This is a genomic window from Thermalbibacter longus (genome assembly GCF_023806485.1).
Classification (GTDB): Bacteria; Chloroflexota; Chloroflexia; order Thermomicrobiales; family Thermomicrobiaceae; genus Thermalbibacter; species Thermalbibacter longus.
The window spans coordinates 113,143-170,813 of the sequence record NZ_JAMSLR010000003.1 but is presented as its reverse complement, the minus strand read 5'-3'; the positions used below and the strand labels follow the sequence as shown (position 1 = coordinate 170,813).

At 68.3% G+C, this 57,671-nt stretch carries 43 protein-coding genes and 1 pseudogene (1 of these 44 running past the window's edge); 27 read left to right on the top strand and 17 right to left on the bottom strand.

What is annotated here, in order from left to right; all coding sequences use genetic code 11:
• The first annotated feature begins 224 nt into the window (after positions 1-224).
• From rpsF to NET02_RS05675, 8 genes and pseudogenes are all read left to right on the top strand, one after another.
• Complete coding sequence (gene rpsF, locus NET02_RS05710) at positions 225-542, top strand: 30S ribosomal protein S6 (RefSeq protein WP_284056418.1); 318 nt, start codon at positions 225-227, stop codon at positions 540-542.
• A 65-nt stretch (positions 543-607) separates the two neighbouring features.
• Positions 608-1,039 carry a single-stranded DNA-binding protein gene (locus tag NET02_RS05705; RefSeq protein WP_284056417.1) on the top strand — a complete coding sequence of 144 codons (432 nt, stop codon included), beginning with the start codon at positions 608-610 and terminating at the stop codon, positions 1,037-1,039.
• 52 nt (positions 1,040-1,091) lie between these two features.
• Positions 1,092-1,412 carry a 30S ribosomal protein S18 gene (gene rpsR / locus NET02_RS05700; protein ID WP_347711004.1) on the top strand — a complete coding sequence of 107 codons (321 nt, stop codon included), beginning with the start codon at positions 1,092-1,094 and terminating at the stop codon, positions 1,410-1,412.
• Between the two features lie 138 nt (positions 1,413-1,550).
• On the top strand, positions 1,551-3,029 hold the full coding sequence (locus tag NET02_RS05695; protein WP_284056416.1) for a peptidylprolyl isomerase: 1,479 nt from the start codon (positions 1,551-1,553) through the stop codon (positions 3,027-3,029).
• A gap of 130 nt (positions 3,030-3,159) precedes the next feature.
• Positions 3,160-4,233 carry a DUF1648 domain-containing protein gene (locus NET02_RS05690; protein ID WP_284056415.1) on the top strand — a complete coding sequence of 358 codons (1,074 nt, stop codon included), beginning with the start codon at positions 3,160-3,162 and terminating at the stop codon, positions 4,231-4,233.
• Between the two features lie 75 nt (positions 4,234-4,308).
• Entirely contained in the window at positions 4,309-5,415 is a 1,107-nt protein-coding gene (locus NET02_RS05685; protein ID WP_284056414.1) for a DUF3048 domain-containing protein, read from the top strand.
• 85 nt (positions 5,416-5,500) lie between these two features.
• Positions 5,501-6,151 (top strand): CDP-alcohol phosphatidyltransferase family protein, encoded by a 651-nt coding sequence (locus NET02_RS05680; protein ID WP_284056413.1) that lies wholly within the window; start codon positions 5,501-5,503, stop codon positions 6,149-6,151.
• 82 nt (positions 6,152-6,233) lie between these two features.
• Positions 6,234-7,073: pseudogene (locus tag NET02_RS05675) on the top strand (lysophospholipid acyltransferase family protein); the annotation flags it as partial.
• A 40-nt stretch (positions 7,074-7,113) separates the two neighbouring features.
• Here the strand turns inward: NET02_RS05675 and rimO are convergent.
• Positions 7,114-8,571 carry a 30S ribosomal protein S12 methylthiotransferase RimO gene (gene rimO / locus NET02_RS05670; protein ID WP_284056412.1) on the bottom strand — a complete coding sequence of 486 codons (1,458 nt, stop codon included), beginning with the start codon at positions 8,569-8,571 and terminating at the stop codon, positions 7,114-7,116.
• 609 nt (positions 8,572-9,180) lie between these two features.
• Here rimO and NET02_RS05665 point away from each other — a divergent pair.
• A complete protein-coding gene (locus NET02_RS05665; RefSeq protein WP_284056411.1) occupies positions 9,181-10,710 on the top strand; it encodes an Nramp family divalent metal transporter in 1,530 nt (509 codons plus the stop codon).
• A gap of 143 nt (positions 10,711-10,853) precedes the next feature.
• Here NET02_RS05665 and NET02_RS05660 read toward each other — a convergent pair whose 3' ends face one another.
• Positions 10,854-11,018, bottom strand: coding sequence for a hypothetical protein (locus tag NET02_RS05660; RefSeq protein ID WP_284056410.1), 165 nt, complete (start codon positions 11,016-11,018; stop codon positions 10,854-10,856).
• 129 nt (positions 11,019-11,147) lie between these two features.
• Here NET02_RS05660 and NET02_RS05655 point away from each other — a divergent pair, with 129 nt between their 5' ends.
• Positions 11,148-11,321, top strand: coding sequence for a hypothetical protein (locus NET02_RS05655; protein WP_284056409.1), 174 nt, complete (start codon positions 11,148-11,150; stop codon positions 11,319-11,321).
• A 23-nt stretch (positions 11,322-11,344) separates the two neighbouring features.
• On the opposite strand, the gene NET02_RS05650 is transcribed toward NET02_RS05655, so the two are convergent.
• The 3 genes from NET02_RS05650 to NET02_RS05640 all read right to left on the bottom strand — a co-directional run bounded on the left by NET02_RS05650 (position 11,345) and on the right by NET02_RS05640 (position 14,268).
• On the bottom strand, positions 11,345-11,863 hold the full coding sequence (locus NET02_RS05650) for a hypothetical protein (protein ID WP_284056408.1): 519 nt from the start codon (positions 11,861-11,863) through the stop codon (positions 11,345-11,347).
• Between the two features lie 483 nt (positions 11,864-12,346).
• Positions 12,347-13,282 carry a signal peptide peptidase SppA gene (gene sppA, locus NET02_RS05645; protein WP_284056407.1) on the bottom strand — a complete coding sequence of 312 codons (936 nt, stop codon included), beginning with the start codon at positions 13,280-13,282 and terminating at the stop codon, positions 12,347-12,349.
• A 119-nt stretch (positions 13,283-13,401) separates the two neighbouring features.
• Positions 13,402-14,268, bottom strand: coding sequence for a pyruvate, water dikinase regulatory protein (locus NET02_RS05640; RefSeq protein ID WP_284056406.1), 867 nt, complete (start codon positions 14,266-14,268; stop codon positions 13,402-13,404).
• Between the two features lie 169 nt (positions 14,269-14,437).
• On the opposite strand from NET02_RS05640, the gene NET02_RS05635 reads away from it, so the two are divergent.
• The 7 genes from NET02_RS05635 to NET02_RS05600 all read left to right on the top strand — a co-directional run bounded on the left by NET02_RS05635 (position 14,438) and on the right by NET02_RS05600 (position 25,269).
• A complete protein-coding gene (locus NET02_RS05635) occupies positions 14,438-16,972 on the top strand; it encodes a flippase activity-associated protein Agl23 (protein ID WP_284056405.1) in 2,535 nt (844 codons plus the stop codon).
• Positions 16,938-18,812, top strand: a complete 1,875-nt coding sequence (locus NET02_RS05630) for a glycosyltransferase family 39 protein (RefSeq protein WP_284056404.1) — start codon at positions 16,938-16,940, stop codon at positions 18,810-18,812. The genes NET02_RS05635 and NET02_RS05630 overlap by 35 nt, the downstream gene beginning before the upstream one ends.
• An 8-nt stretch (positions 18,813-18,820) precedes the next feature.
• Positions 18,821-19,498 (top strand): response regulator, encoded by a 678-nt coding sequence (locus tag NET02_RS05625; protein WP_284056403.1) that lies wholly within the window; start codon positions 18,821-18,823, stop codon positions 19,496-19,498.
• Between the two features lie 119 nt (positions 19,499-19,617).
• Complete coding sequence (locus tag NET02_RS05620; protein WP_284056402.1) at positions 19,618-21,057, top strand: sensor histidine kinase; 1,440 nt, start codon at positions 19,618-19,620, stop codon at positions 21,055-21,057.
• Positions 21,058-21,152: 95 nt separating this feature from the next.
• Complete coding sequence (dxs, locus tag NET02_RS05615) at positions 21,153-23,033, top strand: 1-deoxy-D-xylulose-5-phosphate synthase (protein ID WP_284056401.1); 1,881 nt, start codon at positions 21,153-21,155, stop codon at positions 23,031-23,033.
• Positions 23,034-23,043: 10 nt separating this feature from the next.
• On the top strand, positions 23,044-23,787 hold the full coding sequence (gene rsmG, locus NET02_RS05610; RefSeq protein ID WP_284056400.1) for a 16S rRNA (guanine(527)-N(7))-methyltransferase RsmG: 744 nt from the start codon (positions 23,044-23,046) through the stop codon (positions 23,785-23,787).
• 126 nt (positions 23,788-23,913) lie between these two features.
• Positions 23,914-25,269: an FAD-dependent oxidoreductase gene (locus tag NET02_RS05600; RefSeq protein WP_347711003.1), complete on the top strand. Its 1,356-nt coding sequence runs from the start codon at positions 23,914-23,916 to the stop codon at positions 25,267-25,269.
• 9 nt (positions 25,270-25,278) lie between these two features.
• Here the strand turns inward: NET02_RS05600 and NET02_RS05595 are convergent, their stop codons facing one another.
• The 5 genes from NET02_RS05595 to NET02_RS05575 form a co-directional block, all read right to left on the bottom strand.
• Entirely contained in the window at positions 25,279-26,007 is a 729-nt protein-coding gene (locus NET02_RS05595) for a type 1 glutamine amidotransferase (RefSeq protein WP_284056398.1), read from the bottom strand.
• 11 nt (positions 26,008-26,018) lie between these two features.
• Positions 26,019-27,410, bottom strand: a complete 1,392-nt coding sequence (locus NET02_RS05590; RefSeq protein WP_284056397.1) for a MurT ligase domain-containing protein — start codon at positions 27,408-27,410, stop codon at positions 26,019-26,021.
• Positions 27,411-27,416: 6 nt separating this feature from the next.
• A complete protein-coding gene (mreC, locus tag NET02_RS05585) occupies positions 27,417-28,229 on the bottom strand; it encodes a rod shape-determining protein MreC (RefSeq protein WP_284056396.1) in 813 nt (270 codons plus the stop codon).
• A 33-nt stretch (positions 28,230-28,262) separates the two neighbouring features.
• A complete protein-coding gene (locus NET02_RS05580) occupies positions 28,263-29,327 on the bottom strand; it encodes a rod shape-determining protein (RefSeq protein ID WP_284056395.1) in 1,065 nt (354 codons plus the stop codon).
• A gap of 118 nt (positions 29,328-29,445) precedes the next feature.
• A complete protein-coding gene (locus NET02_RS05575) occupies positions 29,446-30,828 on the bottom strand; it encodes a LysM peptidoglycan-binding domain-containing protein (RefSeq protein ID WP_284056394.1) in 1,383 nt (460 codons plus the stop codon).
• Between the two features lie 788 nt (positions 30,829-31,616).
• On the opposite strand from NET02_RS05575, the gene NET02_RS05570 reads away from it, so the two are divergent.
• The gene (locus NET02_RS05570) at positions 31,617-32,630 is read left to right on the top strand and encodes a diacylglycerol/lipid kinase family protein (RefSeq protein WP_284056393.1); all 1,014 of its coding nucleotides are present in this window, start codon (positions 31,617-31,619) and stop codon (positions 32,628-32,630) included.
• A gap of 165 nt (positions 32,631-32,795) precedes the next feature.
• Complete coding sequence (locus tag NET02_RS05565) at positions 32,796-33,911, top strand: class II aldolase/adducin family protein (protein ID WP_347711008.1); 1,116 nt, start codon at positions 32,796-32,798, stop codon at positions 33,909-33,911.
• Between the two features lie 181 nt (positions 33,912-34,092).
• Here the strand turns inward: NET02_RS05565 and NET02_RS05560 are convergent, their stop codons facing one another.
• The gene (locus NET02_RS05560) at positions 34,093-34,851 is read right to left on the bottom strand and encodes a metallophosphoesterase family protein (RefSeq protein ID WP_284056391.1); all 759 of its coding nucleotides are present in this window, start codon (positions 34,849-34,851) and stop codon (positions 34,093-34,095) included.
• Between the two features lie 186 nt (positions 34,852-35,037).
• Between NET02_RS05560 and NET02_RS05555 the strand changes: the two genes are divergently transcribed.
• The 7 genes from NET02_RS05555 to NET02_RS05525 all read left to right on the top strand — a co-directional run bounded on the left by NET02_RS05555 (position 35,038) and on the right by NET02_RS05525 (position 51,793).
• Positions 35,038-37,068, top strand: a complete 2,031-nt coding sequence (locus tag NET02_RS05555; RefSeq protein ID WP_284056390.1) for an alpha-1,4-glucan--maltose-1-phosphate maltosyltransferase — start codon at positions 35,038-35,040, stop codon at positions 37,066-37,068.
• 23 nt (positions 37,069-37,091) lie between these two features.
• Positions 37,092-40,457 carry a maltose alpha-D-glucosyltransferase gene (gene treS, locus NET02_RS05550; RefSeq protein ID WP_284056389.1) on the top strand — a complete coding sequence of 1,122 codons (3,366 nt, stop codon included), beginning with the start codon at positions 37,092-37,094 and terminating at the stop codon, positions 40,455-40,457.
• Positions 40,454-42,505 (top strand): 4-alpha-glucanotransferase, encoded by a 2,052-nt coding sequence (gene malQ / locus NET02_RS05545; RefSeq protein ID WP_284056388.1) that lies wholly within the window; start codon positions 40,454-40,456, stop codon positions 42,503-42,505. The genes treS and malQ overlap by 4 nt, the downstream gene beginning before the upstream one ends.
• The gene (gene glgB / locus NET02_RS05540) at positions 42,502-44,427 is read left to right on the top strand and encodes a 1,4-alpha-glucan branching protein GlgB (RefSeq protein WP_284056387.1); all 1,926 of its coding nucleotides are present in this window, start codon (positions 42,502-42,504) and stop codon (positions 44,425-44,427) included. The genes malQ and glgB overlap by 4 nt, the downstream gene beginning before the upstream one ends.
• A gap of 78 nt (positions 44,428-44,505) precedes the next feature.
• Positions 44,506-46,353 (top strand): malto-oligosyltrehalose trehalohydrolase, encoded by a 1,848-nt coding sequence (gene treZ / locus NET02_RS05535; protein WP_284056386.1) that lies wholly within the window; start codon positions 44,506-44,508, stop codon positions 46,351-46,353.
• A gap of 99 nt (positions 46,354-46,452) precedes the next feature.
• Entirely contained in the window at positions 46,453-48,873 is a 2,421-nt protein-coding gene (locus NET02_RS05530) for a DUF3536 domain-containing protein (RefSeq protein WP_284056385.1), read from the top strand.
• A 7-nt stretch (positions 48,874-48,880) separates the two neighbouring features.
• Positions 48,881-51,793, top strand: a complete 2,913-nt coding sequence (locus NET02_RS05525) for a malto-oligosyltrehalose synthase (RefSeq protein ID WP_284056384.1) — start codon at positions 48,881-48,883, stop codon at positions 51,791-51,793.
• 148 nt (positions 51,794-51,941) lie between these two features.
• On the opposite strand, the gene NET02_RS05520 is transcribed toward NET02_RS05525, so the two are convergent.
• The 4 genes from NET02_RS05520 to NET02_RS05505 all read right to left on the bottom strand — a co-directional run bounded on the left by NET02_RS05520 (position 51,942) and on the right by NET02_RS05505 (position 54,351).
• The gene (locus NET02_RS05520) at positions 51,942-52,607 is read right to left on the bottom strand and encodes a potassium channel family protein (RefSeq protein ID WP_284056383.1); all 666 of its coding nucleotides are present in this window, start codon (positions 52,605-52,607) and stop codon (positions 51,942-51,944) included.
• A gap of 46 nt (positions 52,608-52,653) precedes the next feature.
• Positions 52,654-53,076, bottom strand: a complete 423-nt coding sequence (locus tag NET02_RS05515) for a potassium channel family protein (protein WP_284056382.1) — start codon at positions 53,074-53,076, stop codon at positions 52,654-52,656.
• Positions 53,073-53,522 (bottom strand): universal stress protein, encoded by a 450-nt coding sequence (locus NET02_RS05510; RefSeq protein ID WP_284056381.1) that lies wholly within the window; start codon positions 53,520-53,522, stop codon positions 53,073-53,075. The genes NET02_RS05515 and NET02_RS05510 overlap by 4 nt, the downstream gene beginning before the upstream one ends.
• Positions 53,523-53,619: 97 nt before the next feature.
• Positions 53,620-54,351 carry a metallophosphoesterase family protein gene (locus NET02_RS05505; protein WP_284056380.1) on the bottom strand — a complete coding sequence of 244 codons (732 nt, stop codon included), beginning with the start codon at positions 54,349-54,351 and terminating at the stop codon, positions 53,620-53,622.
• A 336-nt stretch (positions 54,352-54,687) separates the two neighbouring features.
• On the opposite strand from NET02_RS05505, the gene NET02_RS05500 reads away from it, so the two are divergent.
• The gene (locus NET02_RS05500; protein WP_284056379.1) at positions 54,688-55,482 is read left to right on the top strand and encodes a hypothetical protein; all 795 of its coding nucleotides are present in this window, start codon (positions 54,688-54,690) and stop codon (positions 55,480-55,482) included.
• Positions 55,483-55,693: 211 nt separating this feature from the next.
• Here the strand turns inward: NET02_RS05500 and NET02_RS05495 are convergent, their stop codons facing one another.
• Together NET02_RS05495 and NET02_RS05490 are read right to left on the bottom strand one after the other, a co-directional pair.
• Complete coding sequence (locus NET02_RS05495; RefSeq protein ID WP_284056378.1) at positions 55,694-56,974, bottom strand: aspartate aminotransferase family protein; 1,281 nt, start codon at positions 56,972-56,974, stop codon at positions 55,694-55,696.
• 47 nt (positions 56,975-57,021) lie between these two features.
• A protein-coding gene (locus tag NET02_RS05490; RefSeq protein WP_284056377.1) for a M20 family metallopeptidase crosses the window boundary here: on the bottom strand, positions 57,022-57,671 show its 3' portion. 484 nt of this gene lie beyond the right edge of the window; the window shows 650 of its 1,134 coding nt (coding positions 485-1,134); its start codon lies beyond the right edge, outside the window — the gene reads right to left on this strand; it ends in the stop codon at positions 57,022-57,024.

Below are 57,671 nucleotides of genomic sequence, written 5' to 3'. Positions count from 1 at the left end.
GCGACCGCCAGCCCTGTGGGCAGCGCGGTCGGGAATGGCTCGCTCCGACGAGCCAGGCCTGGTCTGGAGTCGCGCGGGTTCGCGGCCGTTTGCTATACTGGCGGAGATGCCAGCTCGGAGATGCCGGCTGGCGAGATTGGATGTGCCTTTCTGCGCTGTGGCCGCGCGGGTGTGGCAACGGCCCGCGAGCGTGTCCAGCGCAAGCCCGAGGAAAGGAGGACTCGTTGCCGCGCTATCAACCTGAACCTCGACCGTACGAGCTGATGGTGCTTTTCCGGCCCGACCTGGCGGAGGATGGTCTCGACGCCGCAATCGAGCGGGTCTCCTCTTTGATCCAGGAAGCCGGAGGCACGGTCACCAATATCAAGCGGGATACACCCTGGGGCAGGCGCCGGCTGGCCTATCCGATCCAGAGATTCCAGGATGCGATCTACGTGCTCTATCATTTCACCTGCCCGCCAGCCGGAACACGCGATATCGAGCGGGAATTACGCCTCAACGAGCAGGTGATCCGTCATCTGATGGTTCGGCTGGACGAGTGACCGTCACCGTGCCGCACGCGCTCCCTCCGGGATGGGGCGGAGCCCGGGGCCTGTAAGGAGGCGACATGTCACGAGGCTTGAACCGCATTCAGCTCATCGGGCATCTCGGACGCGATGCCGAGATGCGCTATACCCCTAGCGGGGCCCCGGTCACCGAGTTCAGCCTGGCGGTCAACCGCGGGCGACGCGGCCCGGACGGGCAGTGGATCAACGAGACCGACTGGTTCCGCGTGATCTGCTGGAATCGACTGGCGGAGTTCGCCGACCAGTATCTCAAGCGCGGGATGCGCGTGTACGTCGATGGACGGCTCCAGATCCGGCGCTACACCGGAAACGACGGCGTTGAGCGGACGGCCGTCGAAGTCGTCGCGAACGACATCATCATGCTCTCGGGGCGGTCAGAGGAGCCGGCCGGCCCGGAGACACCCGAGCCGGACGAGTCGGAGTTGCCGAAGGAGATCTCGGGCGAGGACGAGTTCGACGACATCCCCTTCTAACGCCGCATTTCCCCGGTGAGACCGGCACATGAGCGAGATGGAGTAGAGAGGCATGACCGAAGAGGAAATCCAGACGGAAGCTGAGGCGACTGAGGAGGAAGCTCGACCGAGCGCTCAGACCACTGCAGAGGAACCTGCACGCCGGCGTGGCGCCGGCGCCCGCTACTACCCGCGCCGCAAGGTCTGCGCGTTCTGCATGGACGGCATCGCCGTCGTCGATTACAAGGACATCGGCCGGCTGCGACGGTATATCTCCCCGAGAGCGAAGATCGAGCCGCGCCGCACCACAGGGATCTGCGCGAAGCACCAGCGGCAGCTCGCCAGGGCGATCAAGCGAGCGCGCCATATCGCTCTCCTGCCGTTCGTCGGTTGAGCGAGCAACTGGCTGTGGCGCGCTGTCGCCGCAGCGCGACCGGCACCGGCACGCCTGTGTGATGCGACAGCCCGGTGACGACGCGGCGGTGCATTCCGATCGGCCGCGTCGTTGCCAGGCGTGGAGGAGATGGGAGCAATGCGCGAGCACGTCCGGAGGTGGCTGCGTCGGCCCGCACGGCCGGCAGCGCCAGGACGTCGGCTCTCTCGACGCGAGCGAGAGCAGCTTCAGCAGCGTATCGTCATCGCCGTCGCCGCGGTGGCCATCGTCTTCGTTCTGCTCCTTCTCGGGGTCGGCGCGGTCTACCAGTACCTCTATCTGCCCCGTCAAGTTCTGGTCGTCGTCAATGGCGAGGAGATCACCCGGCAAGATTACTGGAAGGTCCGCAGGCTCGAGCTGCTCAACCAGATCAGCCAGTACCGGCAGCTCGCGACGCTGACGACCGGCCAGCAGAGCGTCCAGTACCAGCAACTGGCCGACCAGGCCGAGCAACAACTTCCGACGGTCGAGGAAGACCCGGTCAACGAGTCGACGCTCGACCAGATGATCGACAACCTGATCGTGGTACAGCGGGCCTCGGAGCTCGGCGTGAGCGTCACCGATGCCGAGCTGGACGAGTATCTGACCCAGCTCTTCGCTCCTGGCCCGCTCGCCAGCCCGACTCCCACGCTCGGCATCGATCCGACAGCCGCTGCCTGGGCAACGGCCACCGCCACCGCATCGATCACGCCCACCCCGACGCCCGAACCCACACCGGCAAGCGCGGAGACCCCAACTGGCACAACGACCCCAGCGATCGAGCCGACAGTCCAGCTTCAAACCCCAGCTCCCGCCACGCCGACACCGGCCCAGACGCCGGGAGGCGCGACCGAGACGCCGAGTCCCGCCGCGTCGCCGACCCCGACGATCATGCCGACGGCGACCCTCAGCCCCGGCGATCTCCGCGCCACCGCGACGGCGAGCGTCGGCGAATACCAGCGGCAGGTGCTCGAACGCGCTGGCATGTCGCTCACGGACTTCCGGCGTCTCTTCGTCAGGCCGCTCCTCACCCGCGAGAAGATCCAACGCGTCCTCGAGGAGCAGATCCCGCTCCGGGCAGAGCAGGTCCACGCAGCGCATATCCTGCTGGCAACCGAGGATGCCGCGCGCTCGACCGTCGAGGAGCTGCGGAGCGGAGCTGACTTTGCCGAGATCGCCCGCCAGCGGAGCATCGACTCCACCACCGCGCCGAACGGTGGTGACCTCGGCTGGTTCCCGCGCGGCTACATGCCGGAGGCCTTCGATGCCGCCGCTTTCAGCCTCCAGCCAGGTGAGATTAGCGACCCGGTGAAGACGGAGTACGGCTGGCACATCATCACGGTGATCGAGCGTGAGAACGATCGGCCATTGACGGTCGAGATGCTTCAGGCGATGCGCCAGCGCGCGTTCAATTCCTGGTTGCAGAAACAGCGCGAGAGCTCGGAGATCTCGTGGCGGGCCGGGTTGCAACCGATGCCAACGCCGGAGACACCGCCCTTCATGCCGCCTCCGAACGCGCCGCCGACGCCGACGCCCGTGCCGACCCCAACGCCGGCAACCCCGGAGGAGCCGACACCGGCGGCGAGCCCGACACCGTAGGCCCGTGGCTAGACGCGCCGGGGGCGGCGACCAGACGGGCGTGGTTGACGCCGGCCGTGCTGTGCCGAATGATGATGTCGGTGCTGCACCAGGCCGGTTCGGCGGAGGCACATCCTGGAGGGATACAGTCATGGTGGCCGATCCGCCACAGTCTAGGCTGTTGCGCGTGCGGGCGGCACCGTCAGCCGGCGGCATGATCGGCGCCGTGCTCTTCGGCGCGTCTCTGGTGATCGCCACCGTGGCGCTGCTTGCGCTGCTCGGCCTGATCAGCTCCTCACTGCCAGCGCTCGCCCTCTGGCTCGTGCTGATCCTCTCGACCGGCGCCGCGATTGGGCTCGGATACCTGCTGTTCGGCTACTTCACGCTCGGCTACGACGTCAGCGACCACGCGCTCGCTATTCGCTGGGGCAATCGACGCGAGGAAATCCCGCTCGCGCAGATTGTCTATGCTGGCCCGGCAGCGCCGCTCCTGGGGGATCGCCGGCCATCATGGCAGTGGTTCTGGCCCGGCTACTATCTCGGCACCCGCCCGACGGCGCTCGGCCCTGTGCACGTGGCGGCGACCCAATCCGTGAGCCGGCAGTTGCTCATCTCCACGACATCGGCGCACTACGCCATCTCACCGGAGCGACCTGCCGTCTTTCTCGAACGGCTGGCCCAGGCTCGCCAGGCGTTGCTGGCCGAGCAAACCGGCCAGCCAGCACGGATCGCTGGCCGGCAGCAGCTAGCCGAAGCCGGCTGGACTGTCGAATTCACCACGGTCTCTCCGGCGCCGGCCACCCGCGCGCAGGCGACCGGCTCGTACCCGTTGGCACGGCCACCGAGCGGAGCTCGGCAGGTAGCGCGACGAGCCATCCACAGCCGGCCGCTCCGCCTCTTTCTCATCGAAGACCGCGTGGGGCTCTCGTTCTTGGCATTGGCCCTCGGCCTGAACCTGGCCATGATCCTCTACCTCCTCGTGCAGTACGATCAGCTTCCCGAGACACTCGTGCTTCACTGGAACGCGAATGGACTGCCGGATCGGATCGGCACTCGCCGGGATCTCTGGCTGCTTCCGATCATCACGGCGATCGTGACGATCGCGAATATCGGCCTTGCCTGGCTCGCCGAGACCTTCGATCGCTTTGCGGCGCGCCTGCTGCTGGCCGGGACGTGCCTGGTGCAGCTCGTCGCCTGGGTGGCGCTGCTCTCGATCGTCGGCTGAGTCGGCACGGTTCTCGCTCGAGTCGACGGTCGTGGGAGGAGCGGCCTCCCACGCGGCTAGACGGGAGGGTGCGCCGTGAGGGCGTCTCGCTCGCTCGTGCTCGCGCTGCTCTGGTGTCTCGCCTGCACGCGCTCCCCAGCGCTGGTGGCCCCAACTCCGCCACTTCCAGCACCCGGCACGGTAACGGCGTCCTCGCCCACTCCTGTCCAGTCACCGACACCCACCCCTCGACCAACGCCGACCGCTGCCCCGACCGCCACCCCGAGCCCGACCCCGGTTCTCTATCGCTCGCCCCTGAGTGGCCAGGCCTTGGCCACGCCCCCGCCCCGGCCACTGGCGGTCCAGATCGACAACCACCCGGATGCCCGGCCGCAGACCGGGCTGACCGATGCCGACCTCGTCTACGAGACCCCGACCGAGGCACAGCTCACGCGCCTGACCGCGCTCTTCCAGACCCGAGCGCCCGAGGTGGTCGGCCCGGTACGGAGCGCGCGGCTGGTCGACCTGGCGATCCTGCCGATGCATGATGCAGTGCTGGTCTATTCCGGGGCAGCGCAGGGAGTTACCCAGGCGCTGCTCGGAGCCGGAGCCGAGCTCTTGCACGCGGAGGGCAACGCGACCCCTGCCGGCTGGCGCGACTGGAGCCGCTCGATGCCACACAACCTCTACGTCTCAGTCCCGGCCCTCCGGGAGGTGGCGACGGAGCTAGGCTGGGAGCGGCCCACGGCGGCCAGCTCTCTCCTGTTCGGTCCACCAGCGCCGGGAGGCGAGCCCGCCCTTTATCTGGTTATCCCCTATGCTCAGGGACAGGTCGAGTTCCGGTACGATCGCGCATCGAACCGCTACCGGCGCTGGGTAGACGGCGCTCCACACGTGGACGCGCGGAGCAACGAGCCGGTCGCGCCGGCGAACGTGGTCGTTCTGGTGACCGAATTCTGGTACCGCGAGCTGCCGGCCGGCTGGACGGTCGAGCAGTCGCTGGATCTGGACCTGAGCAGCGGGGGCGAGGCCTGGCTGCTCAGGGATGGGCACGTCTACCGGGCTCGCTGGGAACGGCCGGCCGAGCGGGAGCCGCTCCGCCTGCTCGATGCGCGAACGGGGCAGCCCTTGCCGCTGGGAGAGGGCCAGACGTGGATCTGCATCGTCAGCCCCGAGATCGCTTCCCGAGTAGAGGTCGGATAGCGTTGCTATACTGCCGGCAAGGGCCGACCTGATGAGGCGCCTGTCCAGTCGCTGTCGTACGCTGCTGCGAACGAGCAGGTGACCCATGGCCAATTTGATCACCCTGGGGCGCGTTGTCCTCCTGTTCGTCAGCATCGCGCTGCTCTACAGTGGAGCGTACGAGCTCGCGCTGCTGGCTACTCTGCTCCTTCTGGTCGTCTTCGCGAGCGACGCGATCGACGGGATCGTCGCGCGGCGGCGGGGCTCGGCCACCGTCTTCGGTGCCGTGTTCGACATCGCCGGCGATCGCGTAGTGGAGAATGCGCTCTGGATCGTCTTCGCCGATCTGGGCGCTATCGGCATCTGGGCCCCGCTGCTCGTGATGACCCGCGGATTCCTGGTGGACGGGGTGCGCAGCGTCGCGCTGGGCGAAGGCCGAACCCCCTTCGGCGAGAAGACGATGCAGCGGTCTGCAGTGACCCGGTTCCTGACCGCTTCACGCTTCATGCGAGCCCTCTACGGCGTGGCGAAGCTGGTGGCGTTCGCCTTTCTCGCCGGGCTGATCACCGCTGGGACGGCCGGCGATCGGCGCGACCCGCTTACTTGGCTCTACGACCAGCGGGTCTTCCTGGCGGCCGGCTGGCTAACGGTCTACGTGACGCTGGCGCTGACGGTGATCCGAGGCCTGCCAGTCCTGATCGACGCGATGCCGTACCTGCGCGCCGAGCGGGTCGACGGGCGCGAGCCGTCCCTCTAGGGTTGCCTGGCATCAGCGAGTAGAATACCTGCGGCATGTCCTCCAGCCGGCCTGCCTGTTCGATCCCATCGCGGGGTGTAGCGTGAGCAGCCGAGTCGTTTCGCCCGATCGAAGCCGGACCCGTAGGGTGAGCCGGCGGTTGGCCTGGCTACTGAGCCAGGTCGCCCGCCTGGTGCCGTTGCCGCTGAGCTACTGGCTAGCCGATCGGTGCGGCGACCTTGCCTACCTGCTGTTGAAGACGTACCGCCGGAACGTCGAGCACAACGTGACCCAGGCGCTCGGGCCGGATGCCGACGCCCAGGAGGTGCGGCGCGTCGCGCGTCGCGTTTTCCGGAACAGCGCTCGCAACTTCGTGGATCTCCTGCGCGTGCCGCACCTCTCGCCGCAGGAGCTGATCCACTCGATCCAGGTTTGCCCCGAGAGCTGGGCCGAGTTCGAGCGCTTGGCTGCCTCTGGCCAGGGCGCGGTCATCGTCACGGCCCACCTCGGCGCTTTCGACTACGTGGGGCAGCTCCTCTCGGCCCGGGGCTACCGGTTCACCTCGCTGACGACCCGCACGGTTCCGGAACTCCTCGACGCCGCGGTGAACTACCTGCGAACGAGCCGCGGGCTGCACATCGAGCGGGCAACTCCGGGCGGGATCCGGCGCGTCATCCAGGCGCTGCGCCGAGGGGAGCTCGTCGGGCTCGCCGCCGATCGCGATTTCTTCCAGAATGGCTGGCCGGTAATCTTCTTCGGCAAGGAGACCACCCTGCCGCCCGGCCCGGTACGGCTAGCGCGCTCGGCCGGGGTACCGATCCTGGCGGCGTTCACTCGCCGGCTGAAGCGTGGCTACCAGTTGTTGATCGAACCGCCGTTCTACATCGAGCGAACCGACGATACGGCGCGCGATCTGCGCGCCGGCTTGCAGCGGCTCGTCGAGCTGTTCGAGCGTCACATCCGCGAGGCGCCGGACCAGTGGGTCATCTTCCAGCGCGTCTGGCCCGAGCGCCCGGCGCCGGTGCTGCGCGTCTTCCCCGTCGGTTCACCGCTCGAGGGCGAGCTGCTGGGCTGGGGCGCCGACCCGGCGCGGCCGCTGACGGAGCCACTGGATTCGCCCACAGGTCGTACGGACCGGCATCCACGACTCGCGCCCGAACCAGCGCCCCGACCGGCTGAGCCCCCGGGATGAAGACCAGGCCGTCGACCTCCGGCGCGTGCCGGGCAGCGCGGCCGACCGAGATCGGCTCGCGGTCGCCGGCTTCGTCCTCCAGTTCGCCCACGCCCTCGATCAGCACCTCGAGCGTCTGGCCGACCAGCGCACGGTTCTTCCTCAGCGAGATTCGCTGCTGGAGCTCTAGCAGCGCCGCGCGCCGCTCCTCAGCCACCTCCGGCGGTACCGCGCCTGACAGCTTCGCGCTGGCGGTCGGCGCCTCGCGGGAATACGCGAAGACACCGACGTGATCGAACTCGATCTCGGCCACGAAGTCGTACAGTCGCCGGAACTGCTCGTCGGTCTCACCGGGGAAACCGACGATGAGCGTGGTACGAAGCACCGCACCATCGAGCTTCTCCCGGGCATAGCTGAAGATGCGCCGGTACAGGTCGACGTTGCTCGGACGAGCCATGGCGCGCAGGATGTCCGGATCGGCATGCTGGATCGGCATGTCCAGGTAGGGCACGCAGGTGGACGTCTCGGCCATGGCATCGATGAGCCGGAAGACCAGCGGGCTGGGATAGATATAGAGCATGCGCAGCCAGTGTAACGCCGGTACCTGCTCAGCGATCAGGCGGACGAGGCCCGGTAGCCCGTGCTTGACGCCGAGATCCGCCCCGTAGCGGATGGTGTCCTGAGAGACCAGGACGACCTCCTTGACCCCTCCGTCGACGAGCTCTCGGATCTCGCGCACGATCTCAGACGGCCGCTTGCTCGCCTGCCCGCCCTTGATAAGCGGGATAGCGCAGAAGGAGCACGCGTGGTCACAGCCGTCGGCGATCTTCACGTAGGCACTGGGACCTGTCGCGCGGGCCCGGTGGAAGCTGGCCAGCATCGACGACTGGCCGTCGGGACGCACGGGAGCCATCGGGAGATCGAGCAACCGGCCGATGACCTGGCCGATCTGGGGCCACTCGCGGGTGGAGAGGATAGCGTCGACGCCGGCCGGGATCTCGGCCCGGTGGTCGTCGAGCGCGGCCATGCAGCCGGCAGCGATCACCACCTGGCCGGACCGCCGGGCCTCGAGCAGTTCCTGGATCGCCTGGGCCGATTCACGCCGGGCGCTGGCCAGGAAGCCGCAGGTGTTGACGATCAGCACCTGGGCGTCATCAGGCTGCTCGGCTGGGACCAGCCCCTGCTCGGCCAGGAGCTGGGCCATCCCTTCGGAATCGACCTGGTTCTTGGAACAACCGAGCGTGACGATGTGGAAGCGGATCGGTTCCATCCTGGCATCGCTCTCACGCAGATCGACGCGGGCAACGCTACGCCATTGTCGCACCGTGACCGGCCTAGCCCTCGTGGTGACCGGCCGGCCCGAACTGCCCGACAAGTATGCGGGCGTGATCACCAGCGAGCAACCTGGCCGCGCCACGGCTGCCACACGACTGCCCTGTGACGGCTCCCCTACACGCTCTAGTTGCGGTCGGGAACCGGTCACCAGGCAGACGGCAGAAGTGGAGCGCAGTGCAGGGCTTCACGCGTCCGGTTCCGGCAATAGTGGTCGATCCTGAGGCCGGGAACCTGTTGACGAGGCGAAACGTGGACACTACACTGAACGTGTTCGAATGCCCGATAGTCCAGAGCGGAACTGGCCAGCGCGGAGATGTCGACCTCCCTCTGCCAGTGGCCTGTATTTCATCGAGGTCTGTCGAGCCGGCGCTCGCCCACGCTGGCCCGGTGCCGGTCTCGCTTCCATTGCGCTCACCTCGTCATTCGTTCCCCGCTACGCCCAGCGACAGGCTCGGCGCCGCATAGAGGCTGCAGGCTGGGCCGAGTGGAGTCCCTCTCCCCTGGTGCGTGAGGCGGTGATCGCGATGATCGAGGAGGTGTCGATGTGAGTAGCGCAGGCGATGCGGGCCGGGTCGCGGTCGAGACGTACCAGATCGGTACCAACCGGCCGCCACTGGTCGTCACCGATCTGCCTGAGCCGGAGGAGGTATTCAAGGTACCGCGGATCGGCCCTAAGGAGGCGATCACCAAGGTGATCGGCCCCAGCCTGATCGCGCTGGGCCTCTCGATCGGCAGCGGCGAGTGGTTGCTCGGGCCGCTCGGCGTCGCGCAGTACGGATTCATCGGTCTCGGCTGGGTGATCCTGCTGTCCGCGATCCTCCAGACGTTCTACAACGTCGAGATTACACGCTACATCATGGCGACCGGCGAGGTGCCGGTGCTGGGTTGGGCCCGGGTGCCGCTCGGGCTCTTCTTGTGGATGCCACTCGGGCTCCTGATGGTGTACTTCGCCAACATCTGGGGCGGCTGGGCAGCCGGTGCCGGCGAGGGGCTCTACGTGCTGCTGACCGGTAATCTGGTCGATGAACCCGGCGAGCGCACGGCCGCGCGCTGGCTGGCAGTGGGCCTGATGGTCCTGGTGCTGGTGATCACCCTTTTCGGCCAGAAGATCGCCAGGACACTGGAACTGGTGAACTGGGTCATCGTCGGCTTCATCCTGGTGACCTTGCTTCTCGTCGACCTCTTCATCGTGCCAGCCAGCAAGTGGTGGGAGGGTCTACGCGGATTCCTCACCCCAGCGCTGCCTCCGTCGGGGGTAGACGCGACCCTGCTCGGCGGGCTGGCCGGGTACACCGCGCTCGCCTCGGGCCTCAACTGGTACAACATGAACTACTATCGGGATCACGGCTACGGGATGGGCGCGCGGGTCGGCTTCATCGCCGGGCTAGTCGGTGGCCGGCAGGAAGAGGTCATGCCCAGCGGGGTCACCTTCCCCGACACCCCGGAGAACGCGCGGCGCTGGAAGCGCTGGTTCCGCCTGCTGCTGCTCGACCAGTGGGTCGTCTTCTTCGGCGGTGCCATCCTGGGGATGTACCTGACGACTATCCTCGTCTCGCACCTGGCAAGCCTGCCGGGCGAGGAGCCGCCGACCCGGGCCACGATGCCGACCTATGCCGCCGACGTGCTGTCGCGCCACTACAGCTCGGGGCTCTACGCCTGGGCACTGCTGGTCGGGTTCTTCATCCTCTTCTCGACCCAGCTCGGCGTCTTCGAGTCGCTCGTGCGCAACGTGGTCGACGCGCTCCACGGCACTAGCCCGGGCTTCCGGCGGCTGATCGCCGGCGACCCGCGGCGCTTCTACTACCCTTTCATGGCGCTGCTGGTCGTCGTCATCAGCTTCCTGATCTTCCAGGCCCTGCCGACCGGGTTGATCCTGATCTCGGCGAATATGTCGAACCTCGGAGTCCTGGTCTTCCCGTTCCTGCTGATGTACCTGAACAGCAAGCTGCCGGGGCCGGCCCGGATGCGCTGGTGGTCGTACGTGGTCTTGATTCTGAACACGATCTTCTTCGGGTTCTTCTTCCTCAACTTCCTGTGGCAGCGAATCACCGGGACGGCGCTCGTCAGCTTCTAGCGGGAGCCGTCGGCCAGCGAACCGGACGGTCGGGCCGGCCGTCCGGTTCGCCGCCATCCAGTCCGACCTCGGGCAACGTCTCAGCGGCCGGCATCCCGCCAGCTCGGGCGGCGGAGTACCCTCAGCCGGCAGTGCTAAGTGCGTCAGAGAGCCTCTTCGTCGTCCAGGCGCCGGGAGCGAGCGCGCGAGGTGCGAGTGCGGGCCAGGCGATCGCACGACCGGGCAATGAGGTAGACCCCGAGCGCCAGCGCGATCCCGATCGCAATCTCGTCCCAACCCACCCCACCGGCGTGCAGCAACGGGAGCATGATTCCTCCAAGCAAAGCGCGAGGATCGCACGGTACCGACCGCTTGACAACGCGCGCGCAGAGCTCGATAATTCTGAGTGACACGATCGGGATTCACGTTCGAGCATCGATGCGGTGAGGTATACACTGATGGTCGCCCGAAGCCGGATACTCCTGAGCATGCTCGACCTGCACGCACGCTCTTCGCGGCAGGAAGCCCAGTCAGTCTCCGTTGCGTTCAGCCGGACAGGGCCGATTGCGGACCTCGCGGGCTTGCTCACCATGGCGGCGCTGCTCGCCGCGTACCTCATCGCTCGGCTCTGATCGCCGGCACGCCCTCCCCGCCGCTAATCGGCCAGCTCTTCGCGCAAGAACTGGATGGTTCGTCGCTCGCGCAGCGCGGCGACGAACCTGCCGATCGTCGAGGCAATCACTGGGAGTTCCAGGTAGTCGATCAGAATCGCGACCCAAGCGAGCCAAAGCGGCAGGCTCGTGCCGTGCCCTGCCCCAGTGAACTCCGCCACGACGAACTCGTCGGTAATCCAAAAGATGTGGAGCCACTGCGAGTTCAAGAAGAGCAGATACAGCGCGCTCTCCCAATGGAATCGCTTTCGTAGCTCGTTGATGTAGACGAGCGAGACGCTGATCAGAGCAGGGATTTCGGTGTAGTCCACGATGAGGATCAGGTAGCGGAAGATCCCTTCCAGGTCGGCATAGCTGCGCCCGACCAATCGCTGAGCCACCACATCGGCCGTGAGCCAGTACAAGTGAGCGAGCTGGAGAACGAACAGCCCGGCCGCAACGGTGATGTTGAGCAGGTAATGCCGCTCGTACCACTCGAAGAATTGCCGTAGAAGCGTCCTCATCTTGTACGCGTGTCCCTTCCCTCAGATTGCATTTCCGACTGGCGCAGTCGGAATAAGACTCAATCTCTGTTGAGAATCATTCTCAATTACAGTTGTACTATAGCACGGATACCCGGCTGGCGCAAGATCAGCACTGGCCGGAGAGCACCCGCCGCGCGGGCTCCAACTGGCCATCTCGCGGGGCGACCCAGGCTCGGCGAGCGAGCTCCACGGGAAGGGCTGCATCGGTACACGAGGGCTAGCCAGCGCTAGCGGGGAAGGGGAAAGCCCTCCCCGCCTCACGCCCCCGTGAGGCGCGATACGCGATGGGGGACGATCGTGCGCGCCTCACTACCTCCGGGGCACGACCGGGCGAGCCAAGGCCGGGACGCCTCCCACCTCGCCAGCCCACCGACCTAGAGACAGACCGAGACGACTCTCCTGCTGCGGCGGACGCTCGCCCGGGTCGAGTCCTGTTCCGTGCCGGAAGCTGCCGAGCCGGAGCTAGCCCCCGAGCGAATAGCGGAGCTGGAAGTGGGTGGGGGAGGCCCAGGGGGTGGGGAGGCTCTCCAGCCCCAGCCGGGCCGCCACCGCGCCAGCGAGCTGTTCGAAGAAGGTCGGCGCGCGCCGGTACTCGATGACCTTCGGTTCCGGCCCCAGGCCTGCCAGCTCGCCCGCCTTGGCCACCGCGTCGCGGTAGCTCCCGAGCCCGTCCACCAGACCGAGCTCCTCGGCCTGGCGGCCAGTGTAGATGCGGCCGTCCGCCAGCCGGCGCACCTCGTCCTCTGGCATCTCCCGGCCTTCAGCCACCACGGAGACGAACTCCTGGTACGCCTCGGCGATGATCTGCTCGACCAGCCGGCGCTCGTCCTCCGTCAACGGCCGGTTGGGAGAGAGCATGTCCTTGTACGGCCCGCTCTTGATCACCGCGTAGTCGATACCCAGCTTGTCGTACAGTTCGGCCAGATTCGGGATCAAGGCGATGACGCCGATGCTGCCAGTGATCGTATCCGGCATCGCCAAGATGTAGTCGGCCGGCGCGCTGATGTAGTAGCCCCCGGAGGCCGCGGTCTCCTCGAAGAAGACGACCACCGGCTTGCCCGCTTCCTGCACCCGCTTCACTGCCAGCCAGATCTCCCGCGACGCGTTCACGCTGCCGCCCGGGCTGTCTACCCGGAGCAACACGGCCTTTGCGTCGGGGTTCTCGCGTGCCCGATCGAGTTGCTCGACGATGTCCTCGGCACTGGCGACGGAGCCGGTTAGCAGTCCACCCTGCCCTCGCATCACGATCTGGCCGTAGACCGGCACTTCGGCGACGTGCGCCTCCTCCCCGAACACGTCGCGCTCGAGCAGGATCAGTACCAGGCTCCCGCCTGCCACGCAGCCTGTCAGGCTGAGCACAATTCCGATGATCAGTACGCCCCAGGTGCGCCGCTGCACGCTAACCACCTCTCACGCTCAACGACCTAGCTCTCATTCTACCGAAAGGTAAGCGTCCCAGGCACGCCGAAGATTGCGTTTTGTCGAAGGCGCACGTCGTACCGTCGCGCCCAGGCTGATTACCGGGAAGCCACCTCACCGGCGTGACTGCGGAAACGCTCGCGCTGGATGATCGAGATGACCTCCTTGGCTGTCTCCTCGATCGACTTGCCAGTGATGTTCACCAGCGGCCAGGGCCGGCCCCGCCGTGCGATGCGCCGGAAGTAGGCCAGCTCCTCGGCCACCTTCTCCGGATCGGCATACTCGCCGTCGAGCGCGGCGCCCAGTGCCTGCAACCGGTGCTGGCGGATGCGCACCAGCTCGTCCTTGTCGATGATCAGGCCGACGATCTTGCTCTGGTCGATCTCTTCGAGCTGGCGCGGCGGCGGCACACCGAGCACGATCGGGACATTCGCCACCTTCCAGCCCGACATAGAGAGATAGACGCTGAGCGGCGTCTTCGACGTCCGCGAGACACCCACCAGCACGATGTCCGCCTCGTCGAGCGTGTCCAGCCCCTGCCCGTCGTCATGGCGCACGGCGTACTGGATGGCATCGACCCGGTGAAAGTACTCGGCGTCGATCCCGCGCGCGACGCCAGGCTGCAGCAACGGGCGCATACCGATCTTCTGCGAGATCTGCCCCAGCAGGGGGCCGAGGAGATCCACGTGATCGATCAGCCGTTGCCGGCACTCGCGCAGGAGCAGGCGACGCACTTCGACGATGACGATCGTGTGCACGATGATGCCGTCGACGCGAGCGGCTTCCTCGACCACTTCAAGCACCTGCTCGCGCGTCCGCACGCCCGGATAGCGGCGGACATCGAAGTCCACACCGGGGAACTGGACGAGTGCCGCCTCGACGGCGGCCTGCGCCGTAGTGCCGATGCCGTCCGAGACGATGAAGATCGTGCAGCGCCTGTCGGGAGATTGAAGCGAGCCCGTCACCGCGGTCCCTCCAGCGGTACCGCATCGAACCATGCGAACAGCCTACCACGCCGTCCGGGGATCAGGAGGGATGGGTGGTAGAATCGGCAACTGAGACGACTGATCCCGTGACCGGCCAGGGCCGGTCGAGCCGCAGGAGCCACCCGAGAGGCGCGAGGGCGGATACTCCGTGTCGACGAGGCGATGGGCGAGACGAGCCGTTCCAGGCGAGGGCGCCGCGCCGAACGGGCGCGTCGCCGCGTCGCCCACCGCCGTGGCTCCGACCGCCATCCCGCCATCGCGCCGGGGGCTGCGCGCCCCGGCCCTCCGACCGCCGGTCGAGCTCCTGCTCTACGTCGCCATCGCGCTGGCGGCCCTCCTTTCCCGGTTCTGGGATCTGGGCTCGCGGGCCCTCCACCATGACGAATCGCTCCATGCCTACTACTCTTGGATCTACGCAGAAGGCGAGGGATACATCCACCACCCGCTCATGCACGGCCCAGCGCTGTTCCACCTCGACGCCCTGGCCTACCTGCTCTTCGGCGCCACCGACTATGTCACGAGGGTTCCAGCCGCGGTCTTCGGTGTCGCGCTCGTGCTGCTGCCGGCGCTGCTGCGGGGCGAGGGGCTGCTCGGCCGCTGGGGCGCCCTCCTCGCCTCGTTTCTCCTGCTCGTCTCGCCATCCACCCTCTATTTCAGTCGCTTCATCCGGCACGATATCTTCGCTCTCGCCGGCACCTTCCTGCTCTTCATCGCGCTCCTGCGCTACGTCGAGCGGCCCGAGCGGCGCTGGCTGATCACCGGCGGCGTCACCATCGGCTTCATGCTCACGACCCACGAGGTGACCTTCGTCTCGCTCTTCATCCTGGTCACCTTCATCCTCATCGCGATCGCCTACCGGGTGGCTCCCGCCCTCTTCTGGATCTTCGGCGCCGGGCTGATCGCACTGGGGCTGCTCGCCGCGGGCCTCGACCGGCTCGGCGTGGCCCCGCTTCCCGAAATACCTTGGCAAAATCCGACGCGCGATGCCGTCCTGGCGTATCTGGTCGCGCTCGTCCGTCACCCGCTGGTCGTCGGCGCGCTCGGTATCGCCCTGCTCACGGTCATCGGCTCCCTCTGGCTGCTCGACCGCATCCGCGACCCCGACCGGGGCTGGATCGACGGTCTCTTCGGCGCGGCCCCGCCTGGGACGACCGCGCGTGCCCTGGCCGACGCGCTCGCTGACCGCACCGGCCTCGCGCTCGGCGCCGGGCTGGGGCTGGCGCTGTTCACGCTGCTCTACACGAGCCTCTTCACCAACCCTGGCGGGCTGGCGAGCGGCACCGTCGGCGCGCTCGGCTACTGGCTGGGCCAGCACGGGGTGCAGCGCGGTGAGCAGCCCTGGTTCTACTACCTCCTGCTGCTGCCCCAGTACGAGTACCTTGCCGCCCTGCTGTTCCCGGTCGGTATCGGCATCGTCGCTGGGCAGGGGCTGCGCGCCCTGGTTCGAGGCCAGGAGCTCGACGGGCGCTGGTATACCCGGGCCCTGCTGGTCTACTGGGGAGCGGTGATGCTGGCCGTGCTCTCCTGGGCCGGCGAGAAGATGCCCTGGCTGGTGGTGCACATCACGCTGCCGCTGACCCTCTTGGCGGCCTCGCTGCTCGGCAGCGGCGCCGAGCGACTCGAGCGCGCCTGGACGAGCTGGAATGCCCGGCAGCGCTCCCGCTCGGTCTACCTCGGGCTGGCCAGCCTCGGGCTGGCGGCTGCCTGGTTCCTGCTCATGGCCTGGGGGAGCGCCGGCCCGTTCGTCCAGTCGACCACGAGCGGCTTCCCGCAGCTCGTGCGGGCGATCCGGCCGGAGATCGCCGGGCACTGGCGCTGGCTGTGGCTCCCGCTGGTCGTGGTGGCGGTCATCGCCGCGACCGTCGCGGCCGAACGCCGCTCTCGGCCACACCTGTTGACGATGAGTGCGGCCCTGAGCCTGGGGTTGGTGCTGCTCCAGATCCATGCCGGCTGGCGACTCACGTACCGCGAGGGCGACGTCCCCCGCGACATGCTGATCTATGTCCAGACCTCACCGCAGGTCGTGCAACTGACGCGCGATCTGGAGGCACTCTCCCACGAGCTGACCGGTGGCATGGGGCTGGAAGTCTGGTACGACTCCGGCACGCAGTGGCCGATGAACTGGTACCTGCGCGAGTTCACCAGCCGCCGCTACTTCGGCACCACGCTGCGCGAGCTGCCCGCCGATCCGCCGCCGGTCATCCTCTACTCGCTCGAGTACCTGAACAACATGTCGCCGGAGGCCGCGCGGCAACTGGAGAGCCAGTACACGTACGTGGAATACCCGATGCGCTGGTGGTTCCCCGAAGACCAGACCTACCGGCGCTTCGCCATCGCGCCGGAGCTGAAGAACGAGGCGCGCCAGAACTACCAGACCGACCAGCCACCGCCCTACTCCGCCGGCGACGTGCTGCGCAGCGTCTGGTCCAGCATCTCGTCGCTCCAGCGCCCGGAGCAGCAGGCCAAGGTCTTCCGGCTGGTCGCCTTCCGCGAGCTGCCGGCGACTATCGGCTCGTACCGCTTCCGCGTCTACATCCGGAACGATCTCGTCCCGTACGTGAATGATCTCCGCTACGGCGACAGTGGCTCCGCCGCAGCGCACGAAGACGTCGCTTCGGCAGCCACCCAGCACGACGAGGAGCATGCGGGTGACCCAGGCAACGCCGGCACGCGAGCGAGCTGAGGCAAGCGTCCTTGATCGCCGGATCGACTTGACGCGGATCGACCGCGAGGCGCTGGCCTGGACCGGACTGCTCGGCCTCGCGCTGCTCGTCAGGCTCGTCGGGCTGACGAACTACCCGCTCTCACCGGCTGAGGCACAGCTCGCCAGCGACGGCCTGGCGCTGGTGCGCGGCGACGCGCTCTCCAGCACCGGCCAGGCGCAGCCGCTGCCGGCCCTGGCCGCCGCGCTGGCGCTCTTCCTGTTCGGGGCCGGCGACGGGGTGATCCGGCTCGTGCCGCTGCTGGCCGGGCTGCTGACGCTCCTGCTGATCGCCCGGCTGCGGATCTGGCTCGGCCCCGGCACGGCACTGGCCGCCGGGCTCCTCATGGCTCTCTCGCCGGCCTTGGTGGCCACCTCGACTCGGCTCGACGGGGGCGCGCTCCTGCTGCTGGCGGTCGTCGCCACGCTGGCCGCGGCCACGCGTTTCGATCGGCAGCCTGGCGCTGGCCCGACTGTCCTGCTCGGGTTCTCGGCGGCGCTGCTGCCGCTGGCCCACCCGCTCGGCTGGCTCGTGCTGGCTGCGCTCGCGCTCTGGGGGCTCTGGCATCGCGGGACGGCGCTGTTCAGGCACGCCGTCCCGCTGGTGTGCGGCATGCTGGGAACGCTCCTCCTTGCCTCGACGGCCCTGCTCAGCCGGCCGGGCGGCGCGCTCGGCTTCCTCGAGGGCAGCCTCTCGCTCCTCGCGCGCGAGCACGTGGGAGCACCGCTCGAGGGCTGGCCGCTCCCGCTGGCTCTGCTCGTGACGGACGAGCTGCCAGCCACGCTCCTCGCGCTCGCCGCGCTGGTGGGTGCCCTCGGGCTGCGCGTCCGGAGCGGGGAGCCGCTGCGGCCGCCGCTGGCATCGCTCGCGGCCTGGACCGGGCTGGTGCTGCTCGCCGCGCTGCTCCTCGGCGGCAAGGGGCCGGCGCTCTACGGGCTGCTGGCCCTCCCGCTGGCGCTCCTGGGTGGGGTAGGGCTCCACGCCGCGCTGGCAGCGATCGACTGGCGCCTCGCTCGTAACCCCTGGGATCTGACAGTGACCGGATCGGCGACGACCCTGCTGCTGGCCGTGCTCAGCCTGCTCGGCCGGCTCCTCGGCGGGTCGGGTGGACAGGCCGCCGCCTGGCTAGCCGGCCTCCTGGTACTGCTCCTCATCGTCCTCGGGCTGGCCGCGCTCACCGCCTGGCTCTGGCGCCAGGCTGCCCGCCCGGAGACGCTGTTCCTTACCATCCCGCTCGCCCTGCTGCTGGCACTCGGGCTGCGGAGCAGCCTGCTGCTGAACATGACCAACACCGCCCGCCCCGGCGAGCTCCTGACGGCCGGCGCGACCTCGCCGGGAGTCCGTCTGCTCGTCGAGCGAGTCACCCGGCTCAGCCGCGACGTCACGACGTTCCAGTCCGACGTCCGGGACCCGACCGGCGGGCACGGGCTCGCTATCGCCGTCGATCCGGCGCTCGAGCAGCCCTTCCGCTGGTACTTCCGGGACTTCCCGAACGTCCAGGTCGTCTCGCTGGCCGAAGCCGGGCCGCTGGAGCCAACTCCGGACGTGATCATCGCCCCAGCCGCGCTGGAGCCTACCCTGGCATCGACCTACCCGGACGCCGTCATCCGGCTGTACCCGCTGCGCTCCAGCATGCCCGAGGCGCTGGCGAACCCTGACTGGCAGGCCATTCTCTCGGCCCCCGTCGATCCTTGGGCGGTCAGGCGCTACCTCAGCTACCTGATCGACCGGCAGGTGGCCGTCCCCCCGGCGCCGGAGTCGTTCGCGCTGGGGCTGCGCGCCCACCTCGCCGAGCGGCTGTACGGCCCCGGGGCACCCTGATCACCGCCATGGCACGCATCCTCGTCATCGAGGACGACCTGCGCATCGCCGAGCTCCTCCGCATCTTCCTGGCGCGCGAGGGCCACGAGGTGATCACCGCCCCGGACGGACGCGAGGGGCTGCGGCTGTTCGGCCTGGAGCGACCCGACCTCGTCATCCTCGACCTGATGCTCCCCGGCACCCACGGGCGCGACGTCTGCCGAGCGATCCGGACGCGCCACGCCACACCGATCATCATGCTGACCGCGCTCGACGACGAGCGCGACGTGATCGAGGGGCTCGACCTGGGGGCCGACGACTACGTGACCAAGCCGTTCAAGCCCCGGGAGCTGCTGGCCCGGGTGCGCGCCGCGCTGCGCCGCTCGGCAGGCCCGCCCTCGCTGGTGCGCGAGCTGGCGATCGGCAACCTGCGCATCCAGCTCGACCAGCGGGCAGTGATGGTTAGCGGGCAGCCGATCCCCCTGCGCCCGCGGGAGTTCGACCTGCTGGCCACCCTCGCCGCGCGCCCTGGGGTCGTCTTCACTCGCGAGCAGTTGCTGGCGCAGGTGTGGGGATGGGACGACGATTCGGAGACGCGGACGGTGGACGTGCACGTCAACCGGCTGCGGCACAAGCTGGGCGGGGCGAGCGTCGCCATCGAGAGCGTGCGTGGCCTCGGCTACCGGCTCGTCGAGCGAGAGGCGTAGTCGCGCCACGCCTGCCCCGGCTGCCGCGACGGGCACCGGAGTGCCGTTTACCGGGCGGTTACGAGGGCCAGGCATCGTCGAGCGTAACGTGGCCAGAGCGTCCAGGGAGAGGGGCAGCCGTGTTCACCAGCGTGCGATCGCGTATCTTCACCGGGTTCGTGTTCGTGGCGCTGGTGATGGTGTTGACCACGGCCCTGCTCGCGGCGGTGCCGATCCGGCGGTTCCAGGAGCGCCTGGAGAGCCAGCGGCTGCAGGCCTACGCGGCCACGCTGGCAGTGGGCGCCGGGGTGATCCTGGAGCAGTCACCGGCCCGCGCAGCCGCGCTCGAAGGCTTCCTCACGCGCCAGGCCGAGCGGCTGGGCGCGCGCATCCTCATCGTCGACCGGGGCGGCAACGTGGTCGCGGACTCGGCACCTGGGCAGCCGCTCTCGCCGGCGCTCGATGCAGCCGTCCGGCAGGCTGCCGGCCGGGTGGACGGCCGCCGGGCCGAGCCGCTCGACGCCGGCCTGGTCGACCGGCAGCGGCTAGTGGTCGCGCCGGTGCCGCGCTCCGATGGCTTGACGCTGGCCTTGCTGGCTCCCGCGCGCCGCGCGCCGATCGGCCGCGGGCTGCTCCTGCCACTGGCAGCGGCGACCGGGCTGGGGCTGCTGGTCGCGCTGGCGGTGACCTGGCTCGTCAGCCGCTCGATCGCCGGCCCGATCACGCGCCTGACCCAGGCCGCCGACGCGATGGCCGCGGGTAACCTCGAGCAGGCGATCCCTGGCGAGGGCTCCGACGAGCTCGGCCGGCTGGTACGGAGCTTCAACACGATGGCCTCGAGCCTGCGCGCGATGCTGGAGAGCCAGCGCCGCCTCTTGGCCAACGTCGCCCACGAGCTGCGCACCCCGCTGACGGTCATTCAGGGCTACGCGCTGGCGCTGCGCGAGGGGGTGCTCGAGGATCGCGGCGACCGGGAGCGGGCGCTCGCGACCATCGTCGAAGAGTGCGAGCGCGCCGACCGCCTGCTCGCCCAGCTTCTCCAGCTCTCCCGGCTGGAGAGCGGTCTGCGCCGCCCGGCGCTCCAGCCCGTCCGTCTCCAGGATCTGGCGGGGCGCGTCGTCGAGCGCCACCGCCTCGGGGCCGAAGCCCGAGGCATCACCCTGAGCTCGGCCATCGCGCCTGATCTCCTCGCCAGCGCCGACCCGGAGCTGCTGGAGCAGGCGATCGACAACCTGGTCGTCAACGCCCTGCAGCACTGCGGGCCAGGCACCCAGATCCAGATCACCGCCCAACCGGCGCTGCTGGAGGCCGAACGCACGCCGCTCGTCCGGATCCGGGTCAGCGACACCGGGCCGGGGATCCCGCCGGAGGCGCTGCCGCGGCTGTTCGAGCGGTTCTACCGCGTCGAGGCGGAGCGCGCAGACGGCTCCGGCCGCCCCACCGGCTTCGGTCTGGGGCTGGCGATCGCGCGCGAGATCGTCGCGGCCCACGGCGGCACAATCGCGGTCGAGAGCCAGGCGGGACAGGGGACGACGTTCGTCATCGATCTCCCGGTGGCCGCCGAATCACGCGAGCGCTGAAACCGGATTTGACTCTCCCCGGTGCCGCTGCTAGGATCAGCGCCAGCCTCACGCTACTGCCCCCGCGGGGAGCGGGTGGCCCATGGGGAGGAACCATGCATCTGGAACAGATCAACAGCCCGGAAGACCTGAAAAAACTCACCATCCCCGAACTCGAGCAACTGGCGCAGGAGATCCGCGAGACGATCATCGACGTGGTCGCCGGCAAGACCGGCGGCCACTTCGCGCCCAACCTCGGCACGGTGGAGCTGACCCTGGCGCTGCACTACGTCTTCGACTCGCCGCGTGACAAGATCGTCTGGGATGTCGGTCACCAGGCCTACCCGCACAAGCTGGTCACCGGACGGCGGGATCGCTTCCACACGATCCGCCAGGAGGGCGGGCTGAGCGGCTTCCTCCAGCGAGAGGAGAGCGAGCACGACCAGTTCGGCGCCGGGCACGCGAGCACCTCGATCTCGGCGGCGCTGGGCATGGCGGTGGCCGGCCAGCTCAAGGGCGAGCACTTTCACACCGTGGCGGTGATCGGCGACGGCGCGCTGACCGGCGGCATGGCGTACGAGGCGCTCAACAACGCCGGCAGCCTCCAGGTGCCGCTGATCGTCGTGCTCAACGACAACGAGATGTCGATCGCGCCGAACGTGGGCGCGCTGGCCAAGTACCTGAGCCGGATCCGCACCAACACGCGCTACACCCAGGCCAAAGCCGAGATCGAGCGGCTGCTGCGACGCCTGCCCCAGGGGGATCTCTGGCTGGAGCTCAGCCACCGGTTCCTCGACGGCCTCAAGGAGATCGTCTACCAGACCATGATCTGGGAGGAACTCGGCTTTACGTACTTCGGCCCGGTCGACGGCCACAACATCCGCGAGCTGATCGAGACCTTCCAGCTCGTGAAGAAGATCAGGGGGCCGGTCTTCGTCCACGCCATCACCGTCAAGGGCAAGGGGTACCAGCCCGCCGAAGACGACCCGTTCAAGCACCACAGCGCGTCGGTCAAGGTGCCCGGGGCGCCGCCGTCGCCGCCGAAATACCAGGACGTCTTCGGCGAGACGCTGACGCGGCTGGCCGAGGAGGACAAGCGCATCGTCGCCATCACCGCTGCCATGCCGGACGGCACCGGTTTGCTGCCCTTCGCCAAGGCACACCCCGACCGCTTCTTCGACGTCGGTATCGCCGAGCAGCACGCCGTCACCTTCGCCGCCGGCCTGGCGACCCAGGGTCTGCGGCCGGTGGCCGCCATCTACTCGACGTTCCTCCAGCGGGCCTACGACCAGGTGATCCACGACGTCTGCATCCAGAACCTGCCGGTTGTCTTCGCGATGGACCGCGCTGGACTGGTCGGCGAGGACGGCCGCACCCATCACGGCGTGTTCGACTTCGCCTATCTCCGCTGCATCCCGAACATGGTGATCATGGCGCCCAAGGACGAAGACGAACTCCGCCATATGCTGAAGACGGCCATCGACTACGAGCGCGGGCCGATCGCGCTGCGCTACCCGCGCGGCTCCGGCGTCGGCGTCCCGCTGCTGGGCGATCCGCACCCGCTGCCGATCGGCAAAGGCGAGCTTCTGCAAGAGGGCGACGACGTGGCGATCATTGCCATCGGCGCGACCGTTCTGCCAGCGCAGCGCGCGGCGGAGATCCTGGCCGAAGCCGGCGTGGAGGCCACCGTTATCAATGCCCGGTTCGTCAAGCCGCTCGACGAGGCGTTGATCCTCGAAGCGGCCCGGCGAACCGGGCTGGTCGTGACCGTCGAGGACGCGCAGGTCGCCGGCGGCTTCGGCAGCGCTGTGCTCGAGCTCTTCGCGCGCGAGGAGCTGCGCATACCGGTCGCCTGCCTCGGGTTGCCCGACCGCTTCTTCGACCACGCTTCACAGGCCTCGCTGCGCAAGCAAGCGGGTATCGACGCCGAGAGCATCGCCCGGCGGGCGCTCGCGCTGGTCCGGCAGCACCGCGGGGTCACGCCGCAGCTCAGGTGATCGGATCCCGGTGACCGGCCGATCCGGGGAAGCGATGGAGATCCTGAAGCGGCTCGCCGAGCAGCTCGGCGAGCCGCTCTACTCTTCCCAACTCGCCGCCTTCGCCCGCTACGGCGAGCTGATCCTCGAGTGGAACCGGCGGGTGAACCTCACCTCCGTCAGCGACTGGGACGAGCTGCAAGTCCGGCTGTTCGCCGACTCGCTAGCCCTGGCTCCCTACGTGCGCCAGGCCTGCGCGGAGGCCGGCGACGCCTGCCGGCTGATCGACATCGGTACCGGCGCCGGCATCCCAGGCATCCCGCTGAAGCTGGTTCTCCCCTGGATCGAGGTCACGCTGGTGGAGGCTACCGGCAAGAAGGTCACCTTCCTAGAGGCCGCGATCCAGGCCCTCGAGCTCTCGGGCGTCCGCGCAGTCCACGCCCGGGCCGAGACGCTGGCGCACGACGCTGGCTACCGCGGCGTGTTCGACGTGGCGACCGCCCGGGCGGTCGCCCCGCTGCCAGCGCTCCTCGAGCTCTGCCTCCCCTTCTGCCGGCCCGGCGGCTGGGGCATCTTCCCCAAGGGTGCCGGGGTTGACGGCGAGGTGGCCGGAGCTCGCCGGGCGCTGGAGATCCTCGGCGCCCGGCTGGTCGCGGTCGAGCCCGTCCAGATCGAGGCGCTGCGCGGCACGACCATCGTCGTGGTGAGACTGGAACGGCCGGTACCGGAGAGGTACCCGCGCCGGCCCGGCATGCCGGCCAAGCGCCCGCTGTAGCGCTCGCTCACGCTGGCGCCCGGTCGAGGGCAGGGAGCAGCTTCGCCCAGCCTGAGTGCCCGCACGCATGGTAGGATGGCGGCCGAAGATGCGATCGTGTGCGGATAGCCGGAGAGGGACCGGCAGATGGCGACGAAGGAGCGGCTGATCATTGTCGGGGGCGACGCGGCTGGGATGAGCGCGGCCGCGCAGGCCCGGCGGATGCGCGACGACCTGGAGATCATCGCCTTCGAGCGTGGGCAGCACACCTCCTACTCCGCCTGAGGCATCCCGTATTACGTCGCCGGTCTGGTCGACGACGAAGACGAGCTGATCGCCCGCTCGCCCGCGGAGCACCGCCGCCGCGGCATCGATGTCCGTACCGGTCAAGAGGTCGTCGCTATCGACCTCGCGGCGCGTGCAGTCACCGTGCGCCGCCTGGAGGACGGCGCGACCTACCGTGAGCCGTTCGACCAGCTCGTCTACGCGACCGGCGCCGGCCCACGGTGGCTGGAGGTACCCGGCGCCCGTAGCCGGGGGATCTATGGCGTCGCGACGCTGGCGGATGGCCTGCTCCTGCGCCAGATTGTGGAGGACGAGCGCCCGCAGCGGGCGGTGATCGTCGGTGGTGGTTACATCGGCATCGAGATGGCCGAAGCCTTCGTCGCCCGCGGGCTGGACGTCTCGCTAGTCGAGCTGGGCTCGGAGGTGATGGGGACGCTCGACGCGGACATGGGCGCGCTCGTCTCGGCGGCCCTCCGCGAAGCGGGGGTGAAGGTCTATCTCGAAGAGCGCGTGACCGGCTTCCACGCGGACGGCGGCCAGGTACGAGCCGTGGAGACCGACCGGCGGACGCTCCCGGCTGACCTGGTCGTCCTCGGGGTAGGGGTACAGCCGCGCAGCGAGCTGGCGGCCGAGGCCGGCCTCCCGCTCGGCGAGAGCGGCGCCGTGCGGATCGACGACCGGATGCGCACTGGTATCCCGGGCGTGTGGGCAGCCGGCGACTGCGCAGAGACCTTCCATCTGGTGAGCCGGCGACCAGCGTACATCCCGCTCGGCACCACCGCCAATAAGCAGGGCCGGATCTGCGGCATCAACCTCGGTGGTGGCTACGCCCGCTTCCCAGGCGTCGTCGGCACTGCCATCACCAAGTTCAACCAGACCGAGGTCGCCCGCACGGGGCTGAGCGAGCGCGAGGCTCAGGCGCTCGGCTTCGAGTACGGCGTCGCCCGGATCGAGGACCGCACGCGAGCGCGCTACTACCCCGACTCCGCGCGGATGGTGGTCAAGCTGCTGGCCGAGAAGGGGAGCGGCCGGCTACTCGGCGCGCAGATCGTCGGCGGCCCGGGCGCCGGCAAGCGGATCGACGTGGTCGCGGCGGCGCTGCACGCCGGGATGCGGGTCGACGAGTTCATGTACCTGGATCTCGCCTACGCCCCGCCCTTCTCGCCGGTCTGGGATCCCTTGCTCATCGCCGCCCGCAAGGCGGCCGAGCAGGTCTGACGCCGGCGGTTACCTGGCCGAGTGCGCGCGGCTCACCGCCGAGGCATGGGCCAACCGCTCCAGCGTGTCGTCCAGCGGCGGGAGCGTGACCTCGCCGTAGCGTCGCCGGAGGGCGGCTTCGATCAGGAAGTCGGCAAGCGGCGGGTTCTTCGGCAGCACCGGGCCGTGGAGGTAGCAGCCGATCGCGTTCCGGTAGCGGCATCCCTCGGTCTTGTCCTCGCCATTGTTGCCCCAACCGACCCGGACGCGGCCCAGCGGCCGGGCCTGCGGCCCCAAGAAGGTACGGCCGCTGTGGTTCTCGAAGCCCACCAGCTCGCCGAACTCCTCGCTCTCGACCACGACGTTGCCGATCATCCGGCGCGATCCGGCCTCGGTCCAGGCGTCGAAGACGCCGAGACCGGGCAGGGGCTCGCCCTGATGCGGCCGGTAATAGTGGCCGAGAAGCTGGTACCCTCCGCAGATCGCCAACAGCGGCGCTCCCTCCTCGATCTCGCGCCGCAAGATCTCGCCCTTCGGCCCCTGGAGATCCCGCGCTGCGGCCACCTGCTCGCGATCCTGCCCGCCACCCCAGAAGAAGATGTCGCACCGGCCGGGCTCCAGCGGCTCACCGACGCCGAGCTCGATGACCCGCGCCTCGATCCCGCGCCAGCGGCAGCGCTGGGCCAGCGCTAGGACATTGCCGCGATCCCCGTAGATATTCATCGTCCGGCCATAGAGCCAGCAGATCGTCAGCTCCACGGCTCACCTCCTCACTGCTGCCAGAACGCCGGCGCGACGCCACGGCCGGCCAGCGCGCGGCGCAGCGCGAGCATGGCGGTATAGGTCGGCAGGATGTACCCAGTCTGGCCGGGAGCCAGCTCGCTCACGAAGGCGTCGAGCGCGCCGGGCAAGTCGCCCAGCACGCGCAGCCGCTCCTGGGGAACGCCGGCGTACTTCAACCTGAGGGCCATGTCTGCCCCGCGGATGCCGCCGGTGAAGACCGGGAAGCGGGCCCCGGCCAGCGGCTCGAGATCCGCATCCCAGAGCCAGGAGACATCGCGCCCGTCGGCGTCGAGATCGTTGATCAGGACGAGCAGCGGGGCCTCGACGCGCGCGCTCGCTAGCATCCGCACGACCTCGTTCAGCCCAGTCGGGTTCTTGATCAGCACGATGACGAGCGAGCGGCCCTCGTAGCTTATCCGCTCCAGGCGCCCGAAGGCAGCTCGCATCGTCGCGAGGCCAGACTGGATCTGTTCCGTCGCGACCCCGAGCGCGAGGGACGCGGCCACCGCCGCGAGAGCGTTGTATGCGTTGTAGAGCCCGGAGAGGGGAACCTCTACTGGCCAGGGGTCGTGCCCGGGTACTGCCACCTCGAACGAGAGACGCTCCAGCCCCTCGAGCGTGATCGAGCTGGCCGCGACATCGAGCGGGGGACGCTCGAAGCCACAGCCGGGGCACCGGTAGTCGCCCAGGTGGGAGAGGAAGGCAGCACGATACGTGAACGCCGTGCCACAGCGGCGGCAGACCGAGGCATCGGCCGCGTGCGGCAGCCCGTCGAGCGCCACGCGCTGCTCGGCCAGGCCGAACGCTAGGCGCCGGCCGCCGAGCTCGCCGGTCAGCGCCGCCAGCGTGGGGTCGTCGACGTTGACGACGACGCGGCTCTCGTTCGGGAGCGCGCGCAGGGCCTCGCCCCAGGCCCGCGCCACGGTGTCCAGCTCCCCGTACCGGTCGAGCTGGTCGCGGAACAGGTTGAGCAGCAAGACGATCCGCGGGCGCGTCTGGCGCACGACGGCCGGGAAGGCCGCCTCGTCTGCCTCGATCACCGCGATCTCGCCCCGCACCCGGCCGAGCAGCGATGACTGTTCGGCGAAGGCGGCCGTGATGCCGCGGACGAGGTTCGAGCCAGAGCGGTTGTGGACTACCCTGTGGCCGGCCTGCTCCAGAATCGTCGCCAGCATGCGGGCTGTCGTGGTCTTGCCGTTCGTCCCGGCGACGACGACGCAGCCACCCGGGAGCTGTCGGCTCAGCTTGCCCAGCGCCCCGGGATCGATCAGGGTGGCCAGCAGCCCCGGCAGGGCAGTGCCACCGCCCCGCCCGAGTCGACGGATCGCCGCGGCGCTCAGGCGGCTCGCTCCGACGGCCAGGATGAGACGAGGGTCCATGCTCTACTAGTCTTCGCTGGTGAGGATCACGCTGACCGAGCGCAGCGCCTTATAGTCTACCAGCGGCCGCACCGCGAGCCGGAGCTCGCTCGCCGCCACCTCGCGCTCCCCACCGTAGACTGTCCCGATCACCAGGCCGGCTGGGACACGCGCCGTGCGACCCGAGGTGACGACCAGCTCACCCTCGCGTACCGGCGTGTTCGGATCGAGGTGCCGGAGCTCCAGCAGCCCGCCGCGCTGCCACTGGCCGTACACGATGCCTTCTGCCCGGCTCTCCTGCAGCAGCGCGCCGATCTGCATGCTCGAATCGATCAGCAGCGTGACCCGCGCGCGGTCGGCCTCGACCTCGGTGACCAGGCCGACCAGAAAGTCCGGGCTGACCACCGGCATGCCGATCTGGATCCCGGCGTTCGCCCCACGGTCAATCACGATCGCCTGCTGCAGCGCGTCGGGGTCGTAGGCGATCACGTTGGCCGGCACCAGCGTGAGATCCGGGTTCTGCTGCTTGAAGCCGAGCTGCTCGCGGAGCTGGATCACTTCTTGTTCGAGCTCCTTGAGCCGAGCGTTCTCAGCCAGCAGGCGGTCGCGCTCGGCACGTAGGGCCTCGAGCTGTGCCTCCAGCTCGCTCTGGCTGCCGCGCCCTGGCCAGGGGGCCCTATCGAGCGCCTGGGCGAGAGCCGACTCGACCGCCCCGGCGAAGCGGTTCGCCGGAGCCTTGACAGTCTCTAGCCGCTGCTGGTGATCGAGCAGGATCAGCGTCGCGCTCGTGGCCACGAACAGGGCCACCAGCACTGCGACCTGCCGGGCTGTGAGAGTCATCGCTCACCGCAGGCTCTTCCCGCGCTGCGACCTCTACGTGCGAGCCGGCATCCGCCGCTGCTGGCTTCCCGCCAGCGCTCGCTGGTAGAGGTGGAGCGCCTCCGCGACGCGACCGGTGCCGCGGGCCACGCAGGTCAGCGGGTCGTCGGCGAGGTAGACCGGCATGCGGAGCTCCGCCATCAGGCGCTTGTCCAGTCCCATCAGGAGCGCGCCGCCGCCCGCCAGCACGATCCCGCGCTCCATGATGTCGGCGACCAGCTCCGGAGGTGTCTCCTCGACGCAGGTCTTGACCAGCTCGACGATCTGGTTGACCGGCCCGGAGATGGCGTCGCGGATCTCGACGCTGCTGACTTCGACAGCCTTCGGCAGACCGGTCAGCAGGTCTCGCCCGCGCAGCACCACGCGCCGCTCCTCTTCCAGCGGATAGGCTGACCCGGCCGCGATCTTCGCGTTCTCGGCCGAGCGCTCGCCGATCACCAGGTTATGGTCGCGGCGCGCCCACTGGATGATCGCCTCGTCGATCTCGTCCCCCGCAACCCGGATGCTGTGGTTGACGACGATCCCGCCCAGCGAGATCACCGCGACTTCGGTCGTCCCGCCGCCGATGTCGACGATCATGCTGCCCACGGCCTCGTTGATCGGGAGCCCAGCGCCGATCGCGGCCGCCATCGGCTCCTCGATGGTGTACGCCTCGCGCGCGCCGGCGCTCAACGCAGCGTCCTTAGCCGCGCGCTTCTCGACCTCGGTTACCCCGCTCGGGATCCCGATCACGACCCGCGGGTGCGGCGTGATCAGTTGCTGGGCGTGTACCTTGCGGATGAAGTAGTGGAGCATCATCTCGACGGTGTCGAAGTCGGCGATGACGCCGTCCTTGAGCGGCCGGACGGCGACGATCGTCTCCGGCGTCTTCCCGACCATCGCCTTGGCCTCGACGCCGACCGCCAGGGCGCGGCGGGTCTTCTTGTCGACCGCCACCACCGACGGCTCGGAGATGACGATCCCCTTGCCGCGCACGTAGACGAGAGTATTCGCGGTGCCCAGGTCGATCCCCAGGTCGCGGCTGAACAATCCGAAGAGCGCGCTCAGCGGGCGAATCATGCTCCGTGCGCCTCCCACCCCTTGCGGCCACTGGCGTCGCGCAGCGCGCTGCGCTCGAGATCGCCCGGTGGCTCGTGTCTCTCCGTCGAGGTCATCTCCGTTTGTCCCGTCCGTTCGCTCAGTTCAGGTACCATGCCGGATCCTGGTAAACCCCGTTATACATGATGATGAAGTGGACGTGGGGTCCGGTGGAGTAGCCGGTGCTGCCCATCGGCCCGATGTACTGCCCCTGGTTCACCCACTGCCCCACCTGCACCGGCGGCGGCTCCGCCATGTGCCCGTACCAGGTCACGTAGCCGTTGCCGTGGTCGATCGCCACCGCGTAGCCCAGCCCGTAATTGTTCCAGCCGGAGAAGATCACGGTGCCGCTGTCGGCCGCCACGATGTCGGTGTACATCCGGTTGGCGATGTCCCACCCGTTGTGGGCGGCATGGAAGTACTGCGTGATCACCCCGGTCGTCGGCCAGATGAACGAGCCGCTGGGGGACTGCTGCTGGGCCGGCGGCGGCGCGGGGGACGAAGCCCTGGCCGGCGCCGAGGGCGGTGCCTCCTGCTGCGGCGGGGGCGGCGGTGGCGGAGGCGGCGGTGGCGGCTCGCCACCGGGGATCATCACGTACTGGCCCACTCGCAGCACGCCGTTCTCTCCGAGCCCATTCATCGGGTAATCACGAATGACCTGAGGATCGACACCCCAGTACTCGGCGAGCGACTCGATGGTGTCACCCTCTTTGACCTGCACCATCACGCCGTCTGTTGGCAGGATCGCCAGTTGTTGGCCGGGATGGACCAACTCTGGATCGGGCAGGCTGTTGGCCAGCGTGATCGTCTTCGTCTGCAAGCCGAACCGCTCGGCGATCCGCCAGAGCGTGTCTCCCTCCTGAACCGTGTACATGATGACCCGGTCGCGGCTCGGCATCTTCCCACCGGGAACCATCAGCAGCCGGTACGGAACCAGATCCGTCGAGTACTGCACTCCGTTGGGGGCGTAGCCAGTGATCGCGCTGACATCGACCTGGTAGCGGGCCGCGATCGACTCGAGCGTATCCCCCTCCCGAACCACGTGCAGCATCCCATCGACCGGCGGGATACGGAGCTGGATGCCCTCCGGGAGCGGTTTGCCCGGATCGACCAGGTTGTTCGCCCACAGGAGCGTCTCCGGCGAGCGCCCGGTGGCCTGGGCGACATCGTAGATCGTTTCTCCATCGGCGGTGATGTAGGTATCGATCTGCAGCACATCGGGAGTCACCGCCAGTCCACCCGTCGAGAGATACCCGTTCATCACGTCAGCGACGGTCGAGTCCGGCGCGGCGAGCAGCGGGCCAGGCGCTTGCTGCGCAGCCGGGCCAGCGGGCGCGACCGACACGATCTGGTCGGTTCCACCGGGCCGCTGAACCGGTAGCTCGCGCGCCCAAAAGCCGCTGCCGGCCGCCGTAGCAATTGCAAAGGCAAGGACCAGCCCGTGTAGCCCCACGCGCCAGCGGCCGGCGCGCAGAACCGCCATCGGCCGAGGCGTGGCCGGTCGCGGCGGGATAATGAGCGTTCGCTGAACGTCAGGAGAGCTCGGCGCGCGGGGCGGAGAGACAACGATGCCCGGCGCGCCGCGGGGCGAAGCAGGCGGTACCTTGTGTGCTTGCCCATTGCCCGCCGGCTTCGGAATCCGTACCAGCGGAGGCGGGTGGTCGGACGGTCGCCGGCCATTCGCCGTCACGCTGGTACGCGGCACCGCGCCGGGCTCGCTGCCATTCGCCGGCGAGCGTGGTGGCTGTCCATTCGAGAAGTGATCGGCCGGCGGGGTGGCATGACCGTTGGCAGGCGTACCCGCCCGTTCAGCCGGATCAGGCCGCCAGCCGAACTGCGGCTGCCCGTTCCCTGATGGTCGAGCGTGGTCAGATGCGCTGGGCGTCGCAGGCTCGCGCGCCTTACCCAACGAGCCGCCCACCGGCTCCGGCCCCTTCCCTTCCCGAACCTGGACGGCTATACCCCTTCCCGATGGAGGATATAGCAATTACGAGGCGAAGCGCCAAGAGTTTCGTCCCCCTTCGCGCGCTGGCGCCGCCCTCTCCATACCTTTCCGGCAGGATAACACGAGCGCCAAATCGCGTCAAACCTGACCATACAGAAGACAGCGCCGGTAGCCTACCACCCAGCAGTCCTATTTGCCGGTGTTGCAGGCCCAGGGCGCACCTTCCCAGGAGGCACGCGACATGGCCGCCCCCGGCAGTGTAGGATTCCGCAAGCCCGAGCGCAGGCGCCTGTGGCCGACGCCGCCATCAGCAGGAGACCGAGCTGATGTCGCGAGAGATCCAAAAGCACGTACGCCCGATCTGGCCGGATACCGGGTACGTCGTGGAGACGGCCCACGCCATCGTCAACCCGGCGTCCGGCAGCGGCCGTCCCGCCCGCGCCTGGCCAGCACTCAAGCGGCGGCTCGAAGCGCTCGGTCTACGGGTAGAGGAGGAGCACACCAGCGGCCCGGGTGATGCCACCCTGATCGCCCGCCAGCTACTGCAGCGCGGCGCGCGCGAGCTTATCGTCGTCGGCGGCGACGGGACCTTGAACGAGGTCGTGAACGGCTACCTCGGTCCCGATGGCCAGCCCATCGCCCGGGACGCCGTGCTGACGATCGTTCCCTGCGGTACGGGTCGCGACTTTCCCCGGCTCTTCGGGATTACCCGGCCAGAGCACGCGGTGAGTCTCCTGCGGGACGGCGAGGTCTGCCGCGTCGATGTCGGCGTCGTCCAGTACCGCAGCCCGAGCGGGCAGCCGGAGCGCCGCTACTTCGTCAACATGGCCGATGTCGGCCTGGGAGCCGAGACGGCAGCCTGGGTGAGCCAATCGGCCAAGATGTTCGGGGGCTTCCTCGCTTATCTGCTCGGCGCTGCTCGGACGATCCTGCGCTACCGTAGTCGCCCGCTCGAGCTCCGGGTCGACGGCGACCCAGTTCATCGCGGGCCGACGTTGATGGTGGCGCTGGCCAACGGCCGCTTCCATGCCGGCGGCATGCGGATCGCGCCGATGGCCTCGGTGACCGACGGGATGCTCGAAGTGTTCATCCTGCACGACGTCTCGCGCTGGCAACTGCTCACCTCGCTCCTGCCGGCGGTCTACCGCGGTGGGCATATCGGCCACCCGGCAGTCCAGCACTGGCAGGCACGCCGGGTAACGATCCACGCGCCCGAGCCGCTGCGCATCGAGCTCGACGGTGAGCAGCCAGGCTTTACCGACGTGACAGCCAGCGTCCTGCCCCGCGCGGTCGCGTTTCGGGTGCCGCGTGGCACGTGCGAGGGCATGGGCAGAGGTTGACCGGAAGGCAGCGGGTCTGCCACAATGAGGCGCGCTCCCCCGGCGGGCAGCGCCGTCTCGCCATGACGCTGGAACGACCCACAATGGAACGATCCTCGGGGGACACAGACAGAGCGGAGCGGTGGGGGCACGGTGAACATGCAGTCTGAGCCACTGATTGCCACGATGAATCTCGATCGAGATGAGCCTGAACGGGGAACCTTCACGATCATCGGGGAGGGGTTGACTCCGAGATTAGCATGGTTCGCCGAGGGATTGCGCCAGGAGCTCCAACGGCGGGGGCACGAGTTCTTCGAGCGTCCAATACCGGATATCCGGCTAGTGCTGAGCGTCTTCCCGCACGACAAGCCACAGCAGTACCGCCGGAAGGCCCAGGCCACCTTCGTCGTCGGGATCACCGAGCTACCGGAGCAACCCAGCGATGTCCTGGTCACCGGCTACCCCTATCTGCTGCGAGCACTGGCGAACCTGGTGATCCTCCTGTTGCCCGGCCAAGAGGGGATCGAGGCCCACTTCATCACGCTGGAGCGCGGCCACTACACCGTCCGGCACCGGCCAGGACGTGACGACGACTTCTTCGCCGAGATCTACGAGCGCCTCCACCCGCTGGCGTCCTCGCGTCTGGTGATCAACAACATCTTCCGCACCGACCTCGAGCCGGAGCTGTGGAACGGCGACGAGATCACCGAGCAGATCTCTCGCGCCGGCAAGCGGTTGGACGCCATGAACCTCCTGCCGGCGCCGTTCCCCGTCCACGAGATCTTGACCGAGCGGGAACTGCGACACGTGAAGCGGCTCTACGGCCTCGGGGGACTGAGCTACGGGAACCTGAGCGCGCGCAAGGATCGCAATCGCTTCTGGATGAGCGCCAGCGGCGTCAACAAGGCGAAGCTGGAGGTGATCGGCCAGGACATCCTCCTCGTGTCCGGGTTCGACCCCGCCATCCCTGCGATCATCCTGAGCGTGCCGCCCCACGTGCAGCCACGGCGCGTCTCGGTCGACGCGATCGAGCACTGGATGATCTACCAGCAGCACCCCGAGATCGGCGCGATCGTCCATGTCCACGCCTGGATGGAGGGGATCCGCTCGACCGAGATCAACTACCCGTGCGGGACGATCGAGCTCGCGCAGGCGGTCTCCCGCCTGCTGGCCCAGGAGCCCGACCCCTCGCGCGCCGTCATCGGGCTCAAGAACCACGGCGTGACGATTACCGGCCGGAGCATGGACGAGATCTTCGAGCGGATCGAAGGGAAGATCATCCCTCAGGTGCCGATGTCCTGACTTCGGCCCGACCGCGCAATCCGCCCCGTTCGCCCGCGCAGTAACTGAGCCGGTGCGGGGTGCGCCCGCAAGGCAGCGCACCCCGCGTCGCGACCGACCACCTCGGCCTCGGCGCTCACCCAGGCCGGGCTGCTCTCCGACGCCTCGCCCCGCGACGCTGGCAGGACTGCCACGCTTCCTCCTACGCGCCGGGAGGCCTCGCCGCGCGCAGGATCGCTGCCTGGAACTCGGCCCCCGGCATGCCGGAGGCGAGGGTCTCTTCTAGGGCTCGCTCCACGTCGTAGGCGACGCGGCGAAACTCCACCGCCCAGCCGTCCTCGCCGAGCGTGAAGACAGCATAGGCGGCGCGCCGATCGCCGTCGAACGGCAGCCCGACGCTGCCGACCGCGGCCAGCAGCCGGCCATCGACCCGCCGCTGGTACTGCACATGAATATGGCCGTAGGCGAGCGCCTGCCCGCCGGCCTGATCCAGCATCCGGCGAGCCAGCTCCTCGGGAGCGCCTTCCCGTACGGTATCGTGCGCATTCCACGGCGTCGCATGCGCCACCGTGAGCGCCCGGCCTGCCGGCGACGGGATCACCCAAGCCAGCGGCAAGCTGACCAGGTACTCGATCTGCTCAGCCGCGAGGCGCTCGACCGTCCAGCGGTACCGCTGGAGCATCGGCTCGGACGCTGTGTGGCGCTGCGACTCGTGCGCCACCCTGGCCGGTATCCGGCCTCCGGTGGCGAGCTCGACGATGAACTCGTCGGTGTTGCCTCGCACCGCCGGGAAGCCGCGCTCGCGGATACGGTCGATGCACTCGGCTGGGCGCGGGCCGCCGAACGCGAGGTCGCCGCCGATCACGACCGCATCGTACGGCCCAGTCGCGTCGAGCTCGGCGAGCACGGCGTCCAGCGCGAGCAGATTGCCGTGCATGTCGGAGATTACCGCGACCCGCATCTTGCCCTCCTTCCAGGCCTAGCGCATGATACCCGACGCTCCCCGCGCAGTTTGCTAGGATCAAGACAGAACAATCGATGCGCTGCGCGCCCCGACGATACCAGACACGGGCGCGGCCGTTTGTCCCGTTGAATCCCACCGGCGAGCAGGATGCGGTGCCCCGACGCGCGAACGAGCGGTAGAGAGGTGCAGTCTGTGGCAGAGGTGCTCCGGAATCGAGCGATCAGCGCCGAGCAGTTCCCGGCGGAAGGCCGGCAGCGCGTCGTCATCGAGCGCCTCAGCCCGGAGATCGACTGTGGACTGTTCGCGATCAAGCGCACCATCAGCGAGCCGGTGGTCGTCGAGGCCGACATCTTCGCCGATGGTCACGACGCAGTCTCGGCTGTCCTGCGCTTTCGCCACCTGCGCCAGCCGGACTGGGACGAAGCGCCGATGACGCTGGTCGAGAACGACCGCTGGCGCGGGACGTTCACGGTCATGGAGCTGGGCACCTACGAGTACACGGTGCTGGCCTGGGTCGACCGGTACCAGACCTGGGCGCGCGACCTGCGCAAGCGACTGCAAGCCGAGCAGGACGTCTCGGTCGACCTGCTGATCGGGGCCGAGCTGATCGAAGCAGCCGCGGCGCGCGCCGGGGAGGCCGATGGCGAGCTGCTGCGCTCCTACGCGGCGCGGCTCCGCGAAGGGCAAGAGCATGCCGAGCTCGCGCTGGAGCCGGAGCTCGCCGAGCTGATGGCCCGGTACGATGACCGCCCGTTCGCCAGCCAGTACCAGCGCACGCTGCGGGTCACCGTCGACCGCGAGCGCGCGCGCTTCAGCACCTGGTACGAGATGTTCCCGCGGTCGTGCGCGCCGGAGCCCGGCCGTCACGGCACCTTTCGCGACTGTGAAGCCCGGCTGCCCTACATCGCCGGCATGGGGTTCGATGTGCTCTACCTCCCGCCGATCCACCCGATCGGCCGCACCAATCGCAAGGGACGGAACAACACCCTCGTCGCGGGTCCAGACGATCCGGGCAGCCCCTGGGCGATCGGAGCGGGGGACGGCGGGCACGACGCGATCAATCCCGCGCTCGGCACGCTGGACGATTTTCGCCGCTTCGTCGAGCGAGCCCAGCAGCTCGGCATCGAAGTCGCGCTCGACCTCGCCTTCCAGTGCTCTCCAGACCATCCGTACGTGCGGCAGCACCCGGAGTGGTTCCGCCGGCGTCCCGACGGGACAGTCCAGTACGCGGAGAACCCGCCCAAGAAGTACCAGGACATCTACCCGTTCGACTTCGAGACCGAGCACTGGCGCGAGCTGTGGGACGAGCTGAAGCGGGTCGTGCTCTTCTGGGTTCAGCAAGGGATACGCATCTTCCGGGTGGATAACCCGCACACCAAACCCTTCCGCTTCTGGGAGTGGCTGATCGCCGAGATCAAGCGCGACTTTCCGGAGACGATCTTCCTCTCCGAGGCGTTCACCCGCCCGAAGGTCATGTACCATCTGGCCAAGCTCGGCTTCACCCAGTCGTACACCTACTTCGCCTGGCGCAACACCAAGTGGGAACTCGAACAGTACTTCACCGAGCTCACCCAGACCGAAGTACGCGAGTACTTCCGCCCGAACCTCTGGCCCAACACGCCTGACATCCTCACCGAGTACCTCCAGCACGGGGGGCGGCCGTCCTTCATCGCCCGGCTGGTGCTCGCCGCCACGCTCGGCGCCAGCTACGGGATCTACGGGCCGGCCTTCGAGCTGTGCGAGCACGTGCCGCTCGCGCCGGGCAGCGAGGAGTACCTGAACTCGGAGAAGTACGAGATCCGCTACTGGGATCTGGAGGCGCCTCACAGCCTGGCGCCGCTGATCGCCCGCGTCAACCGCATCCGTCGAGAGAACCCGGCCCTGCAGCGCGACTGGAACCTGCGCTTTCACCCGGTCGATAACCCCGAGCTCATCGCGTACACCAAGACCACGGACGATCTGAGCAACGTGATCCTGACAGTGGTCAACTTGGATCCGTACCACACCCAGTCCGGCTGGGTGACGCTGCCGCTGGAGGATCTGAACGTCGATCCGCTCCACCCCTACCAGGTGCACGACCTGCTGAGCGACAGCCGCTACCTCTGGCACGGCTCGACAAATTACGTCGAGCTCAACCCGCAGATCCTACCGGCGCACATCTTCCGCCTGCGCCGGCGTGTGCGGACTGAACACGACTTCGAGTACTACCTCTGAGCCGAGGAGGGACACGACGACCGATGACGATGGCCCACCGGATGATCAGCACAGAACCCGTATTGGCGGACGATCCACTCTGGTACAAGGATGCAATCATCTACGAGCTCCACGTCCGCGCGTTCTTCGACAGTAACGGGGACGGGATCGGCGACTTCCCCGGCCTCACCGCCAAGCTCGACTACCTCGAGGATCTCGGGATCACCGCTGTCTGGCTGCTACCGTTCTACCCATCACCGCTCCGGGACGACGGGTACGACATCGCGGACTACACCAGCGTCCATCCCGCCTACGGCTCCGTCCGCGACGTGCGCCAGTTCATCCGCGAGGCACACCGCCGCGGGATCCGGGTGATCAACGAGCTGGTGCTGAACCACACCTCCGACCAGCATCCCTGGTTCCAACGGGCGCGACGGGCTGCTCCCGGAAGCGTCCATCGCAACTACTACGTCTGGAGCGACACCCCCGACCGTTACCAGCAGGCCCGGATCATCTTCAAGGACTTCGAGACCTCCAACTGGGCCTGGGATCCGATCGCCCAGGCCTACTACTGGCATCGCTTCTACTCGCACCAGCCCGATCTCAACTACGACAACCCCCGGGTCCGCCGCGCTATCTTCCGGGTGGTCGATTTCTGGCTAGAGATGGGCATCGACGGGATGCGGCTGGACGCTGTGCCCTACCTCTACGAGCGCGAGGGCACCAACTGCGAGAACCTGCCGGAGACGCACGCCTTCCTCAAGGAGCTGCGCCGCCACATCGATTCCCGCTTCGCGAACCGCATGCTCCTGGCGGAGGCGAACCAGTGGCCAGAGGACGCCGTGGCCTACTTCGGCGAGGGCGATGAGTGTCACATGGCCTTCCACTTCCCGCTCATGCCCAGGCTCTTCATGGCCATCCGCATGGAGGATCGCTTCCCGATCATCGATATCCTCAGCCAGACGCCACCGATCCCCGACAACGCCCAGTGGGCCCTCTTCCTACGCAACCACGACGAGCTGACGCTCGAGATGGTCACCGACGAAGAGCGAGACTACATGTACCGGGTCTACGCGCGGGATCCGGTGGCCCGCATCAACCTCGGCATTCGGCGCCGCCTGGCACCCCTGCTCGGGAACAACCGTCGCCGGATCGAGCTAATGAACGGACTGCTCTTCTCGTTGCCCGGCACGCCGGTCATCTACTACGGCGACGAGATCGGCATGGGTGACAATATCTATCTGGGTGATCGCAACGGCGTGCGAACCCCGATGCAGTGGAGCAGCGACCGCAACGCCGGCTTCTCCGCGGCCAGCCGCCAGCGCCTCTACCTGCCGGTCATCGTCGAGGCCGAGTACCACTACGAGGCAGTCAACGTCGAGGCGCAGCAGAACAACCCGCACTCGCTCCTCTGGTGGATGAAGCGCCTGATCGCGCTGCGGAAGCAGTACCGCGCCTTCGGGCGAGGCAGCCTAGAGTTCATCACGCCGGAGAACCGCAAAGTCCTCGCCTACGTCAGGAAGTACGAGAACGAGACGATCCTGGTCGTCGCCAACCTCTCGCGCTTCGTCCAGTGCGCGGAGCTGGATCTGAGCGCCTATCGCGGGCTGGTACCGGTCGAGCTCTTCGGGCGCACCGAGTTCCCGGTGATCACCGACCAGCCATACTTCGTGACCCTCGGCCCGCACAGCTTCTACTGGTTCTCGCTCGAGCCGCAGCGGGTCGGGGAAGAGGCCACGACGATCGAGCTGACCGACCTGGCCCTCGTGCCCGCCTTCCGGCGCGACGGCCAGCTCGACCTCGGCCCGGCACGGCGCGCGCTCGAGTCGCTCCTGCCCACCTATCTCCGTGGCCGCCGGTGGTTCGCTGGCAAGGCCCGCCGGATCAAGGCAGCGCGGATCACCGGGCAGGTGCCGGTTCCCTACGGCCAGCGCAGCGCCGTCGTCCTCTTCATCACCGTCGAGTACACCGAGGGCGATCCTGAGACCTATGTCCTCCCGGTCACCTGGGTCAACGGGGAGCTCGCCGGCCAGATCGTCGAGCGACTCCCCCACTATGTCCTGGCACGGACGGACGGCGGCATCGGCGAGGGGCTCCTCGTCGACGCGCTGGCCGACCCGGCCTTCGGCCTGGCGCTCGTGGAGGCGATCGGTCGGCGGCGACGCTTCGCCGACGGCGCCGGAGCCGTGATCGCGCAGCCGACCCGAGCGTTCCGCTGGCTGGTCAACTCGAGTACCCCCTTGCCTGAGCCAGGCTTGAGCCGGGCTGAGCAGAGCAACAACTCGCTCATCTACGGCGACCGGCTGATCCTGAAGCTCTTCCGCCGGGTAGAGCCGGGGCTCAACCCGGACCTGGAGATCGGCCGCTTCCTGACCGAAAAGGCCAGGTTCGAGCATACCCCTCCAGTCGCCGGTAGCCTGGAGTACCAGTCGGGGCAGGGCGAGCCGATGACGCTCGGGATCCTGCAGGGCTACGTCGTGAACGAGGGCGACGCGTGGCAGTACACGCTCGACACGCTCGGTGGCTACATCGAGCGCGTGCTGGCGAGCCAGATCGATCCGCCCGAGGTCTCGCTCGCCACGCCCGACCTGCTCGCCTGCGCTGCCCAGGAGCCACCACCAGAAGCGTACGAGCTGATCGACACCTACATCGAGTCAGCGCACCTGCTGGGCCGGCGCACCGCCGAGCTGCACGCCGCGCTCGCCAGCGAGCGGCAGGATCCGGCCTTTGTCCCGGAATCCTTCACGCCGCACTACCAGCAATCGGTACGCCAGGCGATGCGCAGCTTCGCCGCGCAGACGCTCCAGACGCTGCGCAAGCAGCTCGCCCGCCTGCCGGAACCGGTGCGAGCGGACGCCGAGCGGGTGCTCGCGCGAGAAGCCTCGATCTACGAGACGTACCGTGGCCTCGCGCAGCGCCAGATCCACGCCAAGCGGATCCGCTGCCACGGCGATTACCATCTGGGGCAGGTGCTCTACACCGGCCGGGACTTCGTGATCATCGACTTCGAGGGGGAGCCGGTTCGCCCGCTGAGCGAGCGCCGGCTCAAGCGCTCGCCGGTGCTGGACGTCGCGGGCATGCTCCGCTCCTTCCACTACGCTGCCTATGCCGCTCTCTTCGACCACCTGCAGCGCGGGCTCGTCCAGAACCCCGCCCAGGTGGAGCCGTGGCTCCGGTACTGGTATGCCTGGGTCGCCTCGCGCTTCCTCCAGGGATACCTCGGGGTGATCGGCAGCGCTGGAGTCTTGCCATCCGATCCGGAAGACCTGCGCCTGCTGCTGGACGCGTACCTGCTGGACAAGGCGATCTACGAGATCGGCTACGAGCTGGGCCATCGCCCCGACTGGCTGGCGATCCCGCTACGCGGCGTCCTGGAGCTGTTACCGGAGCCAGAGCAGGTGAGCGCATGAGATCGACAGGTTTTCGAGAGCTTCGCCGGCTCGCGTTCTCGCACGGCATCCAGATTGCCTATCGCGATATCCGGGGGCAGCGCCAGACCGCGCGACCTGAGGCCCTGATGGCCGTCCTCCGAGCGCTCGGCACTCCGATCGAGCGGCCCGACGACGCCCCTGAGCTGCTCCGGGCGCGGGACGTTGAGCAGTGGAGCCGCCGCTGCGAGCCGGTCGTCGTCGCCTGGGACGATGTCCCAGCGGATCTGCCCTTGCGGCTGCCGTCCGAGCTTGACGCTGGACGACTCGCCGCCGTGATCGCGCTCGAAGACGGGTCGAGCCGGGAGCTGCGCGTGGATCTGGGCCAGCTACCGGTGACCGGCTCGGCATCGGTCGACGGCCGTCGCTACGTCCTCCGCTCGCTCCCGCTGCCCGAGGGGCTCCCCCGGGGGTACCACCGGCTGAGCCTCGGGTTCCCCGACGGTGGGCTCGCTACCGCAACGGTTATCGCTGCGCCGCGCCGGGCCTGGCAGCCCAGCGGCGAGCAAGCACGCCTGTGGGGCACCTTCCTGCCACTGTATGCGCTGACCAGTGATCGAAGTTGGAGCGCCGGCAACTTCAGCGACCTCGCCGACCTGCTCGAGTGGACGAAACGCCTGGGAGGACAGTTCACCGGCACGCTGCCGCTCCTGGCTGCCTATCTGGACGAGCCATTCGAGATCAGCCCCTACGCTCCAGTCAGCCGCCTCTTCTGGAACGAGTTCTACCTGGATGTCACCGCGCTCGCGGAGTTCCAGGCCAGCCGTGCCGCTCGAGACCTGGTGAACTCCCGCGACTTCCAGGACGAACTCCGGCGGCTGCGCCGAGACCGCCTCGTCGACTATCGCCACGGGATGCGCTTGCGCCGGCGCGTGCTGGAGCTCCTGGCTCGCCAGTGCTGGGAGACGCCTGGGCCCCGGCGCGAGGAGCTCGAAACCTGGCGTGCCGCCCACCCAGAAGCCGAGCGATACGCTGCTTTCCGGGCCACGGTCGAGCGTTACCGGGCCGGCTGGTCGGCCTGGCCCGAGCCGCTGCGGAGCGGGCAGCGTACCGATGGCGACCCCGATGTCGCGCGCTACCACCTCTACGTGCAGTGGGCGGCCGAGCAGCAGGTGCGGCAGCTCGCGCAGCGCCACGATCAGGGCGGGCAAGGGCTCTATCTCGATCTACCGGTCGGCGTCCACCCGGATGGCTTCGACACCTGGCGTTTCCGCGATCTCTTCATCCAGAGCGTCAGCGCCGGCGCGCCTCCGGATCCCTTCTTCGACGAGGGTCAGGTGTGGGGGTTCCCGCCGCTGCACCCAGAGCGGCAACGAGAGGACGGTTACGGCTATCTCCGGGCTTGCCTCCAGCACCACCTGTGTCACGCCGGCATGCTCAGGATCGACCACGTGATGGGGCTGCACCGGCTGTACCTCATCCCAGCCGGGAGCAGCGGCCGGGACGGCGTCTACATCCGTTACCCGGCCGAGGAGATGTACGCCGTGCTGGCGCTCGAGTCGCACCGCGGCCGCTGCATCGTTGTCGGCGAGGATCTCGGCACGGCTCCAGACGCGGTGCGCCGGGCCATGGCCCGGCACGGGCTGCTCCGCATGTATGTCCTGCCCTTCGAGCTACGGCCCGGCGGCCAGGCCGCTGCCCCGCCACGCAACGCGCTCGCCTGCCTGGACACGCACGACCTGCCCCCGTTCGCCGCGCTCTGGGGATCCTGGCCAGCTCAGGAGCGGCAGCGGTTGCTGGCCTGGCTCCGGCAGCAAGGCTGTCTCACCGCTGTCGAAGGGGACGAAGCGCTCGCCGCGCTCCACGGCTTCCTCGCCTTCCTCGCCGCCAGCCCAGCTCAGGCACTCGTGGTCAACCTCGAAGACCTGTGGTTGGAGACGGAGCCACAGAACCGGCCCGGTACTGGACTGGAGCAGCCGAACTGGCGTCGCAAGGCACGCTACGCGCTCGAAGATGTCACCAACTCCGCCGCCCTGCAAGCCCTGCTGGCACAGATCGATCGGCTGCGACGACAAGGGGGTGAGGCATGACGACGCAGGCAGAACGTGTCCGCTACGACGTCACGCTCCTCACCGACGACGACCTCTACCTGTTCAACGAGGGATCGTGGCTGCGCGCCTATGAGAAGCTCGGCGCCCATCTGGTACAGAGCGGAGATGAGCGCGGTGTCTACTTCGCCGTCTGGGCACCGAATGCCCGGAGCGTCTCGGTGATCGGCGACTTCAACGGCTGGACGCCGGACCGTCATCCCTTGCAGCCACGAGGAAGCTCCGGCATCTGGGAGGGCTTCGTCCCAGGGCTGGACGTGGGGACGCTCTACAAGTATCACATCCGCTCGCACTACCACGGTTACCAGGTTCAGAAGGCAGACCCGTACGGCTTCTTCCACGAGACGCCACCGCGCACCGCGTCGATCGTCTGGGATCTCGACTACCAGTGGGGCGACCAGGAGTGGATGGCTGCCCGGCGCGCGCGTAACGCGTTCGACGCACCGATCAGCATCTACGAAGTGCACCTGGGCTCATGGATGCGGGTGCCGGAGGAGGGCAATCGCTGGCTGACCTACCGGGAGCTGGCTCCCCGGCTCGCCGAGCACGTCACGCGCCTCGGCTTCACCCACGTCGAGTTCCTCCCGGTGATGGAGCATCCCTTCTACGGCTCCTGGGGCTACCAGATCACCGGCTACTTCGCGCCGACCAGCCGCTACGGCACGCCACAGGACTTCATGTACCTGATCGACTACCTCCACCAGCACGGGATCGGGGTCATCCTCGACTGGGTTCCCTCGCACTTCCCGAACGACGAGCATGGCCTCATTTACTTCGACGGCACGCACCTGTACGAGCATGCCGATCCCCGCAAGGGCTTCCACCCGGACTGGCGCAGCGCCATCTTCAACTACGGCCGCAACGAGGTACGCACGTTCCTGCTCTCCAGCGCCCTGTTCTGGCTCGATCGCTACCACGCCGACGGCCTGAGGGTGGACGCGGTGGCCTCGATGCTGTACCTCGACTACTCGCGCGGCCCAGGAGAGTGGATCCCCAACGAGTACGGCGGGCGAGAGAACCTCGAGGCGATCGCCTTCCTTCGGCGGCTGAACGAGGAAGTCTATCGTCACTACCCTGATGTCCACACCATCGCCGAGGAGTCGACCGCATGGCCGATGGTGTCCCGTCCCACCTACGTCGGTGGCCTGGGGTTCGGGATGAAGTGGGACATGGGCTGGATGCACGACACGCTCTTCTACATGTCCCGCGACCCGATCTATCGCAAATACCACCACGGGCAGCTTACGTTTCGCATGATCTACGCCTTCAACGAGAACTTCGTGCTGCCGCTCTCGCACGACGAGGTGGTGCACGGCAAGGGCTCGCTCCTGGCCAAGATGCCGGGCGACGACTGGCAGAAGTTCGCGAACCTGCGCGTGCTCTACGGCTACCAGTACACCCAGCCAGGCAAGAAGCTCCTGTTCATGGGTGCCGAGATCGGCCAGTGGCGGGAGTGGAACCACGAGAGCAGCCTCGACTGGCATCTCCTCGCCTACGAGCCCCACCAGGGCATCGAGCGCTGGCTCGAAGACCTGAACCGCCTGGTGCGGGAAGAGCCGGCGCTGCACGAGCTCGACTTCCACCCCGACGGCTTCCAGTGGATCGATTGCAACGACGCCGAGAACAGCGTGTTGAGTTACCTGCGGCTGGCGAAGACGCCGGGCCAGGAACTCCTCGTCTGCTGCAATTTCACGCCGGTGCCGCGCCAGAACTACCGCGTCGGCGCGCCGCGGGAAGGGTTCTGGCGGGAGATCCTCAACAGCGATGCCGGGGAGTACGGTGGCTCTGGCTGGGGCAACCTGGGTGGCGTCGAGGCGGTGCCGATCCCCTGGCACGGCCGGCCGTACTCGTTGAACCTAACCCTGCCGCCGCTCGCCATCATCGTGCTCAAGCCGGCAGGCTGAACCTTCTCCCGGCTGCGCCGGGCTCGCGACCGGTAGGCGCGGCCAGACGCTGCCAGGGGGACGAAGGGAGCGATCACGATGGTCGACCTCACGCTCGGCGCGGTGTACCTGGGCGAGCGGCGTGCCCGCTTCACCGTGTGGGCCCCGAAGGTCGAGCGGCTCGATCTGCACCTGCTGACGCCGCGCGAGCGGCTCGTCCCGATGGAGCGCGGGGAGCGCGGGTACTGGAGCGTCGTCGCAACGGATGTGGAGCCCGGAACGCGGTACTGGTACCGGCTGGAGGGGGAGCGCGATCTGCCCGACCCCGCGTCACGCTGGCAGCCGCTCGGCGTGCACGGCCCATCGGCGCTGGTCGACCCGACGGGATTTGCCTGGACTGACCGCGAGTGGCGTGGACGACCGCAAGACGCGCTGATCTTCTACGAGCTGCACGTCGGCGCCTTCACCCCGGAAGGGACGTTCGACGCCGTCGTCCCTCACCTGCCCGAGCTGGCTGAACTGGGGATCACGGCGATCGAGCTGATGCCGGTGAGCCAGTTCCCCGGCGAGCGCAACTGGGGCTACGACGCCGTCTATCCGTTCGCCGTCCAGCACTCGTACGGCGGGCCCGACGGCCTGCGCCGGCTGGTCGATGCCTGTCACCGGCAGGGGATCACGGTCTTCCTGGACGTGATCTACAACCACCTCGGCCCGGAGGGCAACTACTTGGGCGAGTACGGCTTCTACTTCACCGAGCGCTACCGCACTCCCTGGGGACCAGCCATCAACTTCGACGGGCCAGCGAGCGACGAGGTGCGCCGCTACGTGATCGAGAACGCGCTGATGTGGCTCCGCGAGTACCACATCGACGGCTTCCGGCTGGACGCCGTGCACGCCATCCTCGACCAGCGGCCGCTCCATATCCTCGAGGAGCTCTCCCAGGCCATCCACCGCGAGGCCGAGCGCCAGGGCCGCTTGATCCACGTCATCGCCGAGAGCGACGCCAATGATCCCCGGCTGATCGCTCACCCTGCCGCTGGCGGCTACGGGCTAGACGGCGTCTGGAGCGACGACTTCCACCACAGCCTGCACTCGCTCCTGACCGGCGAGCGACAGGGCTACTACCAGGACTACGGTTCCCTCGATCACCTGGCCCGGGCGCTTCGCTCCGGCTTCACCTACACCGGTCAGTATTCGCCCCATCGCCGCCGGAGCCACGGCCGGCCAGCCCCGCTGGCTCACCCCCGGCAGTTCGTGGTGTGCGCGCAGAACCACGACCAGGTGGGCAACCGGGCAGCCGGAGAGCGGTTGAGCCAGCTCGTCTCGCTCGCCCAGCTCAAGCTGGCCGCCGCCACCGTCATCCTCTCGCCGTACCTGCCCCTGCTCTTCATGGGCGAGGAGTACGGCGAGACCGCGCCGTTCCAGTACTTCACCAGCCACAGCGATCCAGACCTAGCCCGCGCGGTGCGCGAGGGACGCCGCAGAGAGTTCGCCGCCTTCGCCTGGGGCGACGAGGTGCCCGACCCGCAGGATCCGGCCACGTTCGAGCGCTCGAAGCTCCAGCGCGCGCTCCGTGAGCAGCGCCAGCATGCCGCGCTGCAGGCGTACTACCGGGAGTTGCTCCGCCTGCGGAGAAGCATTCCGGCACTAGCGACGCTGGATCGCGAGGGGATCGACGTGCAGGTTCGCGAGGAACACCGGTCGATCATCGTGCACCGGCAGGCGGGGAACAGCCGGGCATGCCTGATCCTGTGTTTCGCCGCGCAGGCCCAGAGTATCCCGCTCAGCCTAGAACCGGGGGTGTGGAGCGTCCGGCTCGACTCCGAAGCCGAGCGCTGGAACGGCCAGGGCAGCAGGCTCGGTGATCAGCTCGCGGTGAATAGTATGGTAAACTTGGGCGCTCAACCCTGGTCAGCCATCCTCCTGGAGCACGAAGACGACTCGTGAGGAAGAGCCGCTCTGACCTCATCGAGGCCGGACGGCCACGTGAATCGACGAGACGGAGAGACCACCGCTGATTGCCGCGAGACGAGGTTTGGAGTTTGCATGAAGCATATTTGTATCCACGGTCACTTCTACCAGCCACCGCGCGAGAATCCCTGGCTCGAAGTCGTTGAACTCCAGGACTCGGCATACCCCTACCACGACTGGAACGCGCGGATTACGGCGGAGTGCTACGGGCCGAACGCCTGGTCGCGCATCCTCAACAGCGAGGGGCGGATCGTCAAGATCGTCGACAACTACGCCCGGATCAGCTTCAACTTCGGCCCTACGCTCCTTTCCTGGATGGCGGAGCAGGAGCCGGCGGTCTACCAGGCTATCCTGGCGGCTGACCGCGAGAGCCAGGTGCGGTTCGGCGGCCACGGCTCGGCGATGGCGCAGGCATACAACCACATCATCATGCCGCTCGCCAACACGCGGGACAAGCGTACCCAGGTGATCTGGGGCATCCGCGACTTCGAAGCGCGCTTCGGCCGCGCGCCGGTCGGCATGTGGCTGCCTGAGACCGCCGTCGACCTCGAGACGCTCGACATCCTCGCCGAGAACGGGATCGCCTTCACCGTCCTCGCGCCGCACCAGGCGAAGCGGGTAAAGCCGCGCGAGGGCGGCGACTGGCAGGACGTCTCCGATGGCCGGGTGGATCCGACCCGGCCCTACCTGGTCAGACTGCCGTCCGGCCGATCGATCGTGGTCTTCTTCTACAACGGGCCGATCTCGCGGGAGATCGCCTTCGGTGACCTGCTCAACAGCGGCGAGCGCTTCGCCCAGCGCCTGCTCGCGGCGGCCTGGGACGCGAAGGGAGAGCCGCTCGTCCACGTGGCGACCGACGGGGAGACGTATGGCCACCATCACCGCTTCGGGGACATGGCGCTCGCCTTCGCGCTGGAGCAGATCGAGTCCAGCGCCGACGTCGCGCTGACCAACTACGCAGCCTACCTGGCGCAACATCCTCCGGTGTGGGAGGCCGAGATCCAGGAGTTCACGTCCTGGAGCTGCGCCCACGGCGTCGAGCGCTGGCGCAGCAACTGCGGGTGCAATACCGGCATGCACCCCGGATGGACGCAAGAGTGGCGCGCCCCGCTGCGCGAGGCCCTCGACTGGCTGCTCGACACGCTGGCCCCCATCTACGAGCGCATGGGCAGCGAGCTCTTCACCGACCCCTGGGCAGCCAGGGACGACTACATCAGCGTCGTCCTCGACCGCGCTGAGGACAACGTCACCCGCTTCCTGGAGCGCTGGCAGCGCCGCGCGCTCGAGCCGGACGAGCGGGTGACGGCGCTCAAGCTCCTCGAGCTCCAGCGGCACGCCATGCTGATGTACACGAGCTGCGGCTGGTTCTTCGACGAGATCTCCGGCATCGAGACCGTGCAGGTACTCCAGTACGCCGGGCGCGTGATCCAGCTTGCCGATGAACTCTTCGGGGATCGGTTCGAGGAGCAGTTCCTGGCGCTCCTGGAGAGGGCACCGAGCAACATCCCCGAGATCGGCAACGGGCGCGTCGCCTATGAGCGGTTCGTGCTCCCGGCACGCGTCGATCTCCCCAAAGTCGCGGCGCACTACGCGGTCAGCGCTCTCTTCGAGGGATATCCCGAGTCCGTCTCGGTCGCCTGCTATCAAGTGGATCGTCTCGCGCTCGATGTCCAGGAGGCAGGCCGGGCACGCCTGTTGACCGGACAGATCCAGGTGCGATCGCTGATTACCGAGGAATCCGGCGTCTTCAACGTCGCCGCGCTCCACCTCGGCGACCACAACGTGATCAGCGGGGTGCGCGGCGACCACGACGAGCGGGCATACCGGGAGCTGGTGAACGCGCTCACCGAGAGCTTCGCCCGGGCTGATATCCCGGAGACGCTCCGAGCGCTCGACGAGCATTTCCGGCCGGCCACCTACTCGCTCCGGACGCTCTTCCGCGACGAGCAGCGGAAGATCCTGGATCTGATCCTCGCCTCGACGCTGCAAGAGGCTGAGGGGATGTATCGTCACCTGTACGAGGACAGCCAGCCGCTCATGCGCTTCCTCGCCGACCTCGGCGCGCCGATCCCGCCGGCGTTCCAGACAGCGGCCGGCTTCACCGTCAACGCCGATCTGCGCCGGGAGATCGAGTCTCCACAGCCCGACTTCGAGCGGATCGATCGGCTCTTCAGCGAGGCCGAGACCTGGCGCCTGGATCTGGACCAGCACGGGCTCGCCTACGCCCTGCAGCGAGCGCTCGAGCGCGCCGCCGAGCGCTGGCGCCTAAGCCCGGAGGATCGCGAGCTCCTGGGCCTCTTGACCGGCCTGTCATCGGTCGCCCCACGCCTGAAGGAGCCGGTCAACACCTGGCTCGTCCAGAACATCGTCTACGAGGTCTTGCACACGGTCTACCCGGAGATGAGCTGGCGCAGCGAGCGAGGCGACGACGCGGCGCTGGAGTGGATCCAGGCATTCAGGCAGCTCTGCGACGCGCTGTGGATCGCGGTCGAGTGAGGTGCCCGTGCGTGTCCCGACAGCGACCTACCGGCTCCAGCTCGGCCCGGAGATGAGCTTCGACCGGGCATGTGCGATCGTGCCCTATCTCGCCGCGCTCGGCGTCTCCGACCTCTACCTCTCGCCGATCTTCCAGGCCCGCAGCGGGAGCACCCACGGCTACGACGTGACCGATCCGACCCAGATCAGCGCGCACCTCGGCGGGCCCGAAGGGTTCGCCCGCCTGAGCTCGGCGCTCCGCGAGCACGGCTTGGGACTGCTGCTCGATATCGTGCCCAACCACCAGGCAGCCCACGAGGAGAACCCGCGCTGGCGGGCCGTGCTGCAAGCCGGCCGGCACTCGCCGGCTGCTCGTTTCTTCGACATCGACTGGAACCCGCCGTGGCCAGGTCTGGAGGAACAGCTCCTGCTACCGGTGCTTGGTCGGCGCTACGCCGAGGCCCTTCGCGTTGGCGAGTTGCGGCTGCACTGGGACGACGACGGCTTCGCTCTTCACTACTACGACCGACGCTTCCCACTGAACCGGCAGGGCTGGCAAGCGGTGCTGGACGCGGTCATCGAGGAACTGCCGCAACATATCGACGCAGCACTGCACCGTGCCATCGAGCGGATCGCCAGGCAGGTCGAGACGGAGGCTCTCACACTGGACGCGGCCGCCCACCAGCTTCGCGCGCTGCTGGGCGTCTTCCCCGAGCTCGAACAGGGGATCTCCCGAGCGGTCGAGCGCTTCGATCCAGGATCCGGTGAGGAAGCCGCGCAGCGCCTCGACCGGCTCATCGCAATCCAGCACTACCGGCCAGCGTTCTGGCGCAGCGCCATCGGCCAGCTCAACTACCGTCGCTTCTTCGATATCTCCGACCTCGCTGGAGTGCGCGTGGAAGATCCGCTCGTCTTCGACGCCACCCACCGCCTGATCGTTGAGCTGGTTCGCTCCGGACAGGTCACCGGCCTCAGGGTCGACCATATCGACGGGCTCGCGGATCCGGGCGCGTACCTGGAGATGCTCCAGCGACGCGCCTGGCACGCCCCGGACGCCCAGCCAGCCCCTGGCGGGCTATCCGGCTACGTCGTGGTGGAGAAGATCCTGACCGGCGACGAGGCGCTCCCCGAGGAGTGGCCTGTGGCTGGCACGACCGGGTACGAGTTCGCGCGGCAGGTGACGCGGCTTTTCCTCCATCCAGAAGGGAGCGCCCGGCTCTATGCGGCCAACACCGCGCTGTCGGTCGCCTGGAGCGCATGGGCCGAGGTGGAGCGGCGCACCGGGACAACAGAGCTCTCGCCCGGCCAACCACCGGGCAGCGTGACCGTCCGCGCGGTCACCGGGCACCAGACGAGCGAGGTGCCGACCTTTGCGGAAGTCGCCGACCAGGCCCGGCGGCAGGTTCTGCGCGAGCTCTTCGGCGCCGAGCTCGACCTGCTCGCGAGCCGCCTGGCGAGACTGGCCCAGCGGTACCCGGAGGGACGAGACCTGACCGCGGGTGAGCTATGCCGGGCATTGTTCGAGGTCACCGCGACGCTTCCGGTCTACCGCACCTACCGCAGCGAGCGGCCTCTACGGCCGGCTGACCGGGCAAGCATCGAGCACGCGCTGGCGGAGGCCAGGCAACGCTGGCCGGAAGGAGAGCCGGCCCTCGCTTTCCTGGAGACGGTGCTGCTCGCCCGGGAGTGGGCCGGCGAGGAATGGCTCGGCTTCGTCCGCCGCTGGCAACAGCTCACCGGAGCGGCGATGGCGAAGGGGGTCGAAGACACCGCACTCTACCGTGATGCCCGCCTGCTCGCCCTGAACGAGGTCGGAGCAGAGCCGGATGACGGGCCGCTGGCGCCGCAGGATTTCCACCGCTGGTGCGGCTCGCGGCTGGAGCGGTGGCCGCAGAGCTTGAACGCGACCTCGACCCACGACACCAAGCGCAGCGAGGATGCGCGCGCCCGGCTCTGCGTCCTCGCCGATCTACCGGACGCCTGGCAGGCAGCGGTCGGCCGCTGGCGTGACGCTGCCGCGCCCTTCCGCGCGATGGTCGATGGCGAACCGGCTCCGGAACCGGCGATGGAGCTGCTCTGCTACCAGTCGCTCCTGGCTGCCTGGCCGCTCGACCCGGCCGAGCAGGACGGCTTCTCGCCGAGACTCCAAGAGTACCTGGTCAAAGCAGCGCGAGAAGCGAAGCTGCGCACGAGCTGGCTGGATCCGAACGAGCCCTACGAGCGCGCGCTGGCGCGCTTCGTCGAGGCCCTCCTGACCGACCGGCAAGCGGAGCCCTTCTGCCGAGACTTTCACTGCTTCTGGAGGCCGGTCGCCTTCCACGGCGCGCTGACCAGCCTGGCACAGACAGCGATCAAGCTGACCGCGCCAGGTGTGCCCGACCTCTACCAGGGATGCGAGCTGTGGTGCTTCTCGCTCGTCGACCCCGACAACCGCCGGCCGGTCGACTTTGCCCGCCGCGAGGCTGCGCTCCGCCAGTTGCACGCCCGCGGCGACCACCCCGTGCTGGCGAGCGAGCTACTCGAGACCTGGGAAGACGGCCGGATCAAACTCCACCTCACCACCCGGCTGCTCTCCCTGCGGCGAGACGATCCCGAGCTGTTCGGATCCGGGAGCTATCTCCCACTGGCCAGCGAAGGGTCGCGCGCGGAGTCCGTGGTCGCGTTCGTTCGCCAGCGGGGCAAGAGGTGGAGCTTGACCGCGGTGCCGCGCTTCACCGCTCGGCTGGTCGAGTGGGAGGATGGGCTGCCGGCCCGGCGCTACCCGCTCGGGCAACCCATCTGGCAGGACACGGCGCTCGTCTTGCCGAGCGGAGCCCCACGCCGCTGGCAGTGCCGCTTGACCGGAGAACGCGTCGAGGCGACGGGGGAAGAGCCGCCGCGGCTGCCGCTGGCACAGGTCTTCGCGCGCTGGCCCGTCGCGGTGCTGCTTGCGGAGGAGTAGACCGCGCGAGGACGAGCGTCCTCCTTGCCCCGGAACGCACAGCGAGAATGCCTGGAGCAGGGCCTGGCCGGCGGTCGGGGCGAGCAGCCGACCGTTCGCACCTCACCCGCCCAGCGGGCGAGGCAGCCGTGGAGCGCGCGACCCGCAGTCACGCCGGTGGGCCGGTGAGCAACTCGCGCAGCTCGGCCTCGCGCTGCTGCTTCGTGACGACAATCAGCTCGTCGCCTGGCTCGATCACCGTCTGGCCGGTTGGAATGATCAGCTCGCCATGTCGCAGAATGGCGGTGATGATCACCTCGGGCGGTAGCTCGATTTGCCAGATCGGCTGATGGATTACCGGCGAGTCCTGGGAGACCTTGGCCTCGACGATGGCCAGATCGGCGTGGCGCAGCGCCATGAGATGGACGAACGGGCGCTCCGGTATCTGCTGCTCGATGATGCTCAGGATCACGTTGGTCTGGCTGACCGTCACGTCGATGCCGAGCTTGCGGAAGAGTTCCTCGTTCTTCGGGTTATTCACGCGGGCGATCGTCCGGCGGACTCCGAAGCGCTCGCGGGCCATCTGGCAGATGACGAGGTTGTCCTCGTCGTCGCCGGTGACTGCGATCACGACATCGGCCCGCCCGGCACCGGCCGCGGCGAGCGTCGCCACCTCCGCTCCGTCGCCTTGCATCACGATGGCGCCGAACCGGTCGCGGTAGACCTGCACCTTCGCCGGGTTCTTCTCGATGAGGAAGACCTCGTACCCCTCGTTGACCAGCGTCTTCGTGAGGTAGTAGCCGACTTTCCCGCCGCCAACGACGATGATGTACATGACAGCGCTCCCGTCGCGCGTATTGCCGTCGCTTGTCTGCCGCCCGTCAGCCGGAGACGCGAGCCGGGCGATGCTGGCGCACCTGCTCCTCGATCATATCGGCAACCGTTCTGGTCGGGCAGATCACCGTAAGTCCCAACCCGCGGTAGACCTCGGCGCGCTCCGGATCGTAGATCCGCAGGATGACTTTCGGCACCTGGTAGATCGCTTGGGCGATCTGGGCCGCCATGATGTTCGTGTTGTCATCCTCGGTCACGGCCACGAAGACGTCAGCCGATTCGATCCCTGCCGATCGGAGGACGTCTTCATCGATCCCGGTTCCGAGGACGAGCTGGCCGGGAAAGTGGTCAGGCAGGCGACGGAACGCTTCTTGCCGCTGATCGACTATCGAGACGCGGTGTCCCTCGGCCACGAACTCGATCGCCAGTCGACTACCGACTCGACCGCAACCCACGATGAGGATTCTCATGTTCTCGTCTCGCTCTCGCTCGCCACCCGGATGACGACGACATCGCACGGCGCATTATCGAGGATATAGGGGAGCGTCTCACCCTGGGTCAGCACGCCGAGGTGCCATCGGCTCGTGGTCGCCATAATGATGGCATCCGCCGCGCGCTCGATCGCCTCGTCCACGATCGCAGCCGCCGCCACGCGAGCTTGCAGCAACTCGGTCGTGATCCGTTTCCAGCGGCCGCGAGCCACCTTCTGCGCATAGCTCGCAGCGGCTTCCAGGACGCTGGTGCCCTGCTCGATCTGATCCGGCAGCTCGCTGTCGAGGGCGTATCGCTGGGGCACTTCGACGACGTAGACCAGGGTGAGCCAGGTCTCTCCGGAGCTACAGATCGCCGCAGCCAGGTCGATCGCTCGGCGGTCACCGGCCAGTCCACTCACCGGTACGAGAATGCGGCGATACACGCCTGTCCGCTCCTACCTTCCTATCCGGCGGATTGTCCTACCAATCACGGCTCGCTCGAACTCCTCGCGCAAGTATTCACTCCTGCGACGGGGGACGTTATACCCCGAGCGCGAGCCGGCGGATCAGTGGCTCCGGAAGGCCGGCAGCGCGCATGTCCTCCTGTACCTGTTCGACCGCGTACTGTGCGCGGTGGAAGGTCACGACCCCCATCTCAGGGTCGAAGATCGCGTATGCGGCGCGCGGGTCGCCGTCACGGGGCTGGCCGACCGCTCCGGGGTTGATCATGTAGCGGTCGTCGCTGAGCAGAATTCGATCCCCATGACGTGGCGCATAGGGCGGCAAGCCGCGGAGCGCCTCCCGCTCGCGGATCACGAACGGCACGTGCGTGTGGCCGAAGAAACAGATCGAGGTGTCGAAGTAGTTGAAATTCACCGCCGCGAGATGCGCGTTATAGACGTACTCCCACACCGGATTCCGCGGGCTCCCGTGCACGATAGTGGACGCTCCCGAGATCACGCGATTCGGTAGCCCCTCGAGATAGGACAGATGCTCGCGCCCGAGCTGGGCAATCGTCCAGCGCAGCGCGTACTGGGCGATCGGATTGAACCCCTCGAGGGCCGCCCGACCCAGGCAGGCCCAATCATGGTTGCCGACCACACTAACCTCGGTCGCGATATTCTGCACGCGCTCCACACATTCGCGCGGGCGTGGCCCATACCCGACGATATCGCCCAAGCACCAGACATCGTCCACCGTGCCGGCAGCGGCGAGAACCGATTCCAGGGCTACCAGATTCGCGTGAATATCCGCGATGATCAGGATGCGCACAAGTGGTCTCCAAACATGTCATCGAAGTCTAGCGCACCATCGCCAGCGACTCGAGATGGTCGACTGATGCCGTCGCATCGACCCGAAGCGAACCAGCGCTGATGGCGATCCTGTTGCCTGTTACGCGATGCCTCTCGATCATGGCGGGTAGTATAGCCGAGGCAGCGCAGGCACGAGCAGGAAACACGTCCCAACGATCCGGCGGGCGCTTCGGTGCCAGGCTGGCAAATTCTGTCATGGCGAAGCATGATAGGTACGACCGGCACCGGAGAGGACGAGCTCTCGAGGTCGTGGCCACAGTGCCGGCGGAGCACATTGCAGGAAGGGAGGGTGCCGATGGTACAGGACGGGCAGGACTGGAGGTCGATGGGTCTGGTAGCAGGAGGCGCGCTCGGGCTCGGGCTACTCGCGCTGCGCGCCAGGCGTCGCCCGAAGACGCTGCGCCAGCGGCTGGCCGAGGAGATCGATGTGCGTTCGGCACTCGAATCGTTGCGCCAGGCGATGGGTGACGTCCGGGAATACCTGCCGGAAGACGGGCGAGTGGTGCGGCAGGTCATGGAGCACCGGCTCAAGCCGCTGGCCGCCGTCACGAGGCGAGAGCTGCCCAAGCGTACCCGCCGCGCCATCAAGCAGCTCGAAGCCGAGCGCGAGCACCTGGCCAAGGTGCTCGAGCGCGAGGTGGCACCATCGACCCAGCGGCTGGCGCAGGAAGCGCTGCGCGAGGCCGAGGAGCTCTTGAGCACGGCACGACAGCGCGCCGAGGCGGTAACGGGTCGCATGCGCGAAGAGCTGCCGGCCCGTGCCCGCGAGGGAGCCGGCACCGTGCTCGGTGTGGTCGGCCAGGTGGCCCCCAGCCGCGCTCGCCGGCGCCGCGGCCGGCTGCGCGCAGGCACGCAAGCCGCGCGCGAAGCGCCCGGCCGGCTTCTCGCGCGGATCGGCGCGGCAGTGCAGGAGACCGCGGCGATCGGGTTCTGGGCCGGCGCGGCTGGCGCGCTCGTCTACTTCGGCCTGCTGAACGATGAGCAGCGGGCACGCGTTCGGCAGGCGATCAGCACAGCCTGGGTACAGATCCAGGATCTGTGGGCCGACTTCCAGAGCGAGGACACGGCCTTCACCGATCTCTCGCGCTGAGGCCCAGCGCCCGCCTGCTCTGGGCGGAGCAGCGGTCAGCGTGGGGAGCATGTCGAGGCACGCGACCTGCCGTAGGGGCGACCGGCCGGTCGCCCCTCCTGTCCTAGAGGGGGCGAACGATCGTTCGCCCCTCCTCGATGCAACCCGATGATGACCGTAACCCCAGCTAGTCCGCGCTACATGCTCGCTAGGACGGAGAGTCACGACTGGCTCAGGAAGCGCTCTTCACCGCCTCGGCGAAGACATCGAGGAACTCTTCGGCCTGGCGCTGGCTGATGATCAGCGGCGGGATCACCCGGATGACCTGGTCATGCTCGCCTGCCGTGATCAGCAGCGTCCGCAACTCCTGGGCACGCTGGATCACCCGCTTGACCGCGTCAGGGTTGGGCGAGCGGTCGGGCTTGACGAACTCGACCCCGATCATCAGCCCCAACCCGCGCACCTCGCCGATCACCGGGAACTCGTCCTGCAGCTCTCGGAGCTGGGCCATCAGGAAATTGCCGACCCGCTCGGCGTTCTCCGGCAGCCGCTCCTCGCGCATCACCTCGAAGGTCGCCACGCCCGCGGCGCAGGCGACGGCGTTGCCGCCGTACGTGCCGCCGTGCGCACCGGGCGCCCACTTGTCCATCAACTCGCGGTTGGCGACGACCGCCGAGAGCGGCAGGCCGGAGGCGATCCCCTTCGCCACGGTGACGATGTCGGGCACGATCTCGAAGTGCTCGAACGCCCACATCCGGCCGGTGCGGCCCACCCCAGTCTGGATCTCGTCGGCGATCAGCAGGATCCCGTACTGGTCGCACAGCCGGCGCAGATTCTGGAGGAAGCGCTTGGGCGGCAGGATGTAGCCCCCCTCGCCGAGCATCGGCTCCACGATGATGGCTGCCACGTCGTCCGGCATCACCATCGTCTCGAAGAGGCGCTCCAGCTCGGCCAGGCAGACGAGGTCGACCTCGTCCGGCGGCACCCCGTAGGGGTTGCGGAACGGGTAGGGGTAGGGGGCGTAGTAGATCGAGGGCACCAGCGGCTCGTAGTGGCCACGCACCTTCACCCGCGAGCTGGTGAGCGCCATGGCCAGGTGCGTGCGCCCGTGGAACGCGCCCCGGAAGGCGATGATCGCCGGGCGGCCGGTGGCGGCCTTAGCCAGCTTGACGGCCCCTTCGACCGCCTCGGCGCCCGAGTTGCTGAAGAAGACCTGGTTCAGCTTCGGCGGCATCGTCGCCGTGATCGCCTGGGCCAGCCGCATCATCGGCTCGTGCGCCAGGATGTTAGCCTGGGCGTGGATGATCTTGCCGGCCTGCTCGCGGATGGCGGCGACGACCTTGGGATGACAGTGCCCGGTGTTGACCACCGCGATCCCGGATGTGAAATCCGCCCACCGCTCGCCGTGGATGTCCCAGAGGTACAGCCCCTCTGCACGGTCGACCACGACCGGCGAGTAGCGAGTGAGGACGCGCGGGATGATCTCCTGGGGGTTCAACTCCGTTGCCGCCATCGCACCTCTCCTTCCTGACCCTGTCGATCTGGCATCCGCGGATGCTGCTAGAGCTCGTGCAAGAGCGCGATCAGCAGAGCGGTCCGCTCGATCAGCCCGCTGACCCGAATGTGCTCGTGCTCAGCGTGGCCGCCGTCCCCGGGACAGCCCAGCCCATCGATCGTCGGCACACCCAGCGCGGCTGTGAAGTTCCCGTCGCTGGCACCACCGGTCGCGGCCTCAGTCAACTCCAGGCCGATCTGCCGGCCAATCTCGCGAGCGCGCTCGAAGGCGGCGACGATGCTCGGGGTGCGCTCCATCGGCGGCCGGTTGAGCCCGCCCTCGACAGTGACCTCCGCCCCAGGGAGCCAGGGCCGGCTCCCGAGGATCGCCGCGACGGCTCGCTCGGCCTCCGCCATGGTCGATACACGCAGGTCGACCCGTGCCCACGCCTCCTCCGCGACGACATTGGGGCGTGTCCCACCGCCGACCACGCCCACGTTGACCGTCGTGCCCAGGCTGAAGTCGGTGAGGCTATGCAGGTAGTGGATCTGATTGGCGAGCTCCTGGATCGCGCTGATCCCCTTCTCCGGATCAGCCCCGGCATGGGCCGCCCGCCCTCGAATGCGCACCGTGAAGATGCCGACCCCCTTGCGCGAGGTCTTCAGCGCGCCCATCGGGGGAACCGGCGGCTCCAGGCAGAGCACGTAGCCGCTCT

Coding starts and splice junctions, on each gene's coding strand:
- NET02_RS05705 (WP_284056417.1), top strand. CDS start 608: ATGTCACGAGGCTTGAACCGCATTCAGCTCATCGGGCATCTCGGACGC.
- rpsR (WP_347711004.1), top strand. CDS start 1,092: ATGACCGAAGAGGAAATCCAGACGGAAGCTGAGGCGACTGAGGAGGAA.
- NET02_RS05695 (WP_284056416.1), top strand. CDS start 1,551: ATGCGCGAGCACGTCCGGAGGTGGCTGCGTCGGCCCGCACGGCCGGCA.
- NET02_RS05690 (WP_284056415.1), top strand. CDS start 3,160: ATGGTGGCCGATCCGCCACAGTCTAGGCTGTTGCGCGTGCGGGCGGCA.
- NET02_RS05680 (WP_284056413.1), top strand. CDS start 5,501: ATGGCCAATTTGATCACCCTGGGGCGCGTTGTCCTCCTGTTCGTCAGC.
- rimO (WP_284056412.1), bottom strand. CDS start 8,571: ATGGAACCGATCCGCTTCCACATCGTCACGCTCGGTTGTTCCAAGAAC.
- NET02_RS05660 (WP_284056410.1), bottom strand. CDS start 11,018: ATGCTCCCGTTGCTGCACGCCGGTGGGGTGGGTTGGGACGAGATTGCG.
- NET02_RS05655 (WP_284056409.1), top strand. CDS start 11,148: ATGGTCGCCCGAAGCCGGATACTCCTGAGCATGCTCGACCTGCACGCA.
- NET02_RS05650 (WP_284056408.1), bottom strand. CDS start 11,863: ATGAGGACGCTTCTACGGCAATTCTTCGAGTGGTACGAGCGGCATTAC.
- NET02_RS05625 (WP_284056403.1), top strand. CDS start 18,821: ATGGCACGCATCCTCGTCATCGAGGACGACCTGCGCATCGCCGAGCTC.
- dxs (WP_284056401.1), top strand. CDS start 21,153: ATGCATCTGGAACAGATCAACAGCCCGGAAGACCTGAAAAAACTCACC.
- NET02_RS05590 (WP_284056397.1), bottom strand. CDS start 27,410: ATGGACCCTCGTCTCATCCTGGCCGTCGGAGCGAGCCGCCTGAGCGCC.
- mreC (WP_284056396.1), bottom strand. CDS start 28,229: ATGACTCTCACAGCCCGGCAGGTCGCAGTGCTGGTGGCCCTGTTCGTG.
- NET02_RS05580 (WP_284056395.1), bottom strand. CDS start 29,327: ATGATTCGCCCGCTGAGCGCGCTCTTCGGATTGTTCAGCCGCGACCTG.
- NET02_RS05575 (WP_284056394.1), bottom strand. CDS start 30,828: ATGGCGGTTCTGCGCGCCGGCCGCTGGCGCGTGGGGCTACACGGGCTG.
- NET02_RS05570 (WP_284056393.1), top strand. CDS start 31,617: ATGTCGCGAGAGATCCAAAAGCACGTACGCCCGATCTGGCCGGATACC.
- NET02_RS05565 (WP_347711008.1), top strand. CDS start 32,796: ATGAATCTCGATCGAGATGAGCCTGAACGGGGAACCTTCACGATCATC.
- NET02_RS05560 (WP_284056391.1), bottom strand. CDS start 34,851: ATGCGGGTCGCGGTAATCTCCGACATGCACGGCAATCTGCTCGCGCTG.
- treS (WP_284056389.1), top strand. CDS start 37,092: ATGACGATGGCCCACCGGATGATCAGCACAGAACCCGTATTGGCGGAC.
- malQ (WP_284056388.1), top strand. CDS start 40,454: ATGAGATCGACAGGTTTTCGAGAGCTTCGCCGGCTCGCGTTCTCGCAC.
- glgB (WP_284056387.1), top strand. CDS start 42,502: ATGACGACGCAGGCAGAACGTGTCCGCTACGACGTCACGCTCCTCACC.
- treZ (WP_284056386.1), top strand. CDS start 44,506: ATGGTCGACCTCACGCTCGGCGCGGTGTACCTGGGCGAGCGGCGTGCC.
- NET02_RS05530 (WP_284056385.1), top strand. CDS start 46,453: ATGAAGCATATTTGTATCCACGGTCACTTCTACCAGCCACCGCGCGAG.
- NET02_RS05520 (WP_284056383.1), bottom strand. CDS start 52,607: ATGTACATCATCGTCGTTGGCGGCGGGAAAGTCGGCTACTACCTCACG.
- NET02_RS05515 (WP_284056382.1), bottom strand. CDS start 53,076: ATGAGAATCCTCATCGTGGGTTGCGGTCGAGTCGGTAGTCGACTGGCG.
- NET02_RS05500 (WP_284056379.1), top strand. CDS start 54,688: ATGGTACAGGACGGGCAGGACTGGAGGTCGATGGGTCTGGTAGCAGGA.
- NET02_RS05495 (WP_284056378.1), bottom strand. CDS start 56,974: ATGGCGGCAACGGAGTTGAACCCCCAGGAGATCATCCCGCGCGTCCTC.